The organism is Parabacteroides caeci, from assembly GCF_023656795.1.
GTDB lineage: Bacteria > Bacteroidota > Bacteroidia > Bacteroidales > Tannerellaceae > Parabacteroides > Parabacteroides segnis.
The window spans coordinates 1-45962 of sequence record NZ_JAMOKT010000057.1; the positions used below are offsets into that span (position 1 = coordinate 1).

The following is a 45962-nucleotide window of genomic DNA, read 5'->3' on the forward strand; positions in this document are numbered from 1 at the left end:
TGTGGTAGGATACCATTAAAGGTAATGAAAATCAGCCACTTGACCTATTTTATTGTACTAAATTTTATCAATTAACTTATTTGTTCTCAACGGATTAGTTATAAATTTAACGAAGTATTATAATCATAAAAACCTTATCTTTGCCGCATGAAACAGACAGATGAATTCCGGAGATTTGTAAAAGAACATGCAGGCGATGATTTGATACGTCTTTTGCTGAGTGCATTCCGTTATCCTTCAATCGATGTTCCTTTTGCAGCAGAGCAGATTGCATCCCGGCGCCAGATTAGGGAAAAGCTGCCTCTATGGTATGCAAACGACGATTTGTTATTTCCTTCAAAAATATCGGCAGAGCAATGTTCATCTGAACAGACGGCTTCCTATAAACAGCGTTTGGTGAAGGAAGATGAAACCCTGTGCGACCTGACCGGTGGCCTGGGAATTGACAGTTATTACTTTTCCCGGAAAGTCCGCCAAGTAACTTATATAGAACGTTTCCCTGCCTATTGCGAGGCTGCCCGTAATAATTTTTCAGCATTGGGTGTCGATAATATAACGGTTGTGGAAGGGGATAGCACAATGTTAATATCCCAACTGTCCCGAACCGATGTTTTTTATATTGACCCGGCCCGCCGCGGCGAAGGGAATAAACGGGTTTTTGCTTTGCAGGATTGTGAGCCCGACCTGCCGGCCTTGTTGCCGGAACTCTTCCGCCATGCGCCGAAAGTGATTGCAAAGTTATCTCCTATGGCCGATATACGGTTGACATTGGAACTCTTGCCCGGAACTACGGAGGTCCATGTGTTATCGGTAAAGAACGAATGTAAGGAACTGCTTTTTATTGTGGAAAGGGATGTACCCGTAACATCTCCGGCTATTCATTGCATTAATTATACAGGTAATGGGGAGGAAGAATCTTTTATTTTTACTTTGCAGGATGAGAGCCGGGAAGAATTACATCTGTCCGGTCAGATAAAAAACTATCTCTATGAACCTAATTCCTCACTGTTGAAAGCCGGTGCTTTTAAAAGTACCGCTACCCGTTTCGGACTTGAAAAGTTGCATACGAGTAGCCATCTTTATACCTCTGATACAGGAGTAGCTGTTTTTCCGGGCAGGAGTTTTGTCGTAGAAGAGGTATTCCCTTTTACTGGGAAACTCTGCAAAGGAATATCCGGACAAATACCCCGTGCAAATATCACTGTCCGTAATTTCCCTCTATCCGTAGAAGAATTGCGTAAACGCACAAAGATCATGGATGGTGGAGATGTATATCTTTTTGCTACTACTCAGGCCGACAATAGTAAAATTTTGGTAAAATGTAGAAAGTTTTAGTATCATCAGTATTTCAAATCCTTTGTTCTCCGGATTTTATCCCTATATTTGCGGCGATAAATCAAATACATGAAATGATACAAAAAGATTCTTACACTTCTGCGCAGTTGACCGCGATGGTTGTACTGCGATTATTCATTGGCTGGCATTTTGCCTACGAAGGACTGGTGAAGATCCTGAATCCCAAATGGACATCGCTTCCTTACCTGCTCGATTCCAAAGGTTTTATGTCTGACTTTTTCGCCGGATTGGCTAGTGATCCGGCCATGATGAACATGGTTAATGCGCTGAACGAATGGGCGCTGTTGTTAATTGGTCTCGGACTGATTACCGGTGCTTTCAGCAAACTCTCTTCTATCGGAGCGATGATATTGCTTGCATTTTATTACCTTTCCCATCCTTCGTTTATCGGGGCACAATATATGATGCCGTTCGAAGGGTCTTATCTGTGGATAGACAAGAATCTGGTAGAGATGGCGGCTCTGGCTGTACTGCTGGTTTTTCCCACCTCTCATATTATCGGGCTGGACCGCTATCTGAAAAAAGCGATTCCCTTATTGTCTAAACTCAAATTAATGTAATATCATGGCAACAGAAAACAATAATAATACTCCGAAAGAAAATCAGGGGCCTCAGTCTGAAGGACGTCGTAATGCCCTGAAGGCGTTGGCTACCATTCCGGTATTGGGGGCACTGGGTTATGGTGTCTACAAGAAACAGACGTACGACAAAAAGTCGAAAAGTCTGGGTAGTGCCTTTAAGTTTGATAAAGAACATTATATGATTCCTGCCCAGCCGGACGGGAAAAAGATTCGTATCGGAATGATCGGTTTCGGTATCCGCGGCAAGCAGCTGATGCGTGCAGCCGGTTTTGCCGAACCTTCCTGGATCGACGGCCTGATTGAAGGGGCGAAGAACGATAGCAAGGACAAGCGTTATGAGCAGTTCCTGGAGCAGGATGACCTGAATATCGAAGTAACCGGCGTGTGCGATATCTTCGATGTGTATGGTGAAGCGGCTGTTTTGGCGGCATCCAATATTCATCGCGAAGGTTCGAACGGAAAGTTCGGGAAACGGCCGAAACGTTACAGAACATATAAAGAATTGCTGGCGGCCGATGACATCGACGCAGTTATTATCGCTACCCCCGACCATTGGCACAGTACGATGGCGATGGAAGCAGCAAAAGCAGGAAAGCATGTCTATGTGGAAAAACCGTTATCGTGGACAGTACCTGAGACTTATCAGGTGCGCCAGGTGGTTAAGGAAACCGGTATTGTTTTCCAGCTGGGGCATCAGGGACGTCAGACCGACAGTTATATCCGTGCCAAGGAGATCATCGATAAAGGCCTGATCGGCAAAGTATCGCTGATCGAAGTATGTACCAACCGTAACGATCCGAACGGAGCGTGGGTATATCCGCTGATAGACGGCGCTTCTCCCGACACAATCGACTGGAAACAGTTCGAAGGACCGGAAGAACGCATCAAGGAATATACCGACTATATGACATCGAACAACCTGCAACGGTATATCGGTCCTGATCCCCGTGATAAATTCAGCCTGGAACGTTTCTTCCGCTGGCGTTGCTGGTGGGATTACAGTACCGGTTTGAGCGGTGACTTGCTGACACACGAGTATGATGCGATCAATCAGATATTCGGAGTGGGTATTCCTCATTCGGCAACTTCGTCGGGTGGTGTCTATTACTTCAAGGACGGACGTACGGTACCTGACGTCTTGCAGACTACTTTCGAATTCCCCGACCGGGATATGACGATGTTGTACAGTGCTACATTGGCCAGCAACCGTCCGCGTGGAAAGGTCATTATGGGACATGATGCCCAGATGGAATTGTCCAATACGATTACGCTGAAAGCAGACCCGGCTTCTGAAATTTACAAGGAGAAGATGGACAAGGGGATCATCAAACCGAACGAACCGTTCTACACCTATGTACCGGGACAAAATTCGGTGGATGCTATTACGTCACCTACAGAATTATATTTTGCCCAGCGCGGTTTGCTTTACACCTATGTAAGCGGTAAACGTTACGACACGACTCACCTGCATATTCGTGAATGGTTGGAATGTATCCGTCAGAATAAACAGCCGAGCTGTAACATAGATGCCGCATTCCAGGAAGCGATGACTGCCCATATGGGAACACATGCTTATCTGGAAGGACGTACGATGTACTGGGATAAAGAGAAAGAAGAGATTGTGAAAGGATAATCGATACTGATTATATTATGAGGGAGGGGGAATGAAAGTTCCCCCCTTTTTTATGTAAATAGCATAATGATTAACTGCGCCGATATCACCCTGATAAACATGGATAAAGGATAAACCGTAGCATAGGCTACCGATGGTTCGTCGCCTTCGACCGTTGTATTGGCATAGGTCAGGGCCATGGGGTTTGCCATACTGCCGCAGAGCATCCCGACGTTGTGTGCATAGTCGAGTTTGAAGAACTGGGAAGCGATGAAACCGACAATCAGGACAGGGACAATCGTCAGCAGAAAACCTAGTCCGACCCATAAAGCCCCTTCCGCCCGGAATACGGTCTCAAAGAAATGGGCTCCCGAATCAATCCCAAGCCCGGCCAGATAGATGACGATACCTAATTGGCGCAGCATCAGGTTGGCACTCATGGTCGTATAAGTAGTCAGATGGAAACGCGGGCCGAAAGCACCCATCAGGATACCGACAATAATGGGACCGCCGGCAATACCCAATTTGATTGGTGTAGTCATCCCCGGCAACATGATCGGCAGGGACCCCAGCAGAACCCCCAGTGAGATACCGATAAATACCGCCAGCAGGTTCGGATTATCCAGGCGTTTGATTTCGTCTCCCAGAATCCGGCCTACATTATTGACTGCATTTTTCTCGCCTACGATTGTCAACCGGTCGCCGATTTGCAGGTGTAGGGCCGAGTCGGCAACCAGGTCGATACCGGCACGGTTTACACGGGTGATATTGATGCCGTACAGGTTACGTAGTCGGAGCGAACCGAGCTTTACGCCGTTTACCCGGTTGCGGGTAACGACGATGCGGCGGGATATCAGTTGCGAGTCGATTGCATTCCAGTCGATGTCTTCTTTGTTCCAGTCGACGTTTTCCTGTTCTCCGAAAAGCACTTTAATGGTTTCGACATCTGATTTATGGGAAATAATCAGTAGATGGTCGTCTTCATGCAGTACGGTGTCGGAGGTGGGGATACTTACTTTTCCGTTACGCCACACGCGGGAAATCACAAAATGTTTCTCCGTCAGCTTCATGATATCCTTGATACTTTTATCGTAGATAGCAGGGTTGCTGATATGGAATTCGGTAATATTGGGTTTCGTGTTATGTTTTTCTTTGTCATCCGCCAGGTTCTTGTCTCCGAACACTTTTTTCAGCAGGATAATAGCCAGGATAACCCCTACGACTCCCAAAGGATAGGCTACGGCACAAGCCAGTGCCATATCGGTCACTTCCTTGTAATCGGCCGGTTCTACCTGTAATAAAGCCTGTTGTGCGGCCCCCAGAGCCGGTGTGTTGGTGACGGCTCCGCAAAGCAGGCCGACCATATTCGGCAACGAAACATCGGTCGTCCAATGGAAAACAAGAGTCATGAGCAATCCCAGCAGGATGACGCCCAACCCCATCATGTTCATAGCTACCCCGCCTTTTTTTAAAGAGGAGAAGAAACCCGGACCGACCTGTAACCCTAAAGAGTAGACAAACAGAATCAGGCCGAAGCTCTGTGCGAAGTTCAGCATGTCTTTATTAACAACAATCCCGAAATGCCCGGCCAGAATCCCGGCAAAGAATACGAAGGTGATCCCCAGCGATATACCGAATATCTTCTGTCTTCCCAAGAATAATCCCACGGCCGAAACCAGTGAGATAACTATAACAGCCTGCAACATCGTCGGCTCTAAAAAAGCTTCCTGCAACCAATTCATAAGAGAGTTTTTTGTTGAGATTGCAAAGATAGGGGTTTAATTTTGATAATATCATAAGAAATAAAGGGCAATTGGAAAATTGAGAATTGAAAATTAGGCTTCGCGCTCGAATATAGAAAAAATTGAGCTATCTGTTTATTGACTGGTTGTACCTGGCTCCCCTCTTGAGAGGGGGTAGGGGGTGTGTTAAAACCAGTCAATAAAACAAGCCTTGTTACAGGTTTATTTGCCGTCTGCTTCAGCTGACGGATTAGTCAAGGGGTTATCTCATTGGACTTTAGTCCCATTTCTTACAGGTTTCTATCTAGGAGAAATGTGGCTGAAGCCAAAAGAGAGAAACAACTTGTAAACCGTCAGCTGAAGCAAACGGCAAATGAACCTGTAATAGTCAAGTGACTCTGATTATGGTGGTTGTATGGCGGGGATATGACACACCCCCTTCCCCCTCTCAAGAGGGGAGCCAGGTACAACCAGTTGCTATAAAAGATAGCTCAAACCTGGCAATTATTGAAATATTTAAAACAAATAATAACAACAATATCCCTTTGAACTAAAACCTTAAAACAGCCGAACCTCTAATCTCTTTTCCGGGCTGATAATCATATTCTCGACCTGGTAAGATACGGATTGGTTGCTGTTTGCTTTAGGTTGTATGACAAGTATCGTTTCTCCGGCGGGTATCTCGATTGTTTCCGGATAACCGTTTGCATTCTTATCCGTTTTCCGGAGGAGGAAGGGGACATCTGTATGGTTCACGATACTCCGATATGAACGTTCGGGGGTGGAGTGGTGGACCGGTTTCATTTCGACGGAAGCTTCGAAGAACTTTTGCAGTAAATCTTCTTTTCCCATTAGGGTGTCATAGAACCATATCAGGGTACGGCGGTCGAAAAGAGCTTCGCGGATTCCCTCTTCCGTGCGGTCTTTCGACAGGACAAGCGTCATCGGACGGTGGCTGGTGGTGCGGAAATCATACAAGCGTTCGATTACGTCGTGTACATCGGTGTTGCAAAGTAAGGTCAGGTTCTTTTCGTTTACCCAGTTCAGGGCGACCGGATACCATTCAAATTCGTTGAATACCTCGATGCCGTTCAGCCAGCCTTTTTGGTAGAGCGTTTCGTGTACGTCGTGCCATAGGATAGAGTCGACACCCCATCCCGGATGATTCCATTGAATGAAAGCACCCTGGTTGTGGGCTTCTTCGATTGCTTTCATATAATCCTTCTGGTCGAGCGCATTTACATCTTTGACGAACAAGGCGTTCAGATGTCCGGGAGGCATCGAGCGAGTGATTTCGCCCCCTTTTATCAGGATGATTTCCCGGCGGTCCGCTTCTTCTTTTGCCAGGTCGAAGGAATAATTATGATTTCCTTTTTCTACACCGGGACGCGCCGGCTGTCCTTCGATATGGTCGGTGATGGCGATGGCGTCGAGACCTTCTTCCCAGGCTTCCTGTATTCGCAATGTCGGCCATACGATGCCGTCGGAGAAGATTGTATGGATATGGAAATCACATTTCAGCAGGTTATATCCGTCTATTTCGGGTAACCGGATTTCCTTGCGTGCCTTCACTCGCTCTTTTCCGACTTTTATTTGTTTGGGTAGCGCTTCCTGTGCATGGCTACATACGCTTACCGCCATGAATGATAAGGCGATTAATACATTTGTCGTTTTCATATATTCTTGTTTTTAGTATTATTATCTTATGTCTGTTTATCACTTGTTTTATTCCCACCCGAACAACTGCGGAGCCAATGCCGGATTCAGGTCGACCTCGTGTTTCGGGACGGGGCGGTAATAGAATTTGGGTTCCTGGAAGGTGCCCATGTCTTTAATTGTCAGGATATTTCCTTTTGTCCCTTCGGCCAGGTAAACAGTCGCATTTGTGTCGTCGATTGTGCCGGTTTTGTAATATACCAGCTTTTTACCCAGCGAATTGGTTTCCTTATCCGCTTCGGCGGGGATATCCTGTGAGGAAGGAATCAGGTAAATATCTTCTATTCCGTCGCCTGTCAGGTCGAATTTGCCTAAGGAAGGGAAGTAGAGGCCTTCGGGTTCTTTTTCTAGTAATTTGCCGGATTTCCAGCGCATCAGGTCATCGTAGCGGAAACCTTCGAGGGCCAGTTCGACACGACGTTCGCGGCGTATCTCCTGTAAGGTGGAGGAGATGCCAGGGAAGGCTTTCTGCATGACCGGGTCGGCTGCCGGATTCAGTTTCAGGGGAGGGATGCCGGCACGCGAACGGAGGCGGTTGATTGTTTTATCCAAATCGTCCTGGGTTAACTCACCCAGTTCGGCACGGGCTTCGGCATAGGTCAGCAGTACTTCGGCGTAACGCAGTACAGGGTAGTCGATACCCAGGTAATAATCCTCGTCCTTATTATTGATGAAACCTTTGATTTGATGGTAGCCGGAGAAGTTCTTGTTCAGATTCTGCACATAGATGCCGGCTCCCGGGGCATAGGTCATCGTGTTGATTAGCTCCCATCCCGGCCAGGCGAGTGTCTGCCACATGCGCGGGTCGCGGTTCTGAAATTCTTCCACGAACTGTTTGGTTTCATAACCCGGCTGGGCGGAGTAGTAGGAACCGTCTTTCATCAGGTAAGATTGTACCAGGTCTTTGGTCGGGCAAGGAATATAATTACCGAACATGAAAGCCCAGAAGCCATTCCCTTTTATCTTTCTGTCGAAATAAGTGGCCAGAATAATTTCCGGATTGCTACTCAGGTCGGGACTTTCAAACAAGGTGTGGTAATCGTTATCCGTATCGCCGGTCGTATAGATGCTGAAGCCTCCTTCGTTCATGATTTGGAGAGCGGCATCAGCGGCTATTTTCAGATAGGTGTTGGCTGAAGCCTGCAAATTCAGTTCGTCGTGATATTTGCGGTAGGTACCTTCGTACAGCGCATGGCGTGCCATATAGGTGAGGACCACCCATTTATCCACGGCGCCTGTCTCCTGATCGGTCTTCACGTGCTCGGCGGCAAACCGGTAGTCTTCAAATATCTTCTGGATGACAACGTCGCGGGAGTCACGCGGTTTATATAAGTCTTCGTCTGAGGTAGTCAGCGTTTTGTCGTACCAGGGCACGTCGGAGAAACGTTTTACCTTGTCCATATAGAAACGGGCCCGGAAGAAGCGGGCTACTCCCTGGTAATGGGCAAGCACGTCTTCGGCTACGGCAGCCTTTTCACAGTTATCGAGGAAAAGATTGATTGTCCGTAACTTCTCCCAGTCCCATCCGGAACTCACCGTTGTCGAATTGGCATTGGTCGAAATCATGATGTTCTTTACTTCCACGACGTCTGTCGTTGCCTGGTTGTCGGTTCCGGCATCGGCTACGTAATTGTTGAAGTTGGGGAAATCGTACAGGTTGTAACAATACATTTTCAAATCCTGCTCCGTATTGAAGTAACTGTCTACGCCAATCTCCGTCTGCGGATGGCGTTCCATAAAATTGTCGTTGCAGGAAGTCGATGCGAGGCACGTAAGAAGCGTTGCCAGGTAATATAACTCTTTTTTCATTGTTGCTTTTTTTGATGATTAGAATGTGACATTGACGCCGAATGAGTATTGGCGGTTGAACGGATAGACATAACCGTAGTTGGATGCGTCGGTAACGGCTTCGGGGTCGAAGTATTTCTTCAGGGCACTCCATTCGAAGATGTTATCGCCGCTGACAAAGACGCGTACCCGGCTCAGATGTGCCTTTCGGGTCCATTCGGACGGCAGGGTATATCCCAGCGTGATATTCTTGATACGCAGGTAAGCACCGTTCAGCAGATAGTTGGTCTGCGGGATGGCCAGTCCCATCGACTGGTCGATATCGGTGCCCAGGTTCTTGTCGGCGAGCCATGACTGGAGTACCGGATAACGGGCATTCAGATTCTGGTTTGCCAGCCCGGCATTGATATAGGACTGTGAGTGTTTGGCCATATCCACATCGCTGTCGGTTGTCGGACGGTAGAAGTCGAACAGGTGTTCGGGACCGCCGGCATACGGCTGCTGGTAGAATCCCCAATAGAGGTAACTCATCGGGTAATAATCGCGTTTGGCAATCCCCTGGAAGAAGGCCGACAGGTCGAATCCGTTCCATTCGGCATTCAGGTTGAACCCGAAGCGGAAGCGGGGAGAAGAGTTTCCGATGACACTCAGGTCGCCTGGGTCGCTTACAGTGACGCTTCCTTTGGTGATTTTCTTGTCACCGTTCAGGTCCTTATATTTCGGCCATCCGTTGACGATTTCCAGGGCACCCCAGGGGATGATGGACGACTGGTCGAGGTTCTTGATTTCATCTTCACTCTGGAAGAAACCGTCGCTTTGCAATCCCCATATTTCGCCCAGTTCCTGTCCCTTGTAATATTGGGTAAGGCTCCCGTTCGGGTTGTCGAACCGAGTAATCCACGAACGGTTATCCGAGAGCATGAATTTGACACCCCAATTGAATGGTTTGCCGTCCAGCTGGAACTGGTCGCGGTAGCCGACTGTCAGCTCCCAACCGGTTGTTTTCATGTCGGCGGCATTCTCTTTCGGTTCGCTGGCGCCGAGTACGCCCGGAAGTTCTTTGCCCAGCGTAAGCATTCCTTTGGTGTCGCGGCGGTACACATCGACAGTGGCTGTCAGTTTATTATCCAGGAAAGCCAGGTCGAGACCTCCGTTCAGGGTACGGACTTCCTCCCAGGTGTAATCCGGAGAGACCAGCGAAGGAGGGGTTACCACCTGTTGCAATTTGCCGTTGATGATGTAATTACCCAGCTGTGAACTCATGGCCGGGATATAACCGTATTCCCCGACAAGCTGGTTACCCAGCGAACCGTATGAAGCGCGCACCTTCAACTGGCTGACAGTCGAAAGGAATGATTCGAAGAACGGTTCGGCATCCACGCGCCAGGCAGCGGAAGCGGAGGGGAAGAATCCGAAACGTTTTTCCTTGGGGAAACGGGATGTTCCGTCGTAACGCCCGTTCACTTCGAAGATATAACGGTTGTCATACGTATAGTTGGCACGGAAGAAAAGCCCGCGGATGGCCCAGTCGGCATATTGCTCGCTGACGAACTGGTCGCCCGACGACAGTCCGATGGACGGGAGTGAGGTCGAGATGATTCCTTCGCGTTCGGCTTTGTACCAGTTCCAGCGGTTGTATTCCTGGTTGAAACCGAGGATACCGGTCACGTAATGTTTGTCGAAAGCCTTGTTGAAAGTCGCAAACAGTTCCAATACGCTGTAATAATCGTTGGTCGTGCTTTTGTAGGCTTTGCTGTCGCCCAGTTCGCGGATATCGTTCGGTCCGTATCCGATTACATATTTGTTTTTGAACCAGTTGTAATCTTCGTTTCCTTTCATGAAAGTGAAGTTGGCGTTTACCGTCAGCATCTTTTCCCAGAAAGACATCTCGGCGGAGAACGTACTTTGCAGGCGGTTGTATTGGGTCGTCTCTTCGCCTCCGTCTACCAGCTGGGCCATGGCGATACCGGCGGCATTGTTTGCCCAGGTTCCGTCCGGGTTCTTGTCCCAGTCGGTGGGAGCCAGGTCGTAGAAGATGCTCATGTTCGAGTCGCCGTTCCCTTTCTGGCGGATACCGTTGCTGTCGATATACGGTTCGCCGCGGCTGGAAAGATAACTCGGTTTGATACGGTTGGTGGCGACAAACGAAGTATTGTTCGAGAGTGTCAGCCAATCCCATATTTTATAACTGACCTTGGCCCGCATACTGTAGCGGCGGTAGTTGTCATTCTTTACGATACCGGCCAGGATACCGTTCTCATCGTCCACACCGCCGGAAAGGTAGAACTTCGTTTTCTCGGTGGCGCCGGAAACTGATAGCTGGTGTGTATTGCTGAATGTATTCTTATCCAGGAAATAACGTGTCCAGTCGCGGTTTCCCATATATTCCCACTGCGTTTCGTCGAGCGGGTTGAGGCGCACCGGGTCGGTCCCGTCAGGATTGTCGGATCGCTGGCGTGCCCATTCCAGGCGTTCGTCGCTGGCGACGTGGCCGGAACTCCAGGGCGTGTTGAGTACGGCGATGTTTTTCAGTTTCAGGTAGATATAAGGGTCGGAAGTTTTGTTAGGGAGGATAGAAGGGCGTTTCCAGGCAAAGTTGTTATTGTAGCTTACCTGGATGCGGTCGCTGCTACCCTGTTTTGTGGTTATCAGGATGACACCGAAGGCGGCACGCGCACCGTAGATGGCTGCGGAGGAGGCATCTTTCAACACCGAAAGGGTTTCGATGTCTTCCGGGAGCAACCGGTTCAGTTCTTCGGCATCCGAGGCGACACCGTCTATCAGGATCAGCGGGCTGCCACCGTTGATGGAGGCTTCTCCACGAATATTGATTTTGGCGGCCTGTCCCGGTTCACCGCTGGTGAAGTCGATGTTCAGGTTGGGGACCATCCCCTGCAAACCTTTTGAAATGTTCGTGATTGGGCGGGCTTCCAGTTGCTTGGCATTAATCTGGTCTACGGAACCGGAGAGGTTCACCTTGCGTTGCACGCCGTAGCCGACAACGACCACTTCTTCCAGTTTCTCGGAATCGTCTTCCAGCACGACATTGAAAGTCGTTTTGCCGTTGACTACGATGTCCTGTGGTTTGTAACCGATGTAACTAACCGATAATACGGCATCGGTGGGGACTGCCAGACTGAAATTTCCGTCGACGTCGGTAATCGTTCCGTTACCGCTGGCTTTTTCGAGAACGGTCGCTCCGATCAGTGGTTCGCCGGTCGCATCGGTAACGGTACCGTTCACCTGTATCTTTGTTCGAACCTGCTGGGAGATTGTTACCGGAATGTTATTCTTTGCAGTTACGGTAAAAGGGGTAAATAAGCTGCAAGCCAATAATCCGGCCGGGAGTAGGAGTACACGCCCTACACGCGAGTCAGAAGTAAAATTTGTCATAAATTTGTTCCTTTTTGTTGCTGCAAAAGTAGAGTGCCCGGATTACGAACCGGTTACTGCTATTTTTCATTACCAAGACAATTCCATAACTTATCGGTTACAGAACTAAATGCCTGAGAGATAGCTGAATTTGTCTGCCGGGATGCAACCGTTTACCCGGCAGACAGAACGGATTACCTCCCGAGCCACTGGCGTTTTCATCCGATCCTCTTTGTGTTTCACAGCTGTGATACACAAGAAATCCATCTGTGAAACAAACGGAATCCAACTGTGATATGAAAGGAATCCAGTTGTGATATGCAATACCAGCAGTTATTTTTGTGTTTATATAAAGTCACCGCCAGGCTGTATATGTCTGAATTATCCTTTATCTTTGAATCTTCATTTTAACGGAAACAAGATATACAAACTATGTCTTTAAAGATTATACATACTGCCGACTGGCATCTCGGCCAGACTTTCTTCGGTTATGACCGGGAGGAAGAACACGATGCCTTTCTGAACTGGCTGGTGGATACCCTGGCGGAACAGCAGACAGATGTCCTGTTGATTGCCGGTGATGTGTTCGATGTAGCTAACCCGTCCGCTTCGGCGCAACGCCGTTTCTTTCATTTCCTGAAAGAGGCGAACCGGCGCAATCCGCATTTGCAGGTTATTGTCGTTGCCGGCAACCATGATTCGGCTGCGCGGCTGGAATCTCCGATTCCTTTGCTGGAAGAGTTGAATACCTCTATTGTCGGGATTATCCGGCGGACGGAAAGCGGAGAGATTGACTTCGATTCCCTGGTGATACCTTTATATAATAAGGAGAAAAAGCGGGAAGGTTGGTGTCTCGCCGTTCCTTATCTGCGTCAGGGAGATTATCCGGCTCCGGAGGAGGGGCATGATACATATATAGCCGGCATAAACCGCATGTACCGCCAGCTCTATGATTTCGCCGATGCCCGGCGGCAGCTCGGTGAGGCATTGGTCGCCATGGGGCATCTGCATGCTACCGGGGCTGAACTGTCGGACGACGACCGTAGCGAGCGCATCATTATGGGCGGTCTGGAATCCGTCTCTTCCGATACGTTCGATGAAGGGCTGGCTTATACGGCGCTCGGGCATATCCATAAAGCGCAGCGGATAGGAGGCAGGGAGAACCTGCGCTATTCCGGTAGTCCGTTGCCGATGTCTTTTTCGGAAACGAACTACCGTCACCAGGTCGTTGCCGTTACGGTGGAAAATGGATGCTTATTAGATGTCGAACCGCTGCCTGTCCCTTTGTTTGCGGCCTTGCACCGGATTCCGGAGCAGCCTGCATCACCGGAGGAGGTGGTTGAACAGCTTGCCGGACTGCCTGTTGCTAATCAGGAAGAGGGCGACGAACCGGCCCGTTGGCCGTATGTGGAGGTGCGTGTTTTGCTGACGGAGCCCGACCCGGGATTCCGCCACCGCGTAGAAGAGGCGCTGGCTGATAAAGCGGTCCGCCTGACTTCTATCGTCCCGTCTTATCCGAAACGGGAGGAGGCGGATACGGTCCGTCCGTTGTCTTACAACGACCTGCAACGCATCGCCCCGCTGGATATGCTGAAACATGCCTTTACCAGTAAGTATGGCGGCGAGTTGCCGGAAGATATCGAATCATTGTTCAACGATGTAATGCGGGAGGTTTCTTTATGAAGATATTAGCGATACGGGGCCGTAACCTGGCCTCGCTGGAAGGAGATTTTGATGTTGATTTTACAGCCGAACCCTTGTTGTCTGCCGGAATCTTTGCCATTTCGGGACCGACGGGAGCCGGGAAGTCTACGATATTGGATGCCATGTGCCTGGCTTTATTTGCCCGTACGCCGCGTACGGACCAGGCAAAAGAGAATAATGTGAGACTGCGGGATGTGAATGAGGAGGTGCTTCCCCAGAGCGACCCCCGTTTCCTGTTACGAAGAGGAACGGCTTCGGGATATGCGGAAGTCGACTTTCTGGCGTTGAACGGTCACCGTTACCGTTCGCGCTGGTCGGTAGGACGTGCCCGCGACAAGGAAAACGGACGTTTGCAAAGTCCCCGCGTTACCTTATATAATATAGATAAGGAAGAAGAAGAGCAGGGAACCCGTTCGGAATTGCAGGCGCGTACGGTAGAACTGATTGGCCTGACCTTTGAACAGTTTACCCGTTCCGTCCTGCTGGCGCAAAACGATTTCTCCACTTTCCTGAAAGCGGAGCAGGGAGAAAAAGCGTCGCTGCTTGAAAAGCTGACTGGCACGGAACTTTATTCTTCCATCTCCCGCCTGATTTTTGAAAAGAATGCTGTCGCCAAAGAGGCTTACGATAAGGTACAGGCCCGCATCCAGGGAATCGAGTTATTGACGGAAGAAGCGGAACAGGAACTGCAAACCCGGCTGAAAGAGTCGGAAGACGTTTTGTCCGCTCTGGAAAAGGCGAAAGCCGAACAACAGGCTTTGCAGGAGGCCGTTAAATCTACCGGACAGCAGATAGAATCCCGGCAGGTTCAGCAGAAAGAGGCTGCCGCCAAACTGCTCCGGGCTACGGAACTATTGAATACCGCCCGTAAAGAGTACGAACAGGGTATTCAGGATGAACAACGCTCCGAAGCAGACTTCAAAGCCTTGCAGCAGGAGTTGCAGCAAGCCCGTAAACTGGACGTGCGCCTCGATGAGGTAACCCGTTCGGTGAAAGAAACGGAAACCCGCCTGCGGGAAGTACTCCGCCGGCAGAAGGAGGGAGAGGATAAGTTGAAAGCCGCCCGGACCCGACAACAACAAAGCCTGGCCGAGATTACCCACCTGACCGACTGGCGGAAGCGTTATGAACGTAAAGAAAGTATTGCAGAACAGCTTTTCGCTCTGTTGCTGCATTTAGATACTGCTGCCGGTGCCCGTCAGGCAATGGAAAAATCAGGTAAAACGATAGAGACTGTTAAACAGACGGCCGCCCGCCTGATTGTTCAGTTGGAAACCGTTCAGCGCACAGCCGGAAATAAACAGGCTGCTCTCCGGAAGACGGAGGAGGACATCAGTAAGCTCGAACAGGAGTTGAAGCAGCAAGATATAGAGTTCCTTGACAAACAGATAGAATCGGTTCGTGTGGAACGTGAGAACCTGTTGGTTGAGCAGGCTCGGCAAACGGCCAGCGGTGATATTATGGAACTGAGGAAGAAACTACAAGAAGGCAGCCCCTGTCCGGTATGCGGCAGCACGGAGCATCCGGCCGTCACTCATTCGGCTGCCTCTGAAATGCCGAAACTTATTGCTGCGCTTACATTGCAACTTCAGCAGTTAGCCGAACGTAAAACGTCTTATGCCACCGGCGAAAAGCAACTGAACCAGCTTCGCCGGCAACTTCTGCAACTGCATAAGGAACTGACGGAAGCTGAACAATCCCGCACGGATATTCAGGGACGCCAGAAACTGGCTGAGACGCAGATAACCCGTGAAGAAGCGATTCGTGTGGAAAGCCGCGAGACGCTGGAGAAGTCCCTCTCCGCCGCCAACCGCCTTTTCGGGAATGACGAATGGCAAAAAGCCTGGCAACAGGACCCGGACTCTTTCCGGGATACCTTAACCACCTTTGCCCGCCAGTGGCATGAAAATACGGAAAAGCTGCAACAACTGCAACGGGAGCAGAGTGCACTTAAGGCCGAATGCGAATCGTACGCCTCTTTCCTCCCTTCGCTGACTAAAGAAGTAGAAGAGGCTACCCTGCGTCATGACAAGAACCGTTCTGAATTTACCGCGCTCCAGGCCGAACGTTCTAAACTGCTTTCCGGTAAGCCAGCCGACCTGGTTGAACAGGATTACAACCGTCGTAAAGAGGAACTGAAAGAGCGCCTGAAACGCCTGCAAGCCGTTCAGACGGAGCAGTCGGGTGTTGCTGACCAGCTGCGGGGTATCTCCGATCAGATTGCCCGCGACCTGGAAAAAGCGTCGGAAGATTTATTGGTTCGCCAAAAGGCTTTGTCCGACTGGTCAGAATCCTGGAATCGGACTCATGAAGGGGAGGTGCTGGAACTTCTTCTTCCCCGTATTACCCAGGAAAAGAATGAATATGCCTTCCGGCTCCGTACCCAATCCGAGAACAAACGGAAGATAGCCAGTCAGCAGGAAGAACTCGAAGCCTGCCGTAAGCAGAGTGAACGTTGGGCGAAACTGAATGACCTGGCAGGTTCGGCCGATGGTGCCAAGTTCCGCCGTATCGCTCAGGGGTATACGTTGGATGTATTGCTAAGTTATGCAAATGTGCAGTTGCGTGACCTGAGCCGCCGTTACCGGTTGGAACGGGTGCCTGAAACGCTGGCTTTACAGGTTATCGACCGTGATATGTGCGACGAGGTGCGTACGGTGCACAGTTTGTCGGGAGGCGAATCTTTCCTGGTTTCGCTGGCATTGGCGCTCGGATTGTCTTCCCTGTCTTCCAACCGGATGAAGGTAGAAAGCCTTTTCATTGACGAAGGGTTCGGCTCATTGGATGCCGATACCCTCCGGATTGCCATGGATGCTCTGGAAAGCCTCCGTACACAAGGCCGCAAGATCGGAGTAATCTCACATGTACAGGAGATGACGGAACGTATCCCGGTACAGATTCGTGTGAACCGTGCCGGGAACGGAAGAAGCTATTTGGAGGTGATATGATTGACTCTACTCTTCTACAATAACCCTGAACCCTACATTGAACGGGCGTTGCCACGGATAATAAGCCTTGCGGATGGCCGATGTTGAGTACTTCGGGCGTTCACGCCAGGAGCCTCCGCGTACGACTTTCTGTTCCGGTTTGACCTTTTCCGTTTTCTCTTTGAGAGGATAGGGGAGGTAATCGGAACGGGTCCATTCCGCTACGTTTCCGTTCATGTCGTATAATCCCCAGGGATTCGGTTTCATGGAAGCAACATCGGCCGATATCAGATGGTGGTCGTTGACTCCCAACTCTTTCGGCAGGAAGTCCCAGAACTGGCGCATCGGATCGTTGGGACGCATCGGTTTGGGATTTACACCGGTGACGGCCAGGTCGACAGTCGTACTGTCTGCCAGGTTTTCGTAGATGCCGAAGTCTGCTTTACGGTCACCGAACCAGAAGTCACCGGCCGATCCTGCACGGGCGGCCCATTCCCATTGTGTCTCTGTCGGAAGGGCGATACGGCATTGATTTTTCTCTCCCAGCTTTTTACAGAAGTCGTTCGCTTCTTCCCAACTCACACGGATTACCGGCTGTTTCGGTAAATTGGCGGCATAACCGGGAGTCGTATGATCTTTCCAGGTCTGACCGATATACCGGCTATCATGTTCGGGGAACAGGGCGCCGAATTGTTCGTTCGTGATTTCGGTGGTGCTCATCCAGAAACCTTCCTTAACCTGTGTTTTGAAGGCAGGTGAGGCAGACGGATCGTTATTGTCACCCATCGCAAAAGTACCGGCTGGAATCCAGACCATATCCAGTGTGATACCCGGAGCAACAGTTAGCTGATGTGGGGACTTGGAGGCTTCGGCCTGTTTCTTTACGGCCTCTTCCTGGCTGAACGGGAAACCTTTGACTTTAATTGTTTTTGCTTTCTTTCTATCCTTGGTTGTACCTGCGTTGGCTTCGGTTGACGAAGTCGCTCCGGTAGTACCGTCTGTTTCGTTGTTCTCCTTATTTTTTAGCCATGCTGCATAATCCTTAATCTCCTGTTGCCAGTCGACACGTACGCCACTGTACTTCTCTGACAGTTCCATGCGGCGTTCTACCTGGTTTTGGGGAGCTTCCTTTTTCAGGTCCAGCTGGGTGAATGCTCCGAAATAGGGGGCATTCAGGTCGATCCAGGTGTATAAGGTCTGCATGTCTTTTGCCGGTATTTTCACTCCGTGGTGACCTGCTTGCAGGATACGGATCAGTTCGCTGTTGTTCGCATAATATTCGTAAGGGCGAAGCACATAGATATCCGATTCCGGTCCTTGGCGGTACACGTAGGGGTGGAGGTTCAGATAACTCTGGTCGTAATGGCGTTCCAGCTTTGTCAGGACGCCACGTTTATAGGTGACCATCTGGTCTTTCCGGAAATCCGGCTGGGCGATGGTTCCGTTGTGGCAGGATACGCAGTTGCGGTCCAGTACCGGTTGTACTTCCAGGCGGAAGGTGAACGGGCGGACGCCTCCTTCGGGCATTTCCAGTTTATGCGGGAGGATAGTGGAGGCGATTGTGCGTTTAGGCATGGCGATCGTGTTCTGATCTTCATGGCAACCCGTACAGGAGACAATCTCGCCGGGCATACCGGTCAGCCAGCTTCGCATCCATTGGATAGCGGCCCCGTTTTTATCCAGCGGCTGGATAGAGACAGGTGTGTTGGCCGGTATCTTGAACATGACGGAACCGTCTTCTTCGACAGGTACGGTACCGAGAATACGTTTAATATCCCATCCGCTCTGAATACCCTGTGCATCATGGTCGGAAGGGGCGAGGATATAGGCATATTCGTAGGCGAAGATGCGGAGCGATTTGATTGTTCCCCGCGGGACGCCTTGCGTGCCTTCACCTTCATAGATGTCCTGTATAAATACGGTAGCCTCTTTCTCTTCCGGTTTGATTTTCGACGGGATGATAGGAGGTGTTTCCGTTTTTTTCAATGGGATAGGGGCGGTGAGGCCTTCGCCTTCCTGCTCGGTGATCAGGGTAAGATTATCGAATATATCCACCAGATAGATTCCCCAAAGTGCGTCGGGGCCGGGTTTGCAGGCCACCAGGAAATATTTTTCATTCAAAGGATAAGGCTTCATGAACTGTGGCCATACACCTTCCACCAGTTCGTCTTTGATGATCGGGACGATCGGGCGTTTGCTGAAAGGTAATTCCTGGACCATTCCTTTTTCTTCTTTACGGCTTTTGGCCGGATCAAAAATAATCAGCCGGCCTGAACGGGCTGTTCCGTGATGGCCGGAGATGATACCGACAAAACGGCTGTTGTATTTGGAGAGCGGCTTCATGTCGAACGTACTGTTCGGGAAATAGGAACCGCTTCCGTAGAGTGCTTTGTTTTCTGTCCCGTCCGGATTCATGTGCATAACAATGCGGGAGAAATAATGTGTCAGGTCGGTATATTCCCAGCGGGTGTACATCAGGCGGCCATTCGGAATGACGATCGGCGCCCAGTTTCCGTCCTGGTCGAATGTCAGGCGATGGATATTTTTTGTTTCCGGATCGTAGGAAACGAGGTTGGCAACGACATCGTCCCCATGTACGCAAGGGACACCGTTATAACCGATATTACAGGTGGCCACCACTTTGCCGTCCGGCAGGTAGTTGGCGTCGCAAAATTCGAGGTCCGGTTCGTCGGCAACTACTTTTTGATGCAGGCCCGTTCCGTCTGTGTTTATTTCATAGATTTGCCACTGGCGGTTCTCATTAAGGGAGGAGAACAACAGCCGGTCTGCATCCCAATGCAGTTGTATATCTGAGATGGGCACATCCGCTTCCGGCTTATAGATCGTTTTACTTTGAATATCCCCGCGAAGATTTGAAAGCTGGCTGATTTCTGCATTATATCCTTTCCGGCGGCTGGAAAATAAAGAATTATAGTTGGCAATGGAGGTCCCGAGCGACGGTCCCATCGCTTTGCGTGCCTTATTCCCCAGGCGATAACGGGCTATCAGGATTTTGTCTATGTCGAGCAGCGGATTAGCCAGTATGATTTCCCGTTTGAGGGCGAGCAGTTTTTCTGCTTCGACAATGGTCTGCCGGGTGGTGTCTTCAGATAAATGCCGGTTTACCCGGGGAAGTAGCGTTTCCAGTTCTTCCAGCTTTTGATAGAGTCCGGTTGCTTTGTCTCCCAAGGATAATTTTGTATCGTCCAGATAAGCGCGTATAGCTTCCGGGTTTACCCAGTTGACTTGCTCTTGCAGCCTGCTTATTTGTACCTGACGCAACGAATCAGCTTCGACTGAAGCCTTACCCAGAATAGGGAAGGTTAACAGGAAAGAGCATAAATATGCTTTATATTTCATGTTCATGATATGTTAAAGTTATTCTATTTCAATTGTACAAAACAAATGTATGCCTAAATTGTGTACGGGAACATATAAAATTGTATCAAATGCGATCACTATTATCTCGGAAGGAGGAAATGAGGGTGGAAAAGGCATATGTTTTTTCAGAAGAGAAAAGAGGCCATCCGAATTATCGGATAGCCTCTTTACAATATTAAGTAGGTATCAAAATTATTTGTCTTCCCAACCTTTGTTTTGAACTAAGTTTTCGTTCATAACCAATTCTTCTTTCGGGATAGGCCAGTAGTAGCGGTAGTCATCCCAAGGTAGTGTTCCTTTTATTGTATTTGCATACGGGCTTTTGGGGTAGCAGATGATGAAACCGTCCTGATCTGCGAAAACTGTTTTACCGAGTTCTACTTTTACTGCAGTTTCCGGTTTAGATGTATGTGACCCATCGTATAAGTCCTGTACAGAGGTGAAATGCATACCACGGAAAGGAACAGTCAGTAGTTTACCGGCTTTCCAACGCATCAAGTCTTCATAACGACGGTTTTCGATAGCCATTTCAATACGGCGTTCGCGGCGGATTTCGCGCAACAACGGAGAAACGGTATAATCCAGTTTGCTTGTATAGATCTTATCCAAGCGTGGGTCTGCAGGTTCTTGACCGACGATTAGTTTAGCTGTCGGGTATTTGTTGAAATCAAATCCTGCACGTTCACGAAGCGCATTAATTGTCAAGTCAACGTCAGATTGAGATAATGTCCCGTTCAGTTCGTATTTTGCTTCCGCATATATCAGCAGCAGTTCGGCGTAACGGAACTCGATAGCAGCCTGGATACCCTTTGTTGTACGGTCTTCTTCCACTTTATCTCCCATCCAGTGTTTGATAACGCGATAGCCTGTTACAGTAGAACCGCTACTGGTGTAATTCAATCCTGGGTACGTAATACCGTTCTTCTCTTTATCAACAACGCCACTTTGGTAAATCGTTACGTGTTCTCCCGGTCGACAAATGGTTTGTGTCAGGCGCGGGTCACGGTTTTCCAGTTCTGTCCATTTTCCATATCCTAAGAAATTCGGATTCTTTTCGTAGTTTCCTTCATTTCCGCTAATATAGATAGGACGACCGTCGATACACAAGTATTCGTCGACAAGTCCACGGGAAGCTCCCATGGATTGACGGTTTGAATTGTTTTGTTGGTAATAGCGTTGTGCGGCATGACCTACTTTGTTTTCTAAATAGTTACGTGCCAGTATAACTTCCGGATTTCCGGATAAATCTGTTGTTGCAAACATTTTCCAGTAGGTTTCTTCTCCGTTTTTGTAAAGAGCATATTTACCTAATAAGGCTTCACAAGCTTTAACGGCTTCTTCCAAATATTTGTTGGCACTGTTTTGTAGGCCTAACTCCGTATGGTATTTGCGGAATGTACCTTCGAACAAACAGATGCGTGCTTTCAGGAAGTTTGCTTGGTCTTTATTTAAGCGTTCAGAATCTTGATTTGCTTTTTCCGGCAACCATTCAACTGCTTTGTTGATGCACATAAGGACAGAGTCCATCACTTCGGTACGTGGGGTACGCGGTGCGTATAATTCTTCGGAAGCTTCGGTCAGATCGTATGTCAACCAGGGTACGTCACCGAAAAAGAGTACTTTTTGGTAATATTCCCATGCTTTGAAGAAATAAGCTTCTCCGCCATACGCGTTTTTTTTCTCTTGGCTAAGGTCGGCGCGTTCGTAGCGAGCCAAAAAGAAATTTATTTTTCGTAGGTTTTCCCAGTTCCATCCGTTGTCTTTACTTGCCCCTGTCGGTACAACAAGTTCACCGGCCATGCTTCTGAATTCATTTCCTGTTTTTACACAATTGTCTGAATACACATCACCATACATTAACGGGCTACCAACAACGTTCAATACCGGTGTTTTGCTATCTGACCAACCACTTCCATGACCGATGATGTATAGCGGATAAAGACTGTTTAACATTAATTTGAGGTCAGTTTCTGTTTTCCAGAAACTTTCGTCAGTGATTTCATCCAGCGGATAACGCTCCATGAAATCGTTGTTGCAACTCGGTAACAGCATTGAAGTGAGACCTAGTGCAAATATGTATTTCTTAAAACTGAATTTCATAATCGATAATTTTTATAATATATTTGATAGCTGTTATTAATTAGAAACCAACTTGCAGACCGAAAGCTACGGAGCGCATCATCGGATAAGCTGATGATATCTGATCCGGGTCGAAAGTATCCGGTATCTGTGTGATTTCAAACAGGTTGTAACCCGAAAGGCTTAAACGTACGGTTGACAATTTCGCTTTATTGGTCCATGCTTTAGGCAGGGTATAACCCAATGCCAATGTCTTCAAGCGAAGATAAGCCCCGTTAAACAGGTAGCCTGTTTGAACTTGTTGGTTCTGTCCTCGTCCGGCATACATCGGATATTTGGCATTAGTACGTTCCGGAGTCCATGAGTTGTTCAACATCTCCCAGTTACCGGCAGAACCGGAACCACCCCAGAAGGCATTATCGCTGATCCATACATCTTTTTTCCCAATTCCTTGGAAGAAGATATTCAAATCGAAGTTTTTCCAAGAAATATTACCGGTAATACCATATTGGAAACGCGGTGTGGAGTTTCCTATGATTTTACGGTCGCCAGGGTTTTCAAGTGTATTATCTCCGGTTGAGATTTCATCGTCGTTATTCAGATCGGCATATCTTATATCACCCGGATACCAGCTACCGGCAATTTTATTTTGAGAAGGGCCGTTTAAAATATATTTACCGTTTTCATCGATAGTGAAGTCGTTTTCCTGCAATATGCCAACGGTTTCATACCCCCAGATTTCTCCCATTTTCATTCCGTCGTACAGGGTGGACAGCAAAGAGTTGGGGTTGCCGGAGAAATGAATGACTTCCGACTGGTAGTCTGATAATACGAAACCAACATCGTAACGTATGCCGTTGTTTAACCGGTCTTTCCATTTCAGGCTTAATTCCCAGCCGTTCGTTTTTAATTCGCCCGTATTACGCTTGGGGACAGTAGCACCTAAAACAGCCGGCAATTTAGTCCCGTTCATCAAAATATCGGTTGTGCGGCGTGTATACCAATCAAAAGTGGCATCCAACCGACCGTTTAAAGTTGTTATATCAACTCCGAAATCGAGTGTTTTGGCTGTTTCCCACGTTAAATCTCTGGCGATAAGTCCAGTCGGATTCATCCCTTTTAGTTGTTCGCCGTCCATTACCCATGAAATGTAGTTTGCTGCTCCGTAACTGGCAATGTATGCATAGTTAGCTACATTTTGGTTACCCAATGAACCCCATGAACCGCGGATCTTCAAGTTATCCAGCCAGCTATGTGTATTTTTCATGAATTGTTCTTCCGAAATTCTCCAACCTGCCGAGAAAGATGGAAAGAACTGGAAACGGGTATCTTTACCAAAACGGGAAGTACCATCGTAACGCCCGCTGAATTCAAACAGGTAACGTCCCAGATAGTCATAATTGGCACGGACAAAAGCACCCCGGATGGCCCAATGTTCAAAAGCGTCACTTGCATATTGGGTACCACTGGTCATACCGATAGTCGGCAGGTCATTGGTGATGACTTCTTCTGCTTCTCCCCAATTCATACGGTATTTATACCATTCCTGGTTGAAACCGGCAATGGCTGAAACATTATGTTTGCCGAAAGATTTATTGAAATTGGCATAGGCATTGATTGTATAGTAATCCGAATGCCTGGTTTCTTCCCTTACGCTGGAAGGTGATGTATGTGTATTAACCGTACGCCATGCATCTACTACATAGTTGCGGACAGGGATGAATCGTTTCTGGAAGTATTCTGTCGGGCGATAAGAGAGCTCGGCCTTTATGTTAAATTCTGGACAGAAAGTGATTGTTGGAGTCACACTGAATACTGTGTTTGTCTTTTTGGTTTCCTGTGTGGCTCCGTATGCCAGCCATCCTAGAATATTATCCGTATAAGCGTCGGGTATCGGATCGTTAGGGCCTGTCATGATGGGCATATTTATATTTCGTCCCGGTTCGTTTTTCATGGCACTCCATACACTACCTTTTTGCGGGTTCATGTATGGTTCGTTGTAGTTGTTTGTGTTGAACGATATTTTAGAAGCAACATCAAACCAGTCTGTGATTTTGGAGTTTAAGTTCATGTTGATGTTGTATCTATTTTGAATATCCGTGTTGATTTTGTACATACCTTCTTGGCGTTGATATCCTAAAGATATATAATAGCGTGTTTTTGTAGATCCGCCACTGATCGACAAATTATGACGTTGCAGAGGAGTCCAGTCTTTTACTCCTATTTCGTATGGATTCATATTGGCAACCCATGTTATATTGGTTGTACTTCCTTCATTGTAGATCCATGCATTTTCAGGACTGGGATTTTCTATGTATTTCTTTTTGGCAGCTAATAATGTTTCCATCCAAGGAGTCACTGTTCCTCCTGTCATTTCAGTTTGTTTGTTGGCTGCTAATTGGTGGGTATAAGAATTCAGAATGTCCGGCGTATGCGATGGAGTGTTCCATTGCAGGCTCATGTTATATGTAACAGTCGCTTTGGAATCGTTTTTTCCGGATTTTGTCGTGATCAACATAACACCGTAAGTCGCACGTGCACCGTAAATAGCAGAAGCAGAAGCATCTTTCAATACAGAAATGTTTTCAATATCGCTAGGGTTCATCAGGTTTAGATAATCAGCATCCACTTGAATACCATCGATTATGATCAACGGGCTACCGTTCTTGACTTCCCATTCGTTTGTTTTACCTTCTTTTAAACCGATAGACGTACCACCACGTACATTAAAAGAAGGAGTTGCATTTGGTGATGCATTCGTTGCCGACACGTTCAAGTTGGGAACAACCCCCTGTAATGCCTGACCGACATTGGCTACCGGTTTGTTTTCCAATACTTCAGCACCGACTGAAGCGACAGCGCCAGTTAAGTTCACTTTCTTTTGCGTACCGAAACCGACTACGACCACTTCATCAAGGGCCTGTGAGTCTTCTTTCAATACTACATTAATAACTGATTTTCCTTTTACCGGAATAGTCTGGGTTTGATAACCCATGTAAGAGAATACCAACTCGCCGTTTGCGGGCACAGACGAAAGCGTAAAGTTACCGTCTATATCGGTGATGTTACCAGTGGGTGTTCCTTTTATCTGGATGGAAACCCCAATCAAAGCTTCTCCTTTTTCATCTTTTACGTTACCGGACACACTTACGTCCTGGGCGAACAATTGATGGGCAAAAAGGAAAAAGCCCATCAGCATGATTAAAACTTTGTTCTTCATATAGAATAATATTAATGAATGGTTAACTCTTATTAATTAACTCGAGGGCAAAATTGTCCGTATTATCCTACATGAAAGGTTAATTTCATATCAATGATGGTAAGATTTGTGTCAACTCGTTGATTTTCCTGTCGAATTAACTTTTCTGTATTCCTTTGGAGGCATTCCGTAGACTTGTTTAAAGCAGGAGGCAAAATATCCGCTACTGCTGAATGCTACTTTTTCCAAAATTTCACTGACACTTAAATCTGTTTCACGCAACATCTGGGCTGCCGCTTCTAGACGCAGGTTTTTGATCATCTCAGCCGGAGAGAGGGAAGTAAGTGTTTTCGCTTTTCGGTAGAAGTTTGCACGACTCATACCGATTTCTTTGCAGATCATATCGATATCGAGTTTCGGGTTGGAGAAGTTTGCTTTCACAATATTCGTATATTGTTTCAGGAACTCTTCGTCAAGCGGAGATGTTTTGACACCGAGTTCATTCAGATCGATCTTTTTCTCATATTTTTTCCGTATCTGTATTCGTGAAGTCAGCAGATTCCGCACACGTGCCTGCAATAGGCCTATATCGAATGGCTTTATGATATAATCGTCAGCTCCGGCATTATATCCTTCGGTGATTTGCGAAGGCATTGTTTTGGCTGTTAATAGAATGACCGGTATATGGGCTGTTTGCGGATTTTGCTTGATCCGACGGCACAGTTCAAGTCCGTCCATTTCGGGCATCATGACATCACTGACAATCAGTTCGGGTATTTTTATGGCTATTTGTGTAAGTGCCTCTTTTCCGTTTTCTGCTTTCAGCACCTTATATTCATTTTCGAATTGTTTTTCCAGATAATCCAGCACATCTTTATTATCTTCTACTAAAAGCAATGTTTGTGAGATAACCGGAGTTTCTTTTTTCTCGGAAGGAATAAACTCCTGCACATTCATCAGGGGGGAGGATTCTGTCTGTTTGACCGGATTACTTACTGGCTTTTCGGGGAGAGGAAGTAAAACATGCATGCAGGTTCCGGTTGGTACTATGTTTTCCGCCCAGATTATTCCACTATGTTGTTCTACTATGAAACGTGCTAAACTAAGTCCGATACCCGAACCTGCAATCTGATGATGTAAATCTTGTGAAGAGCGGTAGAATGGCTGGAAGATTTTTTCAATATCTTCAGATGTGATACCTTCCCCATTATCAGATACTTGTATGTGTAAATAGTAGTCTTCTGAGAGATGCTGAAAATGACATAGTTTCACACGAACTACGTCATTTTCGCTTGAAAGTACAGATAATTTTATTTCAATTGTTCCCTTTTCCGGGGTGAACTTAAAGGCGTTTGAAAGTAAGTTAAATAGCACTTTTTCAATCTCTTGACGATCATAATAGACATAGTAATCTACCGGCAATTCATTTTTCTGGGTAAAAGTGATATTCCTGTTCTTTGCTACCGGAACGAATAACTCATATAACTCCTGAACGAACACGGATAACTCGAATTTATCTTTTTGAAGTACCATTTTTTGTGAATCATATTTTTGTACATCCATCAGATTATTAACGAGTAAGAGTAACCGTTGCGTGTTTTTACGCATCAGTTGTAGCGTATTTTTTACTTCCGTTGAGAAGGAACTATGGCGCAACATATCCTCGAGCGGATTGATAATAAGCGTTAAAGGAGTGCGTAGTTCGTGTGAGAAGTTGGTAAATAATCTCATACGTTCCTCATGTAATTCCTTCATTTTTTCTTGTTCCAGCTGTTTGAAGCGGATACTGCTTTCCAGTTCGTGACGTACTTTCTGATGGTATATAAACTTCCATATAATAGTGCCTATTGTGATGATATACAATATGTAAGCCCACCATGTTTTGTAAAGGGGAGGGGTGACTGTGATGCTTAGGGAAGCTTCCTGTGGATTCCACAAATTTTCACTGTTTGAGACCTTTACTTTGAAATTGTAAGTACCTGGAGCCAGATTACTATAATAAGCGACCCTTCTGCCCCTTACATAGTTCCACTCCTTTTCTACCCCTTCCATTTGATAAGCGTATTGATTTTGTTTGGGTGAGATAAAGTCTGGAGCCGTATATCCGATTGCTATATTGGTTTCATCCGCTTTTAACCGGAGGGATTGGGTGTCCCCTAATTCTACCGGATTATTATTTATGGATAGGCTTGTCAGATATACAGGAGGGATATAAGTGTTTTTTTCCATCCGGGACGGGTTAAAACATAATATGCCTTTATTTCCGGGAAAGTAAAGAGTACCTTTTGTGTTGGTCGTTCCTGCATGTAATGTAAATTCCAATGCCCGGTGGCTTTCGTTACGGATGGGAGCAAAGCAATCTTTTTCTGCATTATAACAATATAAATCATTTTCGGATAATGCCCATAAAGATTGATTCCGGTCGCTTACCATTGAATAGATATAGCCGTCTGTTATACCATCTTCAACTGTATAATGTTTGATCAGATTGAGGTCGCGGTCAAAACGAAAGACGCCATAGCCAAAAAATGAAACCCATATATTTTGTAATGAATCGGTCAGGATCGTACTGACAGTTCCCGGCTTCACGTTTTCGGGTAGGTTCAGTTCCGCTGAAGAGATCGTTTTAAGTGTCTCTTTTTTCATATCATATTTATGGAGTCCCTGGCTGAGTGTCCCCATAATAAAAACATCCGGCTCTATTTCTTTTATTGCTGTAACAAAAAAGAATTTTCTGCTTTTTCCGTCTACCTTGAACTGATTGATTTGTTCGCCTTTATCGATAAGGACTAATCCTGTTTTGGCATTTGTCGGAATCCATAGTCTGCCTTTACTGTCATTCAGCAAAGTATAAATGTCTCCATGCTGGTAATCATAAAGTAAGCGATAATCTTTCCGTTTACGTGAAAACAGATAAACGGATCCTTGATTCGTAGCACAGATAATGCTGTCGCCTTTTATAAGTAGTGATTTAAAGATATTTGAATTATAATTGTTTTTGTAAGGAGACTTTTTAGGATAAAATTGTTGGCTTTGCGTGTTCGGATTATAGCAAAAAAGTCCGGCTCCTTCGGTTGCGAACCAGATATTTCCGTCACTGTCTTCTTTTCCCATTCCCAATAATCCGGTAAATTCACGGGGCGTGATCCGGTAAAACTGTGTTCTGACCGGGCTGTAATAATTCAGTCCCTTCCAGGTTCCTACCCATAATGCACCTGTATTATCTTTCAGGAGACTGTGTATGGAATAATAGCTTAATGTACCGGGTTCATCCGGATTGAATTTATAGGGAGTGACTTTTAATGTCTGCATATCTACCCTGTTCAGCCCGGAAAAGGTTCCGAGTAATAAGGTGTTAGGATCGGTTTCAGCTATTGCCCGGACAACATTACTGCTTAAAGCTGAGTTATCCGTATTCAGATGGACGAACCGCTCGTTTTCTTTATCAAGATAACAGATTCCGGCTGTTTCGGAAAGTATCCATAACCTTTTCCGGCTGTCAGTGAATAATCCTCGGATTGCTCCTTTAATCAGCGAAGACGGATTTTCCGGTTCATGTTGGTAAAAACGTATGACTTCCCTCTGTTTGTTTAGAACAGCAAGTCCGGTTGATGAACTTGCTATATAAAGATTTCCTTCTTCATCTTCCTGAAGTCCTTTTATATTCGAAGCGATAGGGGTGGATGACAGCCAGTCTTTAAAAACAAGTGAATCGCCTTGCTCATCGTATTGATAGATGAATTTTTCTCCGGCAAGGAAAAAGTCTCCGCTTTGACTGAGCATGCAGCAATGCATGAATCGGGTCTCTTTTACATAATATCTTTTGATCTTCCCTGTTTGATGTGTGATTTTATGAACGCCGTTATCTGTAATCACCCAGATATTTTTATTCTTATCTTCCCCGATATCGAGTACATTGTTATCAGTCAATGAGCAGGAGTCGGTCGGATTGTTTTTGAACACCTTGAACTCGTATCCATCATATCGGTGTAATCCTCCCTGGGTTCCTAACCACAAATATCCGTCCGTATCCTGATAGATATTGGTAACGGTACCCTGTGTTAATCCATCTTCTACTCCAATCTGTGTAAAAAAATAAGGGGAAGTATTTTTACTGTTGGCAGATTGGAATAGATATGGAAATAAAAATAAAAATAAAAGAAATAATACTAGTGTGTTCTTCGTCATATGTCACCGGCCTTTTTAGGAATAAATCCACGAAACCATTGATTTGTCTGGTACAAAGATATGTAATTTTTGTTTATTCTTCGTCTACCCCATTGTATTTCCTGTTAAAATCGCGTAACCGCATGAACCGGGCTTTTGTTTTCAGTTTATTTTTCAACCGGGTAGACGGGAGGAACGTGACTGTCTTAATACGGACCTTCTGAGGTTTTAAATCTTCTTTATTTTCAACAATATCGCTGGTGATTGAGGCACTGAACGTCCCGATATCTCCGAACCTGATATTTTTGCCGCTCAGTAGCTCCAGTTCGAATTGGGTCAGGAGGGCTTCGATCACTCCTTTGACATCGGCAGAGGTAATCGTGCAGTTACTGGAGATGCGATAACATAAATTGTTCAGGTCGATTGTGGAAGAGACCGCTTTTGCAGCAAAGTAACCTGTTTTTTCTTTGCCGGGGATGGTGCATACCATCTTTCTTGGTTTGTAAATGATGCTCATGTTTGTTTACTATTAATACGATTTTTGTTTAAACTGAATGTGATGTTTCTCTGATATTCTCTCAATCATTTTTTAATCAGAGGTACGTCTAATTAAATTTAGAGGTAGGTGTAAATTGATTTAGACGTACCTCTAAATTGATTTACACCTAGGTCTTTATGAAAAGAGGTTGTAACAAATATACAAAAACTCGCCCAAATACGGATGGATTTAGGAAGAATAATGTAAACTATTGGGTTTTCAGGGAGATAGGCAATATTATTCTACATTTGTAAACGTGTGCTTTGAAGCTGTTTTTTGAATAGTTAAGCGGAAAAATTGCTACCTATCCGTTGCCCATTCCAGTTGTATGGAGTTGTTTGAAAATCCTTTTTGCTCCGACCATAAAGAACGCAGTTTTATCATTTTAGCTTAGCGAAGGTACTTATTTTTTTTGAGATATGAAAAATATAGGTTCCGGAAGTCAATGGTGATAGCTTTGTCTATGTTTGACGATATTTTACATGCCGATGATTAACTCTGTCTCCGTTAATTTTGCAAACAATGGAACAGATTATGAATCAAACAGATGTAAAGGTTTCGTTCTACCTTAAAAAGAGCGAGGCGGATGCCAAGGGAAATTGTCCCGTAATGGCACGGCTTATTGTCGGCAAGTACTCTGAAACAGCATTCAGTGTTAAGCTTCGTGTGCCACAGTCTTTGTGGTTATCTGGACGTGCCTGTGGGAAAAGCGCTGCGGCCCGAGACATAAATAACAGGCTGGATGAAATACGTGCAGCTGCTTTCAGTATCTATGCGGAACAATCCGCAAACCGTGAAGTTGTTACTGCAGAAGAAGTAAAACACCAGCTTTTGGGAATGGCTTCGGAACAGGAAACCTTGTTAAGCTATTTCAGGCTTTTCATGAGAAATTTCGAGAAACGTGTTGGGATTAACCGGACGGAAAGCAGCTTGAACGGTTATCGAAATTCCTATGATCATCTGGTTCGTTTCTTACAGTCACAATACAAGTTGTCAGACATTCCTTTTGCAGCATTAGACCGTTCTTTCATTGAAAAATTCGATTTGCATTTGCGTACGGAATGTCATTTAGCTCCAGGAACGATTGTAAATCTTACTGTAAGGCTGAAAACAATTGTCGGAGAAGCGATTGCGGACGGTATCATTACAGCGTTTCCTTTTGTGGGTTATGAACCGACACATCCGCAACCGGAACAAAAATATCTTACAACAGAGGAATTGAACAGAATCATGACCACCCCTTTGCATAGTCGCACCCTTTATCATGTACGGGATTTGTTTTTGTTTTCCTGCTATACTGGTATTCCTTATAGCGATATGTGTATGCTGACAAATGAGAATCTTTCCCTTGCTGAAGATGGCACTTGGTGGATTAGGAGTTCACGCAAGAAAACCGGTGTAGATTTTGAAATACCGCTTATGGAATTGCCGCTTCATATCATTGAAAAGTACCGGGATGTGGCTCCTGAGGGAAAACTTCTTCCTATGTATTCCAACAGTTCGTTGAACCATTATTTGAAACAGATAGCCGTACTCTGTGGCATAGAACGCAAGCTGGTCTTCCACGTGGCCCGTCATACCTATGCGACCGAAATCACCCTTTCCCATGGTGTACCACTTGAAACGGTCAGCAAGATGTTGGGACACAGCAGAATTGGCACTACACAGCTTTATGCAAAGGTTACAGACAATAAGATAGATACAGATACAAAAGCATTGGATAAAAAAATTGCTGAGAGGTTTTCTGTAGTTATTTGATAATGGCAAAAAATAGGATTATGAAAAGAAATACTGATAATATGGAAATCAAACGTCGCAGTACATTTGCGATATTGTTTTATATAAACCGTACCAAAATCCGTAAAGACGGAACATGTCAGCTGCTGTGCAAGATAAGCATAGATGCCAAATGGGAACAGATAGGAACGAAAGTGTCTGTCAATCCTGCCGTTTGGAATCCGGAAAAGGGACGGGCTGACGGCCGCAGTGAGAATGCTATTACCGTCAACCGGGCCATTGATGATCTGACAAAAGAAATCAAGGAGCATTATAGGCGGATTAAGAACAGTCTGGGATTTATTACGGCAGAGCAGGTAAAGAATGCTGTGATGGGAGTCGGTCAGAAACCGCTAACTCTGCTGGCTCTTTTCAGAGAGCATAACGAGGAGTTCAAGAAGCGTATCGGGGTGGATCGGATAAAGGAAAGTTATGATTCCTACTTGCGCTCATATAAGCACCTTTCTGCTTTTGTGCAGGAAAAACGTGGTATAGAGGATGTTCTTTTACGGAATCTTGATCGTGTTTTTTATGATGACTTTGAACTGTTTCTCAGGACGAACAGGAACTTAAGTCCGAAGACAGTACATGAACACCTTTATAGACTGAAGAAGATGACTATGAGGGCTGTCAGTCAGGGAACAATACGCCGCGATCCTTACTGTCGTCTTCATCCGGAATTACCCAAACGGAAAAGTCGTCATCTGAAATTGGAAGATCTGAAGACACTGCTTACAACCCCGGTCGAGAAGCCACAGCTTCAGTTTGTCCGAGACATGTTCATTTTCTCCACCTTTACCGGACTTGCCTATGCAGATTTGAAAAGACTGACTGTTAATGATATTATACAATCTGAGGATGGTTCGTGGTGGATTCATATCCAACGTCAGAAAACAGGGACATTGTCTTCTGTACGGCTGTTGGATATTCCGTTGAAGATAATTGAAAAGTATCGGGAACAGCGTCATGATGACAAGGTTTTCAATTTATACAAGCGTGAGTATTTCATTATGCTTACCCGTAAGTTAGGTGAGGTATACGGTTTTGAACTCACATTCCATATGGCGCGACACAATTTCGGAACTCATATAACTCTTTCAATGGGCATTCCAATTGAAACGGTCGGTAAAATGATGGGCCATATGCGAATTGAAACTACGCAGCTTTATGCTAAAGTCACCGACAAGAAAGTAGATGAAGACATGAAACGTCTGAAGGCAGCTGGTCTAAGCCAAACATCCGGCTTATATGAGGAGGATATTATAGTAAGGAAACAGAGACGAAAATCCCAAAGCCAGCTATCAGAAAATAAAGAAACGACCTTGTAACGAGGCCGTTTCTTTTGCATTGTTTCATACCCATCGCTGTTCTTCCCTGCATCTTTTATATGCGTCGTCAAGAACTTTCTGTATGTCTGACTCTTTGTAAAGGGCTTTTCCCTGCACAAGGTAGTAAGGTATCACGCCGAGGGTCCGGTATTCCTGCAAGGTACGCCGGCTTACTTTCAACAGCTTTGAAAGTTCCTCGTCCGTGAGGAAATAATCACTGTGGAATGCGGGTCTCGGAGCCGTCCTTATTGCGTCTATCATACGCTCCATGTTTTCCAGCCCTTTGAAAATAGTATCAATCCGCTGGTCCTTTCTGTCTATAAGATCGTAACTCATGGCTTTCTTTTTTGTGGGTGATAACTTGATTCCAACATGTTTTGCACATCTTCCGGCTTGTAGAAGAACTTGTTCTTGATCCGGGTGAAAGGCAACAGTCCTTTCTCACGATATACCTGAAGCGTTCTCTTTGATATGCGGAGAATCTCGCATACCTCCTGATTGTCCATCCATTTTTTCAGTCCTGCATCTTTGGCCGGATTGCATATACCAGTGACTTTTTTCTCTATCATGCTGAATCGGACAACCAGTTCGTCAAATGTCCGTTTGTCTATACATATAATTTCCATACTGCCGTTTTGTTAGAATTGAATACCGAGTTCCTTTTTAATTTTTGCCGGAAGTACCTTTCCTTTCCTGCTCAGGAAGTCCTGGACTTCCGAAGCCTTGTAATAGGTACGTCCGTCAATCATGTAGTAGGTGACGAGTTTCTTCTGGCGGTAGCGTGCAAGTGTACGCTTGGTAACACCAAGGAGCTCGCACATATCCTGGTTGTCAAGCAGCTTGTCACCCTCAAGAGCGGCCGTCTGCCTGTTCATGCGGTTCAGCCTGTCATCTATCCTGTCAAACCGTTCCATTATCTGATGGAGCATCATCTGGAATGTCTCCCTGTCTATCTGTATCATAATGAATTCTGTTTTTAGTGTAATAATTCCATTTTTTACACCGTGTTGCGCAACAGGTTTCATTATGATATAGGCCAAAACATAGACCAACGGAACATATCGCCACATAAAAGTATGACAAGTCATTGAGTAATAGGGAAATAAAAAATCAGCCCCATAAAAATGAGACTGATGGAAGTATTGCAAATGCAATATGTTGCAATGCCTTATTGCAATGTCTTGCAATAAACCAGGCGACAAATTCCGTTTTTGAATGTTTTGGATTTTACGGTTTTCCACTCTCCACGTGGCAGATGTTTTGAGACGGATTTATGGTTCGGACGAGTGGAAGGAAACAGGAAAATGATCATTTCATCTATGAGATGATAAACTGAGAGACCACGCAAAAGTTCTATACTTTCTTCGTCATGTATCTCGGCTTGATAAAGGATGGATGGGTCTGACATGTCTTTCTCGCACATGAAATCCACAAGCGGATAACCCGGATAGAGCCGGCGGGTACATTTGTCGCGCCCGTATGAGAATCCGTCCTTGTCGTCTCTCATCCATTGTAATAAGGGGTCGTCTTCAGCCGGAATGGAACCGTCTAATGTCATTGCTATCAGAACCTGTAACTTGGCCATACCTTTTTTCCTCTAAATGAAAAGCGTGAAACTCACGCACTATCAGGTAGAGGCTCTGGTAAGCCCATTGTAGAATCATGCATGAGCTCACGCTATAGGACATAGCATAAGCTACACGCAAAAGCCTCTACAATATCAATTTACCAGATTTCTACCTGAGACGTCTTGCGACTTATGTTGTAATGTTCGGCAAGGCTTAAAGCAATGCCGATATTTTCTCCTTATGTTGTGACTGTCATTCCTATATTACAAGGATTTCCAATCATATGCAAATGTAGGCATTTTATTCCAAACAGAAATATGGAATGACGGTTATTTGTCATTCAATCCATATTTTTTCATTTTCCGATATAGTGTGGACGGATCAATATGCAGTATGCCTGCTGCTTGTTTGCGACTCCCATGGCTGGTTTTCAATGCCTGTATTATCGAGTGTTTCTCTTCCGCATCGTTTTCAGGAAAAAGATTGATTTCATCGGTCGCCGCTTCCAGTTTGATATTCAGGTCGGCGGTTTCAATGAGCGGCTGTTTAGCCATAAGTACCGCCCTTCTTATCCTGTTATGCAGTTCCCGTACGTTCCCAGGCCAGCGGTAAGAGAGAAGCAATTGTTCCGCTTCAGAACTGAAGCCTTCTGTCGGTCTTTTCAGTTCTCCGGAAAACTTTTTTCTGAAATGATGAGCCAAAGGCAGAATGTCATCGGGGCATTCATGCAAGGAAGGCAGGACAATCTCAAATTCGCATAGCCGGTGGTATAGGTCTTCCCTGAACCGTTTTTCTTGTATTGCAAGTTGGAGATCTTCATTGGTGGCGGCTACAATTCTTACATTAGCCCGCTTTTCTTTGTTACCACCTATTGGGATGTATGTGCCTTCTTGCAAAACCCGCAGCAGCATGGCTTGGACGTCCAGGGACAAGGTCCCTATTTCATCCAGAAAGAGTGTTCCGCCTTTTGCCATTTCAAAATATCCGTCCTTGTTGGCGTCGGCACCGGTAAATGTTCCCTTTATGTGCCCGAAAAAGAGGGTGGGTGCAAGCTCTTTGGGTATGACTCCACAATTCACGGCGACAAACGGCATATCCTTCCGCTCTCCTATATAGTGGATACGCTGTGCAACCGATTCTTTTCCGGCACCGTTAGGACCAAGTATAAGCACAGAAATGTCAAATGGGGCGACTGTACTGACCAGATGTTCGACCTCCTGCATCTGAAGGCTGTTTCTGGGGAGCAAATCCTTGTTTTTGTCGCATATCACAGATTTGGGACGGAAAATATCTTTCAGTTGTCTTTGCAATTCGTCCATCTGTACCGGCTTTGCCAGATAGTCTTTGGCTCCCAGTTTTATGGCTTGTACAGCATCCGGTACTGAAGCATATCCGGTCATGATAATGAAAGGGATATCCATCCGTTCCTTCCGCATCCATTCGAGCAAAGATATACCGTCCCCTTCCGGCAGGCGTACGTCGGACAGCACAAGGTCGAAACTTTCTTTCTTGAGCAGTTTTCGTGCCCCTGGTTCATCTATTGTTATCTCTGCTTCATAACCGGATTTTTCCAACCTTTTTTTCTGTTGCCCGGCAAGCATGATGTTGTCTTCAACTATCAGTATTCTGTATTTCATTCATGTTTTCATTTAATTATGTCCGTCCATTTCCGATAATCGGCTTTTTGTCTCAGATATCAGCCGGTCTATTCTTCTGACAATTCTTTCCACATCATTGCGGAATGCTGACTCATCCGTATCTTCCACATACTCTTCATAGCTGTACGATTCCAGCTCATGGGCTATTCCCAATTGCTCCCACATCGGGTACATCCTGTGCAGAGTTTCCCATATCCGCTTCCGGTCGGGCTTTTCCTGACTCAAAGAATCCAGCAAGTCAGAACTGTTCCTATTGGATTCCTCTATAAGAGTCTCCAAAGTCCAGCGTTCGTCTCCCGTAGTGACATACAGAGCCTCGAAATCTGGAGAATGATTATCCATTGTTCTGTCCTGTCCAATGAGTGACGAGAGAAATTCGAGCAGGTCTCTTGTATAGAACGGTTTGTGGATACAGCCGGCAAGTCCGGCTTGAATATAGCGGTCTGCATCGCCGTCGTTACGGGCGGTCATTGCAGCTATGGGAATTGTCCGTGAATTTCCTATGTTGGAAAGGCGTAGCAGATGCAACAGGTCAAAACCTCCCGTACCACGCATCTGTATATCGGTCAGCAATAGGTCGTATTCTCCGGTTCTCAATGCCTTGACCACTTCCTGTGCATTGGTACAGGCTCGGCATGAGATACCGTTCCGTTCCATCATTTCAACTGTGTTGCGCAATTGTATCGGATCGTCATCGACTACAAGAACCCGTCGAGGAAGTCTGAGGTTTCCCGTATAAGTTTCTGGCTTGTCTCTTGCAGGCTCATTGGTCTGCCTAAGCGGAATTTCCACCTTGAATTCGCTGCCTTTACCGATCTGGCTCGAAACAGAGAGTCTTCCTCCGAACAGGTTCACCAGCCCTTTCGTAATGGAAAGTCCCAGTCCGAAGCCTTCTGAATCCAAATCAGGAGCAGCCCGTTCAAAGGGCTGAAAAATGCGTTGTGTTGTGTTCTCGTCCATTCCTATCCCCGTATCTTTGACCTTTACTGAAAGAGTATCTTCTTCATAACTTGCCAGAAATTTGATATAACCTGTACGGGTGAATTTTACAGCATTCTCCAGAATGTTGACCACTATCTGCCTTATGCGGTCTGCATCGCCAAGGACGGTGATGCCGCAACCCATAAAAGCCTTGTCAAACATCAATCCTTTGTCGTTCGCCTTGCGTGTGTATTCTTCAGCGATACTTTCCAGAAAGGATTCAAGATGGAAAGGAATTTCGTTTAGGGTTTCTTTAGCATCGTCCAGACGGGAGAGGTCAAGCAGGCTGTTGGCAAGCCGGGTGATATGACGGGATGATTCAAGGATGTTTCCGAGATAGGCATTGCGGCGTTTCCGGTCACGAGTATCCATGGCCAGTTCAGCACTGCCACTGATGGCATTGAGAGGTCCTCGTATGTCATGGGAAAGTGTGATGATTATTTTCTTGCGCATGTCGGAGAGTGTACGGTTTTGTGTTGCCGTATCTTCCAGTTCAGCCTTGTCCCTTTCCCTGCGGTTAAGGTCACGCATGATGATAAGGTGCGAAATGATGAGCAGGATGATGGCCATGCCGATTACTCCTGCCATTAAAAAGAACGACATTTTCTCTGCTTCTGCCATTTTTAACTCTCTTTGTGAGAAGGCTGTTTGTGCCTGTTCGTCAAGGTCGTTTATCAGCTTGTTCAATGTCCTGTTCAATTCCCTGTTGCGCATACGCAGGCTGTCGGCATAAATGTCCATTTCGCTCGCTTGTCTTTGATGTATTGCTATCAGGCTGTCACTGAAATCATGAAGTTCTTTTTGGGATGGCATTACTTGTATTTCTTCTTTTTTCCCGAAGAATCCTGCAATCCCTTTTTTCTTTTGTTCTATGGTACGGATATGTGTTGCACGCCTTGCCACTTCCGGCAACTGGTTTACCAGCACGCTGTCCGCTTCAGTTCGCCGTTCAAACATTTCCATTATGTGCAGCAGGTGTGTCTCCTTTTCGGCAAGCAGAGCACGAAGAGTGTCTATCTGTTCCGGGCGTACATATTCACGGCAGTGCCGTTTCAGCAAGTTCAGTAAACTGTCGGCTTGCAGTCGGCGGTTACGATAGTATAGATAGTCCGCTTTGTTCCAATTTACCACACCCTCACCCAATGTGGCGAGCCCCGTAATACGGCGATGAGCCGTGTTGATACTACGACGCACTTGCCGTATCTCGGCGGACTCGGCCTCTATCTCTTTTATTCGTTTGCGTTCATGTACCAAAATGGCGACCATACTGCCTATGGCCGCCAAAAGAATTATATATCCCAAAAGAATCTTATGTCGTAATCTTATCTCCATCAACTAAATCAAGCGTTTGCTAAAATGGCAGCCATGCTGCCGATGACTGCCATAAAATAATGTTGCGTATGTCATGTCTCAATAAAGCTGCCATTCACAATTCAAACAAAATTCATAAATAACGGGTAGTGCTTGCATTTTGCATTTTATAGCTGCAACAAACGAAACCTATCGTTAAAAAAGCCTCTGTATTTACCTCCTTTGGGTGTAAATGTTTTTATGATATCTACTGATGGATGAACATATTTTGTATAAACGCCAAAAGCACCTACATGCCAGGCATTATTATAATAAACAAATATGAATTGAACATTTGGAGCTGCCGTCTTATAAAGCCCATAGTTATCCCAATAGGATCCGGATTGAATTCGACAGACTTGAGCCCCTCTATTTGTAGGCGGGATGCGATACATATTTCTACCATCACTATCATGATAGAAGACATAACGATTGAGACTTGGGAAAGAGTGGACTTCTATAGCACATCCGCTTAACGCCAGTGTAGTGACAATTTGTCCATTGAATGGATGGTTAACAACACATGAACCTACATTATTTGGTATGAATGGGAAATAGAAGTCAGTACCAAGTGGTGTTGGTATTAACCTGAAAAGAGAGCCTCTTCTCAAACTAATTTCTGTTATTGTTACTGGACCTGCAGGAAATGCATATCCTTGAGGAAGCACAAAAATATTTGAACTATTGATAGTCGCTACAGGGTTAATTCTTAAACTCGGTAATATCGGCATTTTTGTATGAATTATAAGAACGGGACTTTATCCATCCCGTTCTATATGTTTATACTCTATTTACTGCTTTCTGTATTTATAGGCTCGATACAGGAAGCCATTATATCCATCAGTTTTGACAGACCTTCGGTCTGTGGTTGCTGGCTGGCCGAAACATGTATCTGGTATTTTGCCGTTTGGTTGGTCATGCGGGTGTTCTCACGGGCGGTCGTTACTTTGCCGCTGATTTCTGCGCTTATTAACCAACTCTTCCCGGAAACTTTTGTTTCTACTTCGGCATTAATAGTGCTTTTTACATTTGAGGTATCAGTAACCTCCATCTGGAAATCTACATCCACGCGGTCTATAAGCAGAGAAGGAATAGGCACCAATCCTATAAACGGAGCCTTGACACTTTGTGGCATTGTTGTCATTACTCCATCCTGCTGTATCGGTCTTTTAATATCGAATTCCAATACACGAGCTGTTTTACCGTCGTCATCAAAAGCAATTTGCTTGTAGAAATTCCATGCTGTCGCTGCCAATTCCTGTTGTGCTTCGGCTGCTGCAATAAGTGGAGCTGCAATAAGTTCCCGCATGGGAAGCCCCTTGAATTTGTCAGTCACGTTTGAATCTGCTTTAAGAACTGGAGAAGTTTCTCTGTTTTGAGTCTCTTCCAATGCAGCGGAGATTTCTTTCGCCTGTCCGCTTACATTTTCATTCAAGTTTTCCGCATTTTCTTGTTGCCCTTGGTTTAATATTTCTTCTGCTATAACATTTGAATTTTAAAGTTATTAGATGTTTTTTACAAAATCGTCAATGATTCGGGAAATACTCTCCGGAGTCTCCTGAACCTTAAAATTGACGCAAACCTCCATGACATCATCCGCATCCGGTTTTATGTTGCTCATCTGCATCTGGAGATTGGCTCTGTGCGGACTGGATAACAGCAAGTTGTTTTCCGGGATCTGTGATTCCACGCTTCCGACCTTCGCCTTGAACTTTATCTGCACATTATCCATTGCAAGATAATGATGGGATATCAAGGCTATAAGTGGAATATCAATAGTCTTGTCTCCAACCATGATTTTTTTTCGATTGGAACGTATTTGCGTTATTTGCATTTGTTCCTTCAAAAAGTCTGGTCAGATTTTGTATCTGATGATTCTGCAATGTATCTTGTGCACAGTTTACGGCGTATTGCAAACCATTCATAATATCAGAGAATGAATTGGTTTGAACACTGTCCGGCTCATCGTCATTATTTTTCTTGCCTCTGTGAAAAAGTCCCATGTTTTTAATTTAATTACTTGATTTGTTGTCTTTAATGAGCACCAATCTTGACAATGTCCGGCTTACAGCTTCCATATTTACACTGGAGTCTATATTATTATTGACAATGCCTTGATGTCAAAACCTATATGGTGGATTCTCCGTGTGTTCCATCACGTCCTCCTTTCTTTATTGGGGTTATACTTCGGTTCTTTCCGTTGCGGGCGGAACTTTTTCCGCCCGACGTTTACTGCTTCCTCAAGGTGGGCAATGCTCCGGTGAGTTCGTAACGCCACTCTGAACCTGCGTTCTGCAAGGCGGTGTTCATGGCATCGACGGCTTTCTGCCAGGTAACGTCAGTGCCGTCTACCTTCGTGACTTCGGTGTCGGTGCCTACCTTATTGTAGCCGATGCCTTGTTCCTTATTATTCTTCCAGTAGCAGGCGGTCACGGTGGTGGAGTTATATCCACAAAAGCCGCCGATATACACATTGACGGTGCTACTACCTGTACTGGTTACGTTGCCCGTGGCATAGCAGGCAAGGATGCGGCTTCCTCCGTTGAATCCCACCGCACCGCCGACATCGATATTATTTATGGGGGCTATTTCTAAGAGGTCACGTTGCCCGTGGCATAGCAAGCGGTCATGGTGGCATTCGAATTCGTCTGACCTGCCACGCCGCCGACATCGACCGTTCCCTTCACTGTGGCCGAGGAACTGCATCCGGTGATGGAACCGCCCCATTGAGCCCCCACCACACCGCCGACGTACACCGTGCCGCTGACGCTGCCCGACACCGAGCAGTTTTCAATAGTGCCCCGGCTAAATCCTACCACGCCACCGGCCTGGCTCGACCCGTGATTGCTTGTTATCTGTATGCCTTCCATCACCACGTTCTTCACCGTACCAGCTCTATTGAGATAGCCGAACAGACCCACAAATTGGTCATTTGTCGTAACGGCCAGCCCCGTGATGGTATGGCCGCCGCCGTCGAAAGTGCCTTTGTATGAGTTATCGAAGCTTGTGCCTATCGGCGTCCAGCCTTTGCCCGTCAAGTCAATGTTTTTGTCGAGGGTAATGTTAATGTCGGTCTTACCTCCGTTCACTAAATCGGCTACATGCATCAGGCCATCGGCGGATGTCACGGTGTAGCTGCCGTTGCCCTCTATGGTATATCCCGGGTCTTTTGCCGCAGTGAGGGAGACTGTGTAGGTATATTCACCGCCCGCCTGCCAGTCGGTAGCATTCTTCATCTTATAGACGAAGGTCTTGCCGTTAGTGAAGGTGCAGGTAATGAAGGCCGTGCCAGCTACCACACTTTGTGGGGCTACGAGGGCGGTGTAGGTGTTGCTACCCTTGTCATACGGGGTGATTTCGGCCGGGTTGCCGCCTTCGGTGGAGAGACCCGTCAGCCGCACAGATGCCAGCCCCTCGGTGTAGTCCGTCAGAACGATGGTTACCCGCGCCGTGCGGTGGGTGAAGCGGAGCGTGGGGCTACCATAGGTCACCGTCTGTCCGTCGGCTACGATGAGGTCGCTGCCCTCGAAGTCTTTCCGGGCACTTTGGTTGGCTTTTACCTTCACAGCAGAAGGGGTTGTCTCGCCAGCGGTGTAGGGCCACCACGCTGTGACGGTGATGTCTTTGCGGTTGGTCCAGTAGTGCGGGTCGGTGGAGGTCAGCGTGGCGCTGGCGGGGTCGGCGGTGGTGAGCGTCACGTCGTATGCCTTCACCGTGCCGTCCATCAGGACTGCCACGCTCTGCACACCCTCCCAGTCGCCGTCCACGGTGGAACGGGTATTGGCGATGGCTGTCGCAGCGGGGTTCAGCCCCGTGGCGGTAAAGACGATGGGTGTGCCTTCCGCCCCTTCCTGCAGGAAGCCCGCTTCGTCCTGCGTGCAGGCGGCAATGCCGAGCAGCAGGGCTATGGCTGCAGATGTATGGATGATTGTTCGTTTCATGATGCGTGTTGTTTAGGGTTCGTTATTGTTTCTTTTGCAATACGGGCAGACCGTCGGTGCCGAGTACCCACTGGTAGTCGCCAGCGGTGAGGGCGGTGTTCATGCCGTCGACGGCTGTCTGCCATTTCACTGTCGCGCCGTCCACCTTCGTGGCATCTACCTTTTCTCCATGATCACGGAATACTCCTTGCCCGACATTGCCTCCCCAATAACAGGAAGTTATAATTTTGTAGTTATAACGCACTATAGCTCCGGATTCATACTCTTTCAATGTGCCGTCGAACCAGCAAGCGGTGATTCTGCCATAATTTAAATCGGCTATACCACAAGTTCTACCATATGCAGAAATTTTTCCCGTCACAGAGCAGGCAATGATTTGGCCATTATTTTGCTCCACTATTCCAGCTGCTGATCCACTATTGCCATACAGATTCACATCTATGAGTTGTAAGTTCTTTATCACTCCACGTTCATTTAATAACCCAAAAAGTTCAGTAGTCGCTGCTGAAAAGTTTAATCCCGTAATGCGGTGTCCCTGCCCATTAAAGATGCCGGAGTAACCTGGCCATGTGCCTATCCGTGTCCATTCCCTACCCGTCAGGTCGATGTCGGCGGTGAGGGTGCAATTTATTGATTCATCTTTTTGTACGGCTTTGTTCCATGCCAGCAAGCCGTCGGCGTTATAGACCGTGTAACTGCCGTCGTTCTGTATAGAATAACCCAAATCCTCAGCCTCACCGCTCTCGCTGCCACCGTCAGCCCAGTCACCGATAGTGCAGCCATCTAATGTCAGGCCAGTGGCGTTCACCTTAACGGTATATTTATAGCGACTGCCTGCTGCCAACACGACGTTGTTCTGCGGCCGGAAGTAGAAAGTGCCGCTGCCGAGTTCCACCCTGATGAACGGCTTGCCTGCCACAACGGTCTGCGGAGCGGTCAGTGCCTCGTAGGTGTTGCCGCTTGCGTTGTAGGTCTTGATGGCGGTCGGGTTGCCGTTATCGGCAGACAGGCTTACGAGGCTCACCGTGGCACCGGCGACGCTCGTGAATCCCGTGCCGGGCTTCAGATCGATTGCCACGCGTGCCGTGCGGTGGGTAAATTCAAGTGTCGGGTCGTCAAATTTCACCGTCTGGTTTTCGGCAGAGATGAAGTCGCTGTTCTGAAAGTCAGCCAATTTGCTCTGGTCTTCGGCCACCTTCACGGCAGGCATCTGTGTGATGTCGGCATTATCGAAGGGCCACCATGCCGATACGGTAATCGGGTCGCGGCTGGTCCAGTAGTGCGGGTCGTTCTCGCGTGAGAGTGTGGCACTCTTGAAATCGGTAGAAGCCGTTACGGTGTATTCCTTTACCGCATCGCCCGTCTTGAGTGCCACGGAAGTGACGCCCTGCCAGTCGCCGTCCACGGTGGCACGGGTTGATGGGGCTGCCTGCGGCGTTGCCTCTACGGACAGTCCGGTGGCACGGATGACTACGGGGTATTCTCCTTCGGGCAGACGGTTATCGTCGGCAAGTTCGTCCTGCGTGCAGGCGGCAAGGCCGAGCAGCAGGGCGATGGCTGCGGATGTATGGATGGTTGCTCGTTTCATGATGCGTGTCGTTTAGGGTTCGTTATTGTCTCTTTTGTAATACGGGCAGACCGTCGGTGCCGAGTATCCACTGGTAGTCGCCAGCGGTGAGGGCGGTGTTCATGCCGTCGACGGCTGTCTGCCATTTCACGGTCGCGCCGTCCACCTTCGTGGCATCTACCGTTCCTCCTTCAATACGGAATACTCCTTGCCCGGCATTGCCTCCCCAATAACAGGAAGTTATATCAGCGTAGTTATAACGCACTATAGCTCCATTGTTAGACTCTTTCAATGTGCCGTCGAACCAGCAAGCGATGATATCGCCATAATTTGATTCGGCTATACCACAAGTTCCACCATATGATGCAGAAATTTTTCCCGTCACAGAGCAGGCAATGATTTGGCCATGATTTCGGCCCACTATTCCAGCAGTATTTCCACTACTGCCATACAGATTCACATCTATGAGTTGTAGGTTCTTTATCACTCCACGTTCACTTAAGAGTGAACCCAAAAATCCAGTATTATTCATTGCTGAAGAGTTAAATCCTGTAATGCGGTGTCCCTGCCCATTAAAGACGCCGGAGTAGAATGTAAATATGCCTGACCGTGTCCATTCCTTACCCGTCAGGTCGATGTCAGCGGCGAGGGTGCAATTTATCGATTCATCTTTTTGTGAGGCTTCGTTCCATGCCAGCAGGCCGTCGGCGTTATAGACCGTGTAGGTCTTGGTGTTGCTGTCGTAGATGTAGCCCAAATCCTCGGCTGTGCCGCTCTCGCCGCCGCCGTCAGCCCAGCTGCCGATGGTGCAACCCTCTAACGTCAGGCCGGTGGCGTTCACCTTGACGGTATATTTATAGCGGCTGCCCGCTTCTAATACGACGTTGTTCTGCGGACGGAAGTAGAAGGTGCCGCTGCCGAGTTCCACCTTGACGAATGGCTTGCCTGCCGCAACGGTCTGCGGGGCGGTCAGTGCCTCGTAGGTGTTGCCGCTTGCGTTGTAGGTCTTGATGGCAGTCGGGTTGCCGTTATCGGCGGACAGGCTCACGAGGCTCACCGTGGCACCGGCGACGCTCGTGAATCCCGTGCCGGGCTTCAGTTCGATTGTCACGCGTGCCGTGCGGTGGGTAAATTCAAGAGTCGGGGTGTTAAATTCCACCTTCCGGTTCTCAGCAGAGATGAAGTCGCTGTTCTGGAAGTCAGCCAATTTGCTCTGGTCTTCGGCCACCTTCACGGCAGGCATCTGTGTGATGTTGGCATTGTTGAAGGGCCACCATGCCGATACGGTAATTGGGTCGCGGCTGGTCCAGTAGTACGGGTCGTTCTCGCGTGAAAGCGTGGCACTCTTGAAATCGGTAGAAGCCGTTACGGTGTATTCCTTTACCGCATCGCCCATCTTGAGTGCCACGGAAGTGACGCCCTGCCAGTCGCCGTCCACAGCGGCACGGGTGGAAGAGGCTGCCAGCGGCGTTGCTTCTACGGACAGTCCGGTGGCACGGATGAATACAGGGTATTCACCTTCGGGCAGACGGTTATCGCCAGCAAGTTCGTCCTGTGTGCAGGCGGCGAGGGCGAACAGCAGTGCGGTGGCTGCGGGGATAAATAATCTATGTCTCATAATTCTTTATTCT

The 45962-nt window shown here is 47.0% G+C and carries 27 protein-coding genes and 1 pseudogene; 7 read left to right on the top strand and 21 right to left on the bottom strand.

The window, feature by feature from the left end:
* Nucleotides 1-147: 147 nt before the first annotated feature.
* The 3 genes from NBH15_RS22450 (at nt 148) to NBH15_RS22460 (ending at nt 3570) form a co-directional block, all read left to right on the top strand.
* A complete protein-coding gene (locus NBH15_RS22450; protein WP_250823599.1) occupies nt 148-1335 on the top strand; it encodes a THUMP-like domain-containing protein in 1188 nt (395 codons plus the stop codon).
* Nucleotides 1336-1409: 74 nt separating this feature from the next.
* Nucleotides 1410-1916: a DoxX family membrane protein gene (locus tag NBH15_RS22455; RefSeq protein ID WP_007652543.1), complete on the top strand. Its 507-nt coding sequence runs from the start codon at nt 1410-1412 to the stop codon at nt 1914-1916.
* 4 nt (nt 1917-1920) lie between these two features.
* Nucleotides 1921-3570: a Gfo/Idh/MocA family oxidoreductase gene (locus NBH15_RS22460; protein ID WP_224264678.1), complete on the top strand. Its 1650-nt coding sequence runs from the start codon at nt 1921-1923 to the stop codon at nt 3568-3570.
* Nucleotides 3571-3620: 50 nt separating this feature from the next.
* On the opposite strand, the gene NBH15_RS22465 is transcribed toward NBH15_RS22460, so the two are convergent.
* From NBH15_RS22465 to NBH15_RS22480, 4 genes are all read right to left on the bottom strand, one after another.
* On the bottom strand, nt 3621-5291 hold the full coding sequence (locus NBH15_RS22465; RefSeq protein WP_128133680.1) for a putative transporter: 1671 nt from the start codon (nt 5289-5291) through the stop codon (nt 3621-3623).
* Nucleotides 5292-5849: 558 nt separating this feature from the next.
* The gene (locus NBH15_RS22470; RefSeq protein ID WP_250823600.1) at nt 5850-6968 is read right to left on the bottom strand and encodes an Sb-PDE family phosphodiesterase; all 1119 of its coding nucleotides are present in this window, start codon (nt 6966-6968) and stop codon (nt 5850-5852) included.
* Nucleotides 6969-7016: 48 nt separating this feature from the next.
* A complete protein-coding gene (locus NBH15_RS22475) occupies nt 7017-8816 on the bottom strand; it encodes a RagB/SusD family nutrient uptake outer membrane protein (protein ID WP_250823601.1) in 1800 nt (599 codons plus the stop codon).
* An 18-nt stretch (nt 8817-8834) separates the two neighbouring features.
* Complete coding sequence (locus NBH15_RS22480; RefSeq protein WP_250823602.1) at nt 8835-12188, bottom strand: SusC/RagA family TonB-linked outer membrane protein; 3354 nt, start codon at nt 12186-12188, stop codon at nt 8835-8837.
* A 411-nt stretch (nt 12189-12599) separates the two neighbouring features.
* On the opposite strand from NBH15_RS22480, the gene NBH15_RS22485 reads away from it, so the two are divergent.
* Together NBH15_RS22485 and NBH15_RS22490 are read left to right on the top strand one after the other, a co-directional pair.
* Nucleotides 12600-13850: an exonuclease SbcCD subunit D gene (locus tag NBH15_RS22485; RefSeq protein ID WP_250823603.1), complete on the top strand. Its 1251-nt coding sequence runs from the start codon at nt 12600-12602 to the stop codon at nt 13848-13850.
* Nucleotides 13847-16819 carry an SbcC/MukB-like Walker B domain-containing protein gene (locus NBH15_RS22490; RefSeq protein WP_250823604.1) on the top strand — a complete coding sequence of 991 codons (2973 nt, stop codon included), beginning with the start codon at nt 13847-13849 and terminating at the stop codon, nt 16817-16819. Before NBH15_RS22485 ends, NBH15_RS22490 begins: the two co-directional genes overlap by 4 nt.
* A 6-nt stretch (nt 16820-16825) precedes the next feature.
* Here NBH15_RS22490 and NBH15_RS22495 read toward each other — a convergent pair whose 3' ends face one another.
* The 5 genes from NBH15_RS22495 to NBH15_RS22515 all read right to left on the bottom strand — a co-directional run bounded on the left by NBH15_RS22495 (nt 16826) and on the right by NBH15_RS22515 (nt 30141).
* Complete coding sequence (locus tag NBH15_RS22495) at nt 16826-20158, bottom strand: SUMF1/EgtB/PvdO family nonheme iron enzyme (RefSeq protein ID WP_481354073.1); 3333 nt, start codon at nt 20156-20158, stop codon at nt 16826-16828.
* Between the two features lie 213 nt (nt 20159-20371).
* A complete protein-coding gene (locus tag NBH15_RS22500) occupies nt 20372-22279 on the bottom strand; it encodes a RagB/SusD family nutrient uptake outer membrane protein (RefSeq protein ID WP_128133686.1) in 1908 nt (635 codons plus the stop codon).
* Nucleotides 22280-22319: 40 nt separating this feature from the next.
* Nucleotides 22320-25478 carry a SusC/RagA family TonB-linked outer membrane protein gene (locus tag NBH15_RS22505; protein WP_250823605.1) on the bottom strand — a complete coding sequence of 1053 codons (3159 nt, stop codon included), beginning with the start codon at nt 25476-25478 and terminating at the stop codon, nt 22320-22322.
* Nucleotides 25479-25589: 111 nt separating this feature from the next.
* Entirely contained in the window at nt 25590-29645 is a 4056-nt protein-coding gene (locus NBH15_RS22510) for a hybrid sensor histidine kinase/response regulator transcription factor (protein WP_250823606.1), read from the bottom strand.
* 73 nt (nt 29646-29718) lie between these two features.
* Complete coding sequence (locus NBH15_RS22515; RefSeq protein WP_007652569.1) at nt 29719-30141, bottom strand: HU family DNA-binding protein; 423 nt, start codon at nt 30139-30141, stop codon at nt 29719-29721.
* A 555-nt stretch (nt 30142-30696) separates the two neighbouring features.
* Here NBH15_RS22515 and NBH15_RS22520 point away from each other — a divergent pair.
* The gene (locus tag NBH15_RS22520) at nt 30697-31920 is read left to right on the top strand and encodes a site-specific integrase (RefSeq protein ID WP_074783354.1); all 1224 of its coding nucleotides are present in this window, start codon (nt 30697-30699) and stop codon (nt 31918-31920) included.
* 20 nt (nt 31921-31940) lie between these two features.
* Nucleotides 31941-33266, top strand: coding sequence for a site-specific integrase (locus NBH15_RS22525; protein ID WP_117808981.1), 1326 nt, complete (start codon nt 31941-31943; stop codon nt 33264-33266).
* A gap of 24 nt (nt 33267-33290) precedes the next feature.
* On the opposite strand, the gene NBH15_RS22530 is transcribed toward NBH15_RS22525, so the two are convergent.
* The 12 genes and pseudogenes from NBH15_RS22530 to NBH15_RS22585 form a co-directional block, all read right to left on the bottom strand.
* The gene (locus NBH15_RS22530) at nt 33291-33602 is read right to left on the bottom strand and encodes a helix-turn-helix domain-containing protein (protein ID WP_004311808.1); all 312 of its coding nucleotides are present in this window, start codon (nt 33600-33602) and stop codon (nt 33291-33293) included.
* Nucleotides 33599-33892: a helix-turn-helix domain-containing protein gene (locus NBH15_RS22535; protein WP_074783337.1), complete on the bottom strand. Its 294-nt coding sequence runs from the start codon at nt 33890-33892 to the stop codon at nt 33599-33601. Before NBH15_RS22535 ends, NBH15_RS22530 begins: the two co-directional genes overlap by 4 nt.
* A 12-nt stretch (nt 33893-33904) precedes the next feature.
* Nucleotides 33905-34228: a helix-turn-helix domain-containing protein gene (locus NBH15_RS22540; RefSeq protein ID WP_074783352.1), complete on the bottom strand. Its 324-nt coding sequence runs from the start codon at nt 34226-34228 to the stop codon at nt 33905-33907.
* A 206-nt stretch (nt 34229-34434) separates the two neighbouring features.
* Nucleotides 34435-34851, bottom strand: coding sequence for a hypothetical protein (locus NBH15_RS22545; RefSeq protein ID WP_004311805.1), 417 nt, complete (start codon nt 34849-34851; stop codon nt 34435-34437).
* Between the two features lie 312 nt (nt 34852-35163).
* Nucleotides 35164-36471 (bottom strand): sigma-54-dependent transcriptional regulator, encoded by a 1308-nt coding sequence (locus NBH15_RS22550; RefSeq protein WP_117808932.1) that lies wholly within the window; start codon nt 36469-36471, stop codon nt 35164-35166.
* Nucleotides 36472-36483: 12 nt separating this feature from the next.
* Entirely contained in the window at nt 36484-38805 is a 2322-nt protein-coding gene (locus NBH15_RS22555; protein WP_250823607.1) for an ATP-binding response regulator, read from the bottom strand.
* A 146-nt stretch (nt 38806-38951) separates the two neighbouring features.
* Complete coding sequence (locus tag NBH15_RS22560) at nt 38952-39554, bottom strand: hypothetical protein (RefSeq protein ID WP_060407914.1); 603 nt, start codon at nt 39552-39554, stop codon at nt 38952-38954.
* A gap of 56 nt (nt 39555-39610) precedes the next feature.
* Nucleotides 39611-40306 carry a DUF2589 domain-containing protein gene (locus tag NBH15_RS22565; protein WP_350472291.1) on the bottom strand — a complete coding sequence of 232 codons (696 nt, stop codon included), beginning with the start codon at nt 40304-40306 and terminating at the stop codon, nt 39611-39613.
* Nucleotides 40307-40327: 21 nt separating this feature from the next.
* Nucleotides 40328-40618, bottom strand: a complete 291-nt coding sequence (locus NBH15_RS22570) for a DUF2589 domain-containing protein (protein ID WP_229075489.1) — start codon at nt 40616-40618, stop codon at nt 40328-40330.
* A gap of 434 nt (nt 40619-41052) precedes the next feature.
* Nucleotides 41053-42764: pseudogene (locus NBH15_RS22575) on the bottom strand (fimbrillin family protein).
* A 22-nt stretch (nt 42765-42786) separates the two neighbouring features.
* Nucleotides 42787-44352 (bottom strand): fimbrillin family protein, encoded by a 1566-nt coding sequence (locus tag NBH15_RS22580; protein ID WP_075965650.1) that lies wholly within the window; start codon nt 44350-44352, stop codon nt 42787-42789.
* A 22-nt stretch (nt 44353-44374) separates the two neighbouring features.
* Nucleotides 44375-45949: a fimbrillin family protein gene (locus NBH15_RS22585; RefSeq protein WP_122339069.1), complete on the bottom strand. Its 1575-nt coding sequence runs from the start codon at nt 45947-45949 to the stop codon at nt 44375-44377.
* Nucleotides 45950-45962: the final 13 nt, after the last annotated feature.

What these genes read in the sequence shown, in the direction of transcription:
- NBH15_RS22585 (WP_122339069.1), bottom strand. Translation starts at nt 45,949, where the DNA reads ATGAGACATAGATTATTTATCCCCGCAGCCACCGCACTGCTGTTCGCC.
- NBH15_RS22555 (WP_250823607.1), bottom strand. Translation starts at nt 38,805, where the DNA reads ATGGAGATAAGATTACGACATAAGATTCTTTTGGGATATATAATTCTT.
- NBH15_RS22455 (WP_007652543.1), top strand. Translation starts at nt 1,410, where the DNA reads ATGATACAAAAAGATTCTTACACTTCTGCGCAGTTGACCGCGATGGTT.
- NBH15_RS22460 (WP_224264678.1), top strand. Translation starts at nt 1,921, where the DNA reads ATGGCAACAGAAAACAATAATAATACTCCGAAAGAAAATCAGGGGCCT.
- NBH15_RS22500 (WP_128133686.1), bottom strand. Translation starts at nt 22,279, where the DNA reads ATGAAATTCAGTTTTAAGAAATACATATTTGCACTAGGTCTCACTTCA.
- NBH15_RS22470 (WP_250823600.1), bottom strand. Translation starts at nt 6,968, where the DNA reads ATGAAAACGACAAATGTATTAATCGCCTTATCATTCATGGCGGTAAGC.
- NBH15_RS22505 (WP_250823605.1), bottom strand. Translation starts at nt 25,478, where the DNA reads ATGAAGAACAAAGTTTTAATCATGCTGATGGGCTTTTTCCTTTTTGCC.
- NBH15_RS22485 (WP_250823603.1), top strand. Translation starts at nt 12,600, where the DNA reads ATGTCTTTAAAGATTATACATACTGCCGACTGGCATCTCGGCCAGACT.
- NBH15_RS22525 (WP_117808981.1), top strand. Translation starts at nt 31,941, where the DNA reads ATGAAAAGAAATACTGATAATATGGAAATCAAACGTCGCAGTACATTT.
- NBH15_RS22540 (WP_074783352.1), bottom strand. Translation starts at nt 34,228, where the DNA reads ATGATACAGATAGACAGGGAGACATTCCAGATGATGCTCCATCAGATA.
- NBH15_RS22450 (WP_250823599.1), top strand. Translation starts at nt 148, where the DNA reads ATGAAACAGACAGATGAATTCCGGAGATTTGTAAAAGAACATGCAGGC.
- NBH15_RS22490 (WP_250823604.1), top strand. Translation starts at nt 13,847, where the DNA reads ATGAAGATATTAGCGATACGGGGCCGTAACCTGGCCTCGCTGGAAGGA.
- NBH15_RS22530 (WP_004311808.1), bottom strand. Translation starts at nt 33,602, where the DNA reads ATGAGTTACGATCTTATAGACAGAAAGGACCAGCGGATTGATACTATT.
- NBH15_RS22520 (WP_074783354.1), top strand. Translation starts at nt 30,697, where the DNA reads ATGAATCAAACAGATGTAAAGGTTTCGTTCTACCTTAAAAAGAGCGAG.
- NBH15_RS22495 (WP_481354073.1), bottom strand. Translation starts at nt 20,158, where the DNA reads ATGAAATATAAAGCATATTTATGCTCTTTCCTGTTAACCTTCCCTATT.
- NBH15_RS22465 (WP_128133680.1), bottom strand. Translation starts at nt 5,291, where the DNA reads ATGAATTGGTTGCAGGAAGCTTTTTTAGAGCCGACGATGTTGCAGGCT.
- NBH15_RS22480 (WP_250823602.1), bottom strand. Translation starts at nt 12,188, where the DNA reads ATGACAAATTTTACTTCTGACTCGCGTGTAGGGCGTGTACTCCTACTC.
- NBH15_RS22570 (WP_229075489.1), bottom strand. Translation starts at nt 40,618, where the DNA reads ATGGTTGGAGACAAGACTATTGATATTCCACTTATAGCCTTGATATCC.
- NBH15_RS22560 (WP_060407914.1), bottom strand. Translation starts at nt 39,554, where the DNA reads ATGCCGATATTACCGAGTTTAAGAATTAACCCTGTAGCGACTATCAAT.
- NBH15_RS22535 (WP_074783337.1), bottom strand. Translation starts at nt 33,892, where the DNA reads ATGGAAATTATATGTATAGACAAACGGACATTTGACGAACTGGTTGTC.
- NBH15_RS22545 (WP_004311805.1), bottom strand. Translation starts at nt 34,851, where the DNA reads ATGGCCAAGTTACAGGTTCTGATAGCAATGACATTAGACGGTTCCATT.
- NBH15_RS22515 (WP_007652569.1), bottom strand. Translation starts at nt 30,141, where the DNA reads ATGAGCATCATTTACAAACCAAGAAAGATGGTATGCACCATCCCCGGC.
- NBH15_RS22580 (WP_075965650.1), bottom strand. Translation starts at nt 44,352, where the DNA reads ATGAAACGAGCAACCATCCATACATCCGCAGCCATCGCCCTGCTGCTC.
- NBH15_RS22510 (WP_250823606.1), bottom strand. Translation starts at nt 29,645, where the DNA reads ATGACGAAGAACACACTAGTATTATTTCTTTTATTTTTATTTTTATTT.
- NBH15_RS22550 (WP_117808932.1), bottom strand. Translation starts at nt 36,471, where the DNA reads ATGAAATACAGAATACTGATAGTTGAAGACAACATCATGCTTGCCGGG.
- NBH15_RS22475 (WP_250823601.1), bottom strand. Translation starts at nt 8,816, where the DNA reads ATGAAAAAAGAGTTATATTACCTGGCAACGCTTCTTACGTGCCTCGCA.